This is a genomic window from Bacillus sp. FH (assembly GCF_052216825.1).
Classification (GTDB): domain Bacteria; phylum Bacillota; class Bacilli; order Bacillales; family Bacillaceae_G; genus Bacillus_A; species Bacillus_A paranthracis.
The window spans coordinates 1-53,662 of record NZ_JBQOUU010000008.1; the positions used below are offsets into that span (position 1 = coordinate 1).

The 53,662-nt window shown below is 36.5% G+C and carries 81 protein-coding genes and 1 pseudogene; 71 read left to right on the forward strand and 11 right to left on the reverse strand.

Annotated elements, in window-relative coordinates; all coding sequences use genetic code 11:
• Positions 1–467: 467 nt before the first annotated feature.
• The 3 genes from ACTT1L_RS16540 to ACTT1L_RS16550 all read left to right on the forward strand — a co-directional run bounded on the left by ACTT1L_RS16540 (position 468) and on the right by ACTT1L_RS16550 (position 2,066).
• Complete coding sequence (locus ACTT1L_RS16540) at positions 468–1,601, forward strand: AimR family lysis-lysogeny pheromone receptor (protein WP_262718121.1); 1,134 nt, start codon at positions 468–470, stop codon at positions 1,599–1,601.
• 40 nt (positions 1,602–1,641) lie between these two features.
• Entirely contained in the window at positions 1,642–1,794 is a 153-nt protein-coding gene (locus ACTT1L_RS16545) for a hypothetical protein (RefSeq protein ID WP_170877239.1), read from the forward strand.
• A gap of 152 nt (positions 1,795–1,946) precedes the next feature.
• Positions 1,947–2,066 (forward strand): DNA polymerase III subunit delta', encoded by a 120-nt coding sequence (locus ACTT1L_RS16550; protein ID WP_074540326.1) that lies wholly within the window; start codon positions 1,947–1,949, stop codon positions 2,064–2,066.
• 36 nt (positions 2,067–2,102) lie between these two features.
• Here the strand turns inward: ACTT1L_RS16550 and ACTT1L_RS16555 are convergent, their stop codons facing one another.
• The gene (locus tag ACTT1L_RS16555) at positions 2,103–2,441 is read right to left on the reverse strand and encodes a helix-turn-helix domain-containing protein (RefSeq protein WP_074540327.1); all 339 of its coding nucleotides are present in this window, start codon (positions 2,439–2,441) and stop codon (positions 2,103–2,105) included.
• A gap of 238 nt (positions 2,442–2,679) precedes the next feature.
• Between ACTT1L_RS16555 and ACTT1L_RS16560 the strand changes: the two genes are divergently transcribed.
• The 36 genes from ACTT1L_RS16560 to ACTT1L_RS16735 all read left to right on the forward strand — a co-directional run bounded on the left by ACTT1L_RS16560 (position 2,680) and on the right by ACTT1L_RS16735 (position 19,047).
• Positions 2,680–2,886: a helix-turn-helix domain-containing protein gene (locus ACTT1L_RS16560; RefSeq protein ID WP_074540328.1), complete on the forward strand. Its 207-nt coding sequence runs from the start codon at positions 2,680–2,682 to the stop codon at positions 2,884–2,886.
• A gap of 48 nt (positions 2,887–2,934) precedes the next feature.
• The gene (locus ACTT1L_RS16565) at positions 2,935–3,771 is read left to right on the forward strand and encodes an ORF6N domain-containing protein (RefSeq protein WP_262718122.1); all 837 of its coding nucleotides are present in this window, start codon (positions 2,935–2,937) and stop codon (positions 3,769–3,771) included.
• Between the two features lie 13 nt (positions 3,772–3,784).
• Positions 3,785–4,042, forward strand: a complete 258-nt coding sequence (locus ACTT1L_RS16570; RefSeq protein WP_440049046.1) for a hypothetical protein — start codon at positions 3,785–3,787, stop codon at positions 4,040–4,042.
• Positions 4,043–4,059: 17 nt separating this feature from the next.
• On the forward strand, positions 4,060–4,182 hold the full coding sequence (locus ACTT1L_RS16575; protein ID WP_442822001.1) for a hypothetical protein: 123 nt from the start codon (positions 4,060–4,062) through the stop codon (positions 4,180–4,182).
• Positions 4,172–4,312 (forward strand): hypothetical protein, encoded by a 141-nt coding sequence (locus ACTT1L_RS16580; RefSeq protein WP_442822002.1) that lies wholly within the window; start codon positions 4,172–4,174, stop codon positions 4,310–4,312. Before ACTT1L_RS16575 ends, ACTT1L_RS16580 begins: the two co-directional genes overlap by 11 nt.
• A 15-nt stretch (positions 4,313–4,327) precedes the next feature.
• Positions 4,328–4,522: a hypothetical protein gene (locus ACTT1L_RS16585; protein WP_442822003.1), complete on the forward strand. Its 195-nt coding sequence runs from the start codon at positions 4,328–4,330 to the stop codon at positions 4,520–4,522.
• Between the two features lie 118 nt (positions 4,523–4,640).
• On the forward strand, positions 4,641–5,084 hold the full coding sequence (locus ACTT1L_RS16590) for a YopX family protein (RefSeq protein WP_442822004.1): 444 nt from the start codon (positions 4,641–4,643) through the stop codon (positions 5,082–5,084).
• Between the two features lie 106 nt (positions 5,085–5,190).
• A complete protein-coding gene (locus tag ACTT1L_RS16595) occupies positions 5,191–5,340 on the forward strand; it encodes a hypothetical protein (RefSeq protein WP_165570318.1) in 150 nt (49 codons plus the stop codon).
• Positions 5,341–5,352: 12 nt separating this feature from the next.
• A complete protein-coding gene (locus ACTT1L_RS16600; protein ID WP_442822005.1) occupies positions 5,353–5,835 on the forward strand; it encodes a siphovirus Gp157 family protein in 483 nt (160 codons plus the stop codon).
• Complete coding sequence (locus tag ACTT1L_RS16605) at positions 5,832–6,506, forward strand: ERF family protein (RefSeq protein ID WP_442822006.1); 675 nt, start codon at positions 5,832–5,834, stop codon at positions 6,504–6,506. The genes ACTT1L_RS16600 and ACTT1L_RS16605 overlap by 4 nt, the downstream gene beginning before the upstream one ends.
• 199 nt (positions 6,507–6,705) lie before the next feature.
• Positions 6,706–6,927, forward strand: a complete 222-nt coding sequence (locus tag ACTT1L_RS16610) for a hypothetical protein (RefSeq protein ID WP_163258460.1) — start codon at positions 6,706–6,708, stop codon at positions 6,925–6,927.
• A complete protein-coding gene (locus ACTT1L_RS16615) occupies positions 6,928–7,719 on the forward strand; it encodes a hypothetical protein (protein ID WP_442822007.1) in 792 nt (263 codons plus the stop codon). It begins immediately after the preceding gene.
• Positions 7,712–8,068, forward strand: coding sequence for a hypothetical protein (locus ACTT1L_RS16620; protein WP_442822008.1), 357 nt, complete (start codon positions 7,712–7,714; stop codon positions 8,066–8,068). The genes ACTT1L_RS16615 and ACTT1L_RS16620 overlap by 8 nt, the downstream gene beginning before the upstream one ends.
• A complete protein-coding gene (dnaB, locus tag ACTT1L_RS16625) occupies positions 8,065–9,396 on the forward strand; it encodes a replicative DNA helicase (protein ID WP_442822009.1) in 1,332 nt (443 codons plus the stop codon). The genes ACTT1L_RS16620 and dnaB overlap by 4 nt, the downstream gene beginning before the upstream one ends.
• The gene (locus ACTT1L_RS16630) at positions 9,393–9,665 is read left to right on the forward strand and encodes a hypothetical protein (RefSeq protein ID WP_442822010.1); all 273 of its coding nucleotides are present in this window, start codon (positions 9,393–9,395) and stop codon (positions 9,663–9,665) included. The genes dnaB and ACTT1L_RS16630 overlap by 4 nt, the downstream gene beginning before the upstream one ends.
• Positions 9,666–9,675: 10 nt before the next feature.
• On the forward strand, positions 9,676–10,113 hold the full coding sequence (locus ACTT1L_RS16635; protein WP_442822011.1) for a nucleoside permease: 438 nt from the start codon (positions 9,676–9,678) through the stop codon (positions 10,111–10,113).
• Between the two features lie 13 nt (positions 10,114–10,126).
• Positions 10,127–10,534, forward strand: a complete 408-nt coding sequence (locus ACTT1L_RS16640) for a hypothetical protein (protein WP_442822012.1) — start codon at positions 10,127–10,129, stop codon at positions 10,532–10,534.
• A gap of 8 nt (positions 10,535–10,542) precedes the next feature.
• Positions 10,543–10,677, forward strand: a complete 135-nt coding sequence (locus tag ACTT1L_RS16645) for a Fur-regulated basic protein FbpA (RefSeq protein ID WP_442822013.1) — start codon at positions 10,543–10,545, stop codon at positions 10,675–10,677.
• Positions 10,670–10,861, forward strand: a complete 192-nt coding sequence (locus ACTT1L_RS16650) for a hypothetical protein (protein ID WP_048532690.1) — start codon at positions 10,670–10,672, stop codon at positions 10,859–10,861. Before ACTT1L_RS16645 ends, ACTT1L_RS16650 begins: the two co-directional genes overlap by 8 nt.
• A gap of 69 nt (positions 10,862–10,930) precedes the next feature.
• Complete coding sequence (locus ACTT1L_RS16655; RefSeq protein WP_442822014.1) at positions 10,931–11,194, forward strand: glutaredoxin family protein; 264 nt, start codon at positions 10,931–10,933, stop codon at positions 11,192–11,194.
• Positions 11,195–11,204: 10 nt separating this feature from the next.
• A complete protein-coding gene (locus tag ACTT1L_RS16660) occupies positions 11,205–11,372 on the forward strand; it encodes a hypothetical protein (RefSeq protein WP_442822015.1) in 168 nt (55 codons plus the stop codon).
• A 12-nt stretch (positions 11,373–11,384) separates the two neighbouring features.
• Positions 11,385–11,972: a dUTP diphosphatase gene (locus ACTT1L_RS16665; protein ID WP_442822016.1), complete on the forward strand. Its 588-nt coding sequence runs from the start codon at positions 11,385–11,387 to the stop codon at positions 11,970–11,972.
• An 18-nt stretch (positions 11,973–11,990) separates the two neighbouring features.
• A complete protein-coding gene (gene thyX, locus ACTT1L_RS16670) occupies positions 11,991–12,740 on the forward strand; it encodes an FAD-dependent thymidylate synthase (protein ID WP_442822017.1) in 750 nt (249 codons plus the stop codon).
• A gap of 34 nt (positions 12,741–12,774) precedes the next feature.
• The gene (locus ACTT1L_RS16675; RefSeq protein WP_442822018.1) at positions 12,775–12,912 is read left to right on the forward strand and encodes a hypothetical protein; all 138 of its coding nucleotides are present in this window, start codon (positions 12,775–12,777) and stop codon (positions 12,910–12,912) included.
• Positions 12,913–12,949: 37 nt separating this feature from the next.
• A complete protein-coding gene (locus ACTT1L_RS16680) occupies positions 12,950–13,816 on the forward strand; it encodes a DNA cytosine methyltransferase (protein WP_442822019.1) in 867 nt (288 codons plus the stop codon).
• A gap of 32 nt (positions 13,817–13,848) precedes the next feature.
• Positions 13,849–14,226: a hypothetical protein gene (locus tag ACTT1L_RS16685; RefSeq protein WP_442822020.1), complete on the forward strand. Its 378-nt coding sequence runs from the start codon at positions 13,849–13,851 to the stop codon at positions 14,224–14,226.
• 114 nt (positions 14,227–14,340) lie between these two features.
• Complete coding sequence (locus tag ACTT1L_RS16690; protein WP_422422990.1) at positions 14,341–14,487, forward strand: hypothetical protein; 147 nt, start codon at positions 14,341–14,343, stop codon at positions 14,485–14,487.
• Between the two features lie 11 nt (positions 14,488–14,498).
• Positions 14,499–14,657, forward strand: a complete 159-nt coding sequence (locus tag ACTT1L_RS16695) for a hypothetical protein (protein WP_442822021.1) — start codon at positions 14,499–14,501, stop codon at positions 14,655–14,657.
• A 6-nt stretch (positions 14,658–14,663) separates the two neighbouring features.
• Positions 14,664–14,807 carry a hypothetical protein gene (locus tag ACTT1L_RS16700; protein WP_271044549.1) on the forward strand — a complete coding sequence of 48 codons (144 nt, stop codon included), beginning with the start codon at positions 14,664–14,666 and terminating at the stop codon, positions 14,805–14,807.
• Positions 14,808–14,836: 29 nt separating this feature from the next.
• Positions 14,837–15,010, forward strand: coding sequence for a hypothetical protein (locus ACTT1L_RS16705; protein ID WP_442822022.1), 174 nt, complete (start codon positions 14,837–14,839; stop codon positions 15,008–15,010).
• A gap of 16 nt (positions 15,011–15,026) precedes the next feature.
• The gene (locus tag ACTT1L_RS16710) at positions 15,027–15,413 is read left to right on the forward strand and encodes a DUF1064 domain-containing protein (RefSeq protein WP_442822023.1); all 387 of its coding nucleotides are present in this window, start codon (positions 15,027–15,029) and stop codon (positions 15,411–15,413) included.
• Positions 15,414–15,673: 260 nt separating this feature from the next.
• Positions 15,674–16,129: a hypothetical protein gene (locus ACTT1L_RS16715; RefSeq protein WP_442822024.1), complete on the forward strand. Its 456-nt coding sequence runs from the start codon at positions 15,674–15,676 to the stop codon at positions 16,127–16,129.
• Positions 16,130–16,898: 769 nt separating this feature from the next.
• Positions 16,899–17,060 carry a hypothetical protein gene (locus ACTT1L_RS16720; protein ID WP_442822025.1) on the forward strand — a complete coding sequence of 54 codons (162 nt, stop codon included), beginning with the start codon at positions 16,899–16,901 and terminating at the stop codon, positions 17,058–17,060.
• Positions 17,061–17,165: 105 nt separating this feature from the next.
• Entirely contained in the window at positions 17,166–17,369 is a 204-nt protein-coding gene (locus ACTT1L_RS16725; RefSeq protein ID WP_098393651.1) for a hypothetical protein, read from the forward strand.
• A 286-nt stretch (positions 17,370–17,655) separates the two neighbouring features.
• Positions 17,656–18,240, forward strand: a complete 585-nt coding sequence (locus ACTT1L_RS16730) for a recombinase family protein (protein ID WP_000583550.1) — start codon at positions 17,656–17,658, stop codon at positions 18,238–18,240.
• A gap of 12 nt (positions 18,241–18,252) precedes the next feature.
• Entirely contained in the window at positions 18,253–19,047 is a 795-nt protein-coding gene (locus ACTT1L_RS16735) for a GIY-YIG nuclease family protein (RefSeq protein WP_442822026.1), read from the forward strand.
• 52 nt (positions 19,048–19,099) lie between these two features.
• Here the strand turns inward: ACTT1L_RS16735 and ACTT1L_RS16740 are convergent, their stop codons facing one another.
• Entirely contained in the window at positions 19,100–19,279 is a 180-nt protein-coding gene (locus ACTT1L_RS16740; protein ID WP_088106260.1) for a hypothetical protein, read from the reverse strand.
• A gap of 372 nt (positions 19,280–19,651) precedes the next feature.
• On the opposite strand from ACTT1L_RS16740, the gene terS reads away from it, so the two are divergent.
• The 23 genes from terS to ACTT1L_RS16855 all read left to right on the forward strand — a co-directional run bounded on the left by terS (position 19,652) and on the right by ACTT1L_RS16855 (position 40,029).
• Positions 19,652–20,452: a phage terminase small subunit gene (gene terS, locus ACTT1L_RS16745; protein ID WP_442822027.1), complete on the forward strand. Its 801-nt coding sequence runs from the start codon at positions 19,652–19,654 to the stop codon at positions 20,450–20,452.
• Complete coding sequence (locus ACTT1L_RS16750) at positions 20,424–21,740, forward strand: PBSX family phage terminase large subunit (protein WP_025687902.1); 1,317 nt, start codon at positions 20,424–20,426, stop codon at positions 21,738–21,740. The genes terS and ACTT1L_RS16750 overlap by 29 nt, the downstream gene beginning before the upstream one ends.
• Complete coding sequence (locus ACTT1L_RS16755) at positions 21,740–23,278, forward strand: phage portal protein (RefSeq protein ID WP_442822028.1); 1,539 nt, start codon at positions 21,740–21,742, stop codon at positions 23,276–23,278. Before ACTT1L_RS16750 ends, ACTT1L_RS16755 begins: the two co-directional genes overlap by 1 nt.
• Positions 23,265–24,188, forward strand: coding sequence for a phage minor head protein (locus tag ACTT1L_RS16760; RefSeq protein WP_442822029.1), 924 nt, complete (start codon positions 23,265–23,267; stop codon positions 24,186–24,188). The genes ACTT1L_RS16755 and ACTT1L_RS16760 overlap by 14 nt, the downstream gene beginning before the upstream one ends.
• Positions 24,185–24,397 carry a hypothetical protein gene (locus tag ACTT1L_RS16765; RefSeq protein WP_262718148.1) on the forward strand — a complete coding sequence of 71 codons (213 nt, stop codon included), beginning with the start codon at positions 24,185–24,187 and terminating at the stop codon, positions 24,395–24,397. Before ACTT1L_RS16760 ends, ACTT1L_RS16765 begins: the two co-directional genes overlap by 4 nt.
• A gap of 14 nt (positions 24,398–24,411) precedes the next feature.
• Positions 24,412–25,644, forward strand: a complete 1,233-nt coding sequence (locus ACTT1L_RS16770) for an XkdF-like putative serine protease domain-containing protein (protein ID WP_442822030.1) — start codon at positions 24,412–24,414, stop codon at positions 25,642–25,644.
• A 21-nt stretch (positions 25,645–25,665) separates the two neighbouring features.
• Positions 25,666–26,595: a phage major capsid protein gene (locus ACTT1L_RS16775; RefSeq protein WP_375867720.1), complete on the forward strand. Its 930-nt coding sequence runs from the start codon at positions 25,666–25,668 to the stop codon at positions 26,593–26,595.
• A gap of 6 nt (positions 26,596–26,601) precedes the next feature.
• Positions 26,602–26,769 carry a YqbF domain-containing protein gene (locus ACTT1L_RS16780; protein ID WP_080493267.1) on the forward strand — a complete coding sequence of 56 codons (168 nt, stop codon included), beginning with the start codon at positions 26,602–26,604 and terminating at the stop codon, positions 26,767–26,769.
• A 5-nt stretch (positions 26,770–26,774) separates the two neighbouring features.
• On the forward strand, positions 26,775–27,167 hold the full coding sequence (gene yqbG / locus ACTT1L_RS16785) for a protein YqbG (RefSeq protein WP_262718151.1): 393 nt from the start codon (positions 26,775–26,777) through the stop codon (positions 27,165–27,167).
• Positions 27,167–27,559, forward strand: coding sequence for a DUF3599 family protein (locus tag ACTT1L_RS16790; RefSeq protein ID WP_442822031.1), 393 nt, complete (start codon positions 27,167–27,169; stop codon positions 27,557–27,559). Before yqbG ends, ACTT1L_RS16790 begins: the two co-directional genes overlap by 1 nt.
• Positions 27,544–28,029, forward strand: a complete 486-nt coding sequence (locus ACTT1L_RS16795) for an HK97 gp10 family phage protein (RefSeq protein WP_442822032.1) — start codon at positions 27,544–27,546, stop codon at positions 28,027–28,029. The genes ACTT1L_RS16790 and ACTT1L_RS16795 overlap by 16 nt, the downstream gene beginning before the upstream one ends.
• A 3-nt stretch (positions 28,030–28,032) precedes the next feature.
• The gene (locus ACTT1L_RS16800; protein ID WP_442822033.1) at positions 28,033–28,434 is read left to right on the forward strand and encodes a hypothetical protein; all 402 of its coding nucleotides are present in this window, start codon (positions 28,033–28,035) and stop codon (positions 28,432–28,434) included.
• Positions 28,435–28,449: 15 nt separating this feature from the next.
• Complete coding sequence (locus ACTT1L_RS16805) at positions 28,450–28,938, forward strand: phage major tail protein, TP901-1 family (RefSeq protein WP_140972932.1); 489 nt, start codon at positions 28,450–28,452, stop codon at positions 28,936–28,938.
• A 66-nt stretch (positions 28,939–29,004) separates the two neighbouring features.
• The gene (locus tag ACTT1L_RS16810; RefSeq protein WP_442822034.1) at positions 29,005–29,427 is read left to right on the forward strand and encodes a tail assembly chaperone; all 423 of its coding nucleotides are present in this window, start codon (positions 29,005–29,007) and stop codon (positions 29,425–29,427) included.
• Positions 29,428–29,480: 53 nt separating this feature from the next.
• Positions 29,481–29,741: a hypothetical protein gene (locus ACTT1L_RS16815; protein WP_065383470.1), complete on the forward strand. Its 261-nt coding sequence runs from the start codon at positions 29,481–29,483 to the stop codon at positions 29,739–29,741.
• Between the two features lie 19 nt (positions 29,742–29,760).
• On the forward strand, positions 29,761–33,468 hold the full coding sequence (locus tag ACTT1L_RS16820) for a tail length tape measure protein (protein ID WP_442822035.1): 3,708 nt from the start codon (positions 29,761–29,763) through the stop codon (positions 33,466–33,468).
• A 4-nt stretch (positions 33,469–33,472) separates the two neighbouring features.
• Positions 33,473–34,312, forward strand: coding sequence for a phage tail family protein (locus ACTT1L_RS16825; protein WP_270708771.1), 840 nt, complete (start codon positions 33,473–33,475; stop codon positions 34,310–34,312).
• Between the two features lie 8 nt (positions 34,313–34,320).
• On the forward strand, positions 34,321–35,943 hold the full coding sequence (locus ACTT1L_RS16830; protein WP_442822036.1) for a phage tail protein: 1,623 nt from the start codon (positions 34,321–34,323) through the stop codon (positions 35,941–35,943).
• A gap of 49 nt (positions 35,944–35,992) precedes the next feature.
• Positions 35,993–36,295 (forward strand): hypothetical protein, encoded by a 303-nt coding sequence (locus tag ACTT1L_RS16835; RefSeq protein WP_270395295.1) that lies wholly within the window; start codon positions 35,993–35,995, stop codon positions 36,293–36,295.
• A gap of 53 nt (positions 36,296–36,348) precedes the next feature.
• On the forward strand, positions 36,349–38,487 hold the full coding sequence (locus tag ACTT1L_RS16840) for a hypothetical protein (RefSeq protein WP_442822037.1): 2,139 nt from the start codon (positions 36,349–36,351) through the stop codon (positions 38,485–38,487).
• A gap of 282 nt (positions 38,488–38,769) precedes the next feature.
• The gene (locus ACTT1L_RS16845) at positions 38,770–39,003 is read left to right on the forward strand and encodes a hemolysin XhlA family protein (RefSeq protein WP_442822038.1); all 234 of its coding nucleotides are present in this window, start codon (positions 38,770–38,772) and stop codon (positions 39,001–39,003) included.
• Between the two features lies 1 nt (position 39,004).
• Entirely contained in the window at positions 39,005–39,211 is a 207-nt protein-coding gene (locus ACTT1L_RS16850) for a hypothetical protein (protein WP_442822039.1), read from the forward strand.
• Positions 39,211–40,029, forward strand: a complete 819-nt coding sequence (locus ACTT1L_RS16855) for a GH25 family lysozyme (RefSeq protein ID WP_442822040.1) — start codon at positions 39,211–39,213, stop codon at positions 40,027–40,029. Before ACTT1L_RS16850 ends, ACTT1L_RS16855 begins: the two co-directional genes overlap by 1 nt.
• A gap of 34 nt (positions 40,030–40,063) precedes the next feature.
• On the opposite strand, the gene ACTT1L_RS16860 is transcribed toward ACTT1L_RS16855, so the two are convergent.
• The 3 genes from ACTT1L_RS16860 to ACTT1L_RS16870 all read right to left on the reverse strand — a co-directional run bounded on the left by ACTT1L_RS16860 (position 40,064) and on the right by ACTT1L_RS16870 (position 42,019).
• Positions 40,064–40,405, reverse strand: a complete 342-nt coding sequence (locus ACTT1L_RS16860; protein WP_163262756.1) for a YolD-like family protein — start codon at positions 40,403–40,405, stop codon at positions 40,064–40,066.
• Positions 40,402–41,667 carry a Y-family DNA polymerase gene (locus ACTT1L_RS16865; protein WP_442822041.1) on the reverse strand — a complete coding sequence of 422 codons (1,266 nt, stop codon included), beginning with the start codon at positions 41,665–41,667 and terminating at the stop codon, positions 40,402–40,404. Before ACTT1L_RS16865 ends, ACTT1L_RS16860 begins: the two co-directional genes overlap by 4 nt.
• A 112-nt stretch (positions 41,668–41,779) precedes the next feature.
• A complete protein-coding gene (locus ACTT1L_RS16870; protein ID WP_000895135.1) occupies positions 41,780–42,019 on the reverse strand; it encodes a helix-turn-helix domain-containing protein in 240 nt (79 codons plus the stop codon).
• A gap of 281 nt (positions 42,020–42,300) precedes the next feature.
• On the opposite strand from ACTT1L_RS16870, the gene ACTT1L_RS16875 reads away from it, so the two are divergent.
• From ACTT1L_RS16875 to ACTT1L_RS16910, 8 genes and pseudogenes are all read left to right on the forward strand, one after another.
• Positions 42,301–43,596 carry an FtsK/SpoIIIE domain-containing protein gene (locus tag ACTT1L_RS16875; RefSeq protein WP_442822042.1) on the forward strand — a complete coding sequence of 432 codons (1,296 nt, stop codon included), beginning with the start codon at positions 42,301–42,303 and terminating at the stop codon, positions 43,594–43,596.
• The gene (locus ACTT1L_RS16880) at positions 43,568–44,113 is read left to right on the forward strand and encodes a replication-relaxation family protein (protein ID WP_270393642.1); all 546 of its coding nucleotides are present in this window, start codon (positions 43,568–43,570) and stop codon (positions 44,111–44,113) included. Before ACTT1L_RS16875 ends, ACTT1L_RS16880 begins: the two co-directional genes overlap by 29 nt.
• Before the next feature lie 19 nt (positions 44,114–44,132).
• Complete coding sequence (locus ACTT1L_RS16885; RefSeq protein ID WP_098487947.1) at positions 44,133–44,621, forward strand: hypothetical protein; 489 nt, start codon at positions 44,133–44,135, stop codon at positions 44,619–44,621.
• A 455-nt stretch (positions 44,622–45,076) separates the two neighbouring features.
• The gene (locus tag ACTT1L_RS16890) at positions 45,077–45,364 is read left to right on the forward strand and encodes a hypothetical protein (RefSeq protein ID WP_442822043.1); all 288 of its coding nucleotides are present in this window, start codon (positions 45,077–45,079) and stop codon (positions 45,362–45,364) included.
• Between the two features lie 203 nt (positions 45,365–45,567).
• Positions 45,568–46,158: a DUF3967 domain-containing protein gene (locus tag ACTT1L_RS16895; protein ID WP_270721669.1), complete on the forward strand. Its 591-nt coding sequence runs from the start codon at positions 45,568–45,570 to the stop codon at positions 46,156–46,158.
• 258 nt (positions 46,159–46,416) lie between these two features.
• Positions 46,417–46,782, forward strand: a complete 366-nt coding sequence (locus ACTT1L_RS16900) for a hypothetical protein (protein WP_262726561.1) — start codon at positions 46,417–46,419, stop codon at positions 46,780–46,782.
• 268 nt (positions 46,783–47,050) lie between these two features.
• Positions 47,051–47,131 (forward strand): annotated as a pseudogene (locus tag ACTT1L_RS16905) (DUF3967 domain-containing protein); the annotation flags it as partial.
• A gap of 246 nt (positions 47,132–47,377) precedes the next feature.
• Entirely contained in the window at positions 47,378–47,671 is a 294-nt protein-coding gene (locus ACTT1L_RS16910; protein ID WP_262726562.1) for a hypothetical protein, read from the forward strand.
• A 156-nt stretch (positions 47,672–47,827) separates the two neighbouring features.
• Here ACTT1L_RS16910 and ACTT1L_RS16915 read toward each other — a convergent pair whose 3' ends face one another.
• The 3 genes from ACTT1L_RS16915 to ACTT1L_RS16925 all read right to left on the reverse strand — a co-directional run bounded on the left by ACTT1L_RS16915 (position 47,828) and on the right by ACTT1L_RS16925 (position 49,565).
• On the reverse strand, positions 47,828–48,178 hold the full coding sequence (locus ACTT1L_RS16915; protein WP_442822044.1) for a hypothetical protein: 351 nt from the start codon (positions 48,176–48,178) through the stop codon (positions 47,828–47,830).
• A 189-nt stretch (positions 48,179–48,367) separates the two neighbouring features.
• Entirely contained in the window at positions 48,368–48,742 is a 375-nt protein-coding gene (locus ACTT1L_RS16920) for a hypothetical protein (protein ID WP_262726564.1), read from the reverse strand.
• Between the two features lies 1 nt (position 48,743).
• Positions 48,744–49,565, reverse strand: a complete 822-nt coding sequence (locus ACTT1L_RS16925) for a ParA family protein (RefSeq protein ID WP_071715615.1) — start codon at positions 49,563–49,565, stop codon at positions 48,744–48,746.
• Positions 49,566–51,302: 1,737 nt separating this feature from the next.
• On the opposite strand from ACTT1L_RS16925, the gene ACTT1L_RS16930 reads away from it, so the two are divergent.
• Positions 51,303–51,986 carry a hypothetical protein gene (locus ACTT1L_RS16930; protein WP_442822045.1) on the forward strand — a complete coding sequence of 228 codons (684 nt, stop codon included), beginning with the start codon at positions 51,303–51,305 and terminating at the stop codon, positions 51,984–51,986.
• Between the two features lie 40 nt (positions 51,987–52,026).
• Here ACTT1L_RS16930 and ACTT1L_RS16935 read toward each other — a convergent pair whose 3' ends face one another.
• From ACTT1L_RS16935 to ACTT1L_RS16945, 3 genes are all read right to left on the reverse strand, one after another.
• Complete coding sequence (locus ACTT1L_RS16935; RefSeq protein ID WP_442822046.1) at positions 52,027–52,497, reverse strand: hypothetical protein; 471 nt, start codon at positions 52,495–52,497, stop codon at positions 52,027–52,029.
• Between the two features lie 130 nt (positions 52,498–52,627).
• Entirely contained in the window at positions 52,628–52,972 is a 345-nt protein-coding gene (locus tag ACTT1L_RS16940; protein ID WP_098672043.1) for a DUF4064 domain-containing protein, read from the reverse strand.
• Positions 52,973–52,989: 17 nt separating this feature from the next.
• Positions 52,990–53,514, reverse strand: a complete 525-nt coding sequence (locus tag ACTT1L_RS16945) for a DUF4352 domain-containing protein (protein WP_000277059.1) — start codon at positions 53,512–53,514, stop codon at positions 52,990–52,992.
• Positions 53,515–53,662 lie beyond the last annotated feature (148 nt).

The window sequence follows — 53,662 nt, forward strand, 5'->3', positions numbered from 1 at the left end:
TACCATAATTGGTCGATATTCTAACTTTTTAAATTAATTTAGGTATTTTTACAACCTTTATAAATATGTATAGAACGAATGTTTGTTTAGTGGTAAAATATGCATGTGAGGTCTTCATACGTTTTATTCTCGGTATATATTTTCATTTTTATTTCATGCGGTGGATGTTGATATATAGCGATTTTAAAACTTTCTCAATATTTTTCTGATAACCACACGACTGAATTTTGGAAAAAATGTGATATTATGAAAATAACAAAATAAACGGACGTAAAAAAGACCCATGACTGTGCAAGTAGTGTTGGTCGCACTCTTACACCGTCCTCCCTAAGCCAGCTAGGGAAAACACTTGTCATAAGTCTCATACATAATTATAACACACATCTTAGATATAGTGACGCGTTTTCCTTAAATGTAAAAAACAGGGTACAACGTGTCTTTTGTTCCGGCAAGGAGGAGCAAATTAAATGAAGGTGTTACTAAGAGAATTACAAGATGATTTGTACGCGAAAGGTATTACTAATAAAGAACTTGCGAAAAAATGGGGTGTAAGTTCTAGTGTTGTATCGGATGTTTTCAATAGTAAAAGCCAAATGAGATTTTACTATCTTTCCAGAACGTTAAACAATTTATATGAAGAAAGAGATATCCGTGTACAGAAGTTAGAAAGATACATCACTAATACTAAAGCTAGAAATTTAAGAGAAGCAATGGAGTACCTTTCTTTGCGAGGGGAATTCGGACTCTTGAAAAATGTTGTCGATAAAGAAAAAGAATCAAGCAACTGTGAGAACAGAGAGTGGGCTTATGTATACGACTTGATTTTAAAAAGATACACAAGTAATATCCCACCAATAGAATGGTTTAGAAGTATTGAGAAAATAAATAGAACTGCAAAAACTCTCGAAATGAAAATATTAACGGAGATTTTATTATGCCAAGCTTTATATCAAAACAGAAACTATCGTTCGTTATTTGATCATCTTAAAGAATTAGAAATCGAGATCAATAAAATCAAGAACAAGTTTATTAAAAATAGCTTTACCGTTCGATACAAAGAAGCTTTGAGTGTAATTTCATTACAAAGTGGCCGAGTTGATGACTCAAGAAGAGCATCAAAAGAACTATTAGCTATTTATGAAGAGGATAACTCCTTTGTGATTCCAATGATAACGGCTTTAGGGAAAGTTGGAGAATCATTTATCTTTGATAATTATGAATTAGCTAAGAAATATCTGGAGGAAGGTATTAATTTTCTTTCAACATACTCAGACGAAGGTCTTGGGAAGAAAAGAGGAATGTTCCAATACACTCTTAACTTTTTGAAAATGTTCCACTGGAGAGATCTAGAGGGGTTAGAAGAAACGTTAGGTGATATAGAATTATCGTATTACAGATTTAAGCAAGGTAACCACAAGGAAGCAGAAAGATTATTATTAGCTAATAAGGACAGTGGTGAGGTATCGACACCGTTCGAAAATTTCTATTTAGGACTTGCTCGAAATGATAAGGATTTAATCATGAAATCTCTCGAGTTATTTGAAGAGTCGGGTAATATTTTTTATTCGAAATTACCTAAATTATACTTGGGTATACTTTGAAAAAATGGTATAATTATCTCACAAGTGAGGTGAGTCTTAAATGAAAAAGATTCTAGCTATTATTCCTGCACTAGTGGTTGCTGGAGCGTTATTATTTAACGGTGCTAATACATCAAAAGAAGATCAGAAACAAGCAGCTGTAGCGAAAGAGGAAGTAGTATTATATGCTCAAGAACCTGGGACTGGTTGGTAAGCAACCATCTTAATATATATTTTTGAATGCGATCGTCTATATGACGGTCGCATTCGTGCTTTCTGGGGAAGTTCGGTTTTTATCAAAATAGGATAAATCCGAAACTATGTGAATTATTCACAAACTACTATGGAGAAGTTGGGGGTTTTAGGATGGAGAAGTATACAGAATTAGAAGTGTTAATTATTGCAGCAAAGAGTGGGGATCAAGGGGCAATTTCAGCGTTAAATGCAATCATGGAGCAAATGAATCAATTCCAATCAGAAGGGTAAATAAAAAAATAGACGATTGTCAGCTGAATTTCGCCATCAATCGTCTAAACTGTTTACTGCACCTTTAATCATATTTAGTATCATTTTCTGTTGGTCTTCACTAAGTTTTTCGATTTTATTAATCATGTTGTTTAATTCTACTTTAACTTCTGAAGATTGATTTTCATCTAAATTTCTGTGATCAGATAGACCTAATAGATAATCTGTAGAAACGTTAAATACTTTAGCAATCTTAGTAACCGACTCTCTTGATGGAGTCTTTTTATTACCCTCGAATCGAGAAATTGTTGGTTTTGATAGTTCAGTTAAATCAGCTAATTCTTGCTGAGTGTAGTTATTTTCAATTCGTAATTGTTTCAATCGTTCATTGAACATTTTAATTTTTCCCCCTTAAGAAAAGTTACCCCTTGGGTCACCTTCTTCTATATATTAATATGAAAGTTACCTTTAAGTAAACGAAAAACAGAATATTTATATCAAACTTTTTATATTTTTCGGTGTTTTTTAATTTTAGTTATTCCCTAAAAAACAAATTAAAAACTTTTTTTAAAATATATGTTGCCTTTAGGGTAACATAGGTGTATAATCAAAATTGTAAACGAGGTGATGACAAATGAAACCAAATAAAGTCAACAACGAGTTATTACATAAACTTCGTATTCAACATAAATTGTCACAGAGTGAACTAGGAGAAAGGCTTGGCAGAGCGAAAGCAACGATTTCTAGGTATGAAACAGGAAAGAAGAACCCAAGCTTACCTACACTATGTGCATATGCAGAATATTTTGGAGTAACAGTGGATCACTTGTTGAGTAAATAGATTTTTTTTGAAACTAAGTTACCCTGAGAGTAACAAGGAGGAATAAAAATGAATCAATTACAAATCATTGGACAACAATATATCGCTGGTTATCAATTCACTGGAATAGAAGGTGGGTTCGGCGAGGATAAAAAAGCAATGCTAGTTAAGGATATCGCTGTAATTCATGGACAAGCACTGAAAGAAGTGAATAGACGAATCAATGATAACAGAAAAAGATTTAAAGATGGCGTAGATATTATCGATTTAAAAGTGAGTGGGTTTGAGCCACTGAGTTTTACGGACTTAGGATTCAGCAGACAATCTGTTGCTAATTCAAATAATATCTACCTCCTATCAGAACGAGGATACGCAAAACTTTTAAAAATCCTCGAAGATGATACAGCTTGGGAATTATACGATCAATTTGTTGACGGATACTTCAATATGAGGAAACAACAAATAGACACAACTCAACTAAGCCCAGAGCTTCAAATGTTCCAAACGCTTTTCACAACATTAGCTACTCAAGAATTAAACCAGAAGAAGTTGGAACAGAAGGTAGACAACATTAGTGAAATTGTAGCTTTGAACTCTACGGATTGGCGAAAAGATACAACGTTAATTTTAAACAAAATTGCTCGTAAACAAGGTGGTTTCGAAATGTACAGAAAGATTCGAAACGAAAGTTACGAGATCTTAGAGCAAAGAGCCAGCGCTAAATTGAGTATTCGTGTAAACAACAAGAAAAAAATCATGGCATTAGAGGGCGTTTCAAAATCCAAAATCGATAAGGTATCTAATTTAGACATCATAGGTGAAGATAAGCGGTTACTAGAGATTTACCTAGCTATTGTGAAAGAAATGGCAATTCGTTATCAAGTAAACATTAACGAGGCTATATAAAGGAGGAACAATAATGGCAAACGTAAGCATGAACTCAGTATTGAAAGCAAAACTTTTTAGCGACTTACTAAAACATTTAGATGATGTATCAACGTCATTAATGATTCAACGTGATGACATGTTAGAAAGTGATGAAAACGAGTTAAATATGGAATCTGTTGAAGAGATAAATATTTTGTTAGATAAAAATGAAGAATTTGAGTGTGATATTAAAGCACTGTTAATTACAGAAGTAGACAAAATCCATGAAGAAGTAATGGCAATCTCTTAGAACAGGAGGCGGTTTAAATGATGGAAGAAAGCACATTATCACTAGGAATCGTAGCAGCGGCAATATGTGTATTCGTATACCTGGTACATCGAATTGATGTTGTAGCAAAGAGAGCAGGATGGCTTGAAGATGACAGATAAAGAACAGCGTGATGAATACGAACAAAAGAAACTAGCATGGATCATAAAGGATTTAAGAGCTAGAGGGATACATAACAGCGCAGATAAGGTTGAGGAAATGCATAAGGAGTTTATCACTCTAGCTAAATAGAGAGGGGAATGGAAAATGGGATTGAGACAAGCATATGAAATGGTGATTCGTCATCAATTGGAGTTGTTAGTTGAAGAAAAAGGTTGGGACTTTTCAGAAACTAGTTTAGAAGAAATAGCTGAAGCAATGGCAAATGATCCACAATTCACAGAGCAGTTGCTTGATTTTACTGATGAACACTTAGAAACATTTGGCGACAACTACTGGTAAGCAGATTGGACAAGCCTTCGCTTGTCGGAATATTCAGGAATTTAATAGCGGTCCCCCACCTTATTGAGAGGTTCCTGGATATTCCGATGCGTGAAAGCATCGAGAAAGGGGAATGGAAATGAGAGAAATTAAGTTTGATGCAATTTATAAACCGACAGGAGAACATTTCACTCCTATAAACATTAATTTTGAAAACAAAACAACACACGGTAATTTTGATGGTCAAGTAAATGACTGGTGTCACTTCTCACTTGATGGTAAATACGGAGATGCAATTTTAAGACAATACACAGGTTTAAAAGACAAGAATGGTAAGGAGATTTATGAAGGGGATATAGTAAAAACTCACAATCAAAATAATGTCATTAAGTATGAATATGGTTCTTTTATGATTGTTGGGATTCATGAAGATAAATATGAACGTAATTATTCTAGGCTTTATGAATATTTAATTGACTCCACAATTCCAAATGAAGAAGGAAGTGGATTTGATGGGGTTACTACAACATTAGAAGTAATCGGAAACATCTACGAAAACCAAGAGTTACTCAAAACAAAATAAAACCAGCCGATTACCCCTAATCGACTGGTTCATGAAACGACGCAATATTTTCTACCACTATTATATCACAGTCGTTTCTTCTAAGTAAATAAGGAGGAATGTGGAAATGAAAGATGTTTTAGACAAACAAAAAGAACGCGCAATCGAAACTTTAAAACAAATGTCCGAAAAAGAAGAAGACAGCGTAAGGAAGCTAGATATCGACTATGTAATTACAGTCTTAACAAATAAACCGCATGGCGCTATGCCGTTCTAGGAGGATATGAAAATGAGATTGTATGATCTTTGCAGTAATTACCGTGAGTTACAAATGATGATTGAGGATGGTGTAGATCCATCATCGGTAGCAGATACGCTACAAGCTATTGAAGAAAGCATCCAGGATAAAGTGCAAAACACAGCGTTAGTGATTCGCAACCTTGAAGCTGATGTAGATGCTATTAAAGCAGAAGAAAAGCGCCTAGCGGAGCGCAGAAAAGCAATAGAAAACAATTGTAAGGGATTAAAAGATTACTTATATCAACAAATGGTGGCAACGGATTTAAAACGTATTAAAGGAACAATCGTGACAGTCGGCATTCAAAAGAATCCAGCAAGTTTAGATATCGCAGAAGATGCAGTTGTACCACCGGAATACATGATTCCTCAGCCAGCGAAAGTTGATAAGAAGTCATTACTTGCAGCAGTTAAGGATGGGATGCAGTGGGATGGAATTACGTTGAAGCAATCTGAAGGAGTGAGGATTCGATGAATAAGAGCGAAACTATCACCGAATTAGCTAAAGCATTAGTGAAATTCAACTCAGAGGTTAACAAAATAGCAAAAGATGCAGATAATCCTTTCTTTAAAAACAATTACGCAACGCTAGACACAATTATAGATGAAATTAGACCAATCCTTTCTAAACACGGATTAAGTATTATGCAAATACCAAGCGGTGACGGTCAAAACGTAACGCTAAAAACACTTCTCTTACATGAAAGTGGCGAGTGGCTTGAATCAGATGAATTAACCATGAAGCCAGTAAAGAACGATCCACAAGCAGTAGGAAGTTGCATAACATACGCAAGACGCTATTCACTAGCAGCTTTCCTTAGCTTAAATACAGGTGAAGATGATGATGGTAACGGCGCTACTTATGGAAAAGGTAACAAACCTAATCAAAAAAGTAACAGTGGACAAGCTCCAAATAAGCAGCAAGGAAGCAGTGGTAACGGCAAAGCGTCCGAGAAACAAATGAAAATGATACACGCAAAGATAGCTCATGTAGCAACACTAACACAAACAGATAAACAAACAGTTGAAGATACTTTAAAAGGTAATATCAATACTGAAAATTTGAGTGATTTAAGCTCACAGTTAGCTTCTAAAGCAATACAAGTCCTGTCTGGTTGGGAAACGCAATATAGCCAAGCAGGATAAGGAGGTAATAGCCCATGTTGAATCAACAAACAATATCTAACGTCGTCCTTCCAACATGGGTTTATAAGGACGCAAATAGTGAACAAGAAATTATGAGGAACGCTTCCAGGTATATCAATCGCATACCAAAGCGTTATCCCGGATATAAGGTTTTGGAAGTAAATGACGGTATAGCAAAATGCGAAAGGTGTGAAGATTGATGTTTCAAGTACCTGTAAGACGTGGATCAATGAAAGAAATGTTAAAAGCAGTTCGTGATTTAGAGAGACGAGGTTATGACTACGTAACGCCAATCAAGAAAGTTTATAGAGCAGAAAAGACATTTTATAACGATGGAAAGTTTAAAGGGAAGGACAAAATTCGATTCACAGGCATGGAAGATCGTGCAAGTTATGAATGTTGGATGAAGAAGGTGGATTAAGTGAGTAATTACAACACGATACGTACTATTATTTCTCAAATAAGCGGTCAAGAAAACATAGTTGTTGTGCCAAAACTGTTCATCAAATTAACTGGCGATCTTACAACAGCAGTACTTTTAAACCAAATCGTATTTTATAGTGATAAATCGAAAAGAACGGACGGTTATTTCTACAAATCACATAAGGAATGGCAAGAAGAAATCTGTTTAACAAAACGTCAGGTTAGTTACTCGACAGCGAAGTTAAAAGAAATGGGGCTTGTTGATACTAAGTTAATGAAAGCAAACGGAGCACCGACTCTTCACTACAAATTGGATTATGACAAATTGGTAGATTGGATAGTAACAAATTGTAACAATGGAAAGTCACAAAATGTAACTATGGATAGTAACAATATGTCGCAATCTTTAACAGAGAATACTACAGAGAATACAACAAAGAAAAAGACTTCTTGTCAAAAGTTTTCAACTTCCGACCTGGAGAACGCGAAATTGTTATTCGAATTAATGTTACTAAACAATCCATCAGCAAAAGAACCTAACTTAGAAAAATGGGCTAATGACTTCCGTTTAATGAGGGAAAAAGACAATAGAACGGATGAACAAATCAAATACCTTATTAACTGGACACAGAAAGATGACTTTTGGAGTACTAACATTCTTTCTCCAGCCAAGTTAAGAAAACAGTTCGATGCGTTAGTAGTAAAGATTAAGAAAGAAAAAGCAAAAACTCAGCCTAAAGCTGTTAAAGGTAAAAAAGAATTAAGAGAGGAGGACTTTGACCTTGAATAAGAAGCAAACGTTTGAATTATTAAAGGCAATTAGTGCGCTATATCCGATATTTGAAGTAACACAAATGAAAATTGACTTATGGACTACTATTCTATCAGAACAAGAATACGAGGAAATGCTTAAGAACCTTTCTAACTATGCAAAATACAATCAATTTCCTCCTAAGCCAGCTGACTTATTAAAAGAAGATCATGAAGTGAAATATACGGGACCAACTGTAGCGGAGACAAAAACAATGTTCGATCGGTGGGATGAAAATAGCAAAGACGTAGCGCCGCCGGAGGAACGGGAAAAGCATCTAAAAGAAATAGCAAAGATATTGGGGATTAAACGGAGGGGAAGACAGTGAATCACACTTTAGATTACGAGGGGTTATATAGCATTCAAGCGGAGCAGGGTCTTCTAGGGGGATTAATTTTAGATCCCGACAAGATAAAAGATATTAATTTACAACCTGAGCAGATGTATCGTCCTCAGCACGTCCATATCTTCCGTACAATGCTCGAAATCGATAGCGGAAACGAACCAGTAGACTTTGTAACTTTAACCGCTAGATTGGCTGAGAAAGGGCTTATAGAGGACGTCGGTGGAATTGGTTATCTTGCTCAATTATCAGAGACTACGCCAGGTACTTCTAATATTAAATACTATGAAAAAATCGTGTGGAGTAAATGGCGAGATCGAGAGGTTGTTAGAAATACAGAAGCATTAAAACAGGCGGTTCACAGTGGGAACGATACGGAACTTGCTATACAAACTCAAATGGCAGCACTACTGAATTTAAGTAGGGAAGACAAGAACAGTGACGGGCGAATTAGAGACGGTTTAGTCGAAATGTATGGAGATTTAGAGAGTCCAATAAGAGGATTAGCTGGAATGGACACAGGGTTCACTGAATTAAACCGCATGACGGCAGGATTCAAACCGCAGGAACTAATTATTGTAGCGGCTCGCCCGTCTGTAGGGAAGACAGCATTCTGTTTAAACGTAGGAAATAATGCAGCAGGAGAGTACGGGGAGGGCGATGTCGTCGCTATCTTCTCACTAGAAATGGGCCAAAAGGAACTCCTAAAAAGAATGGTTAGCATTAACGGGAATATCGATGGGAATCGCATGAAAACAGGCGAGCTAAACCCAGAGGATTGGACGAAGTTAACTCAGGCTATGGGAGCTTTGAATAACAAAAACATTCGTATCTTTGATGATGCAGGGATTACAACGAATTTCATTTGGTCAAAAGTTAAAAAGTTATGCGATGAGTTCCCAGGCAGACAAATCATGGTGATCATCGACTACTTACAGCTCATAACAGGGAATCCGGTACATAAGGGAAACAGACAAGCGGAGATTGCAGAAATTAGCCGGACGCTGAAAACGATGGCTCGACAATTAAATGTGTGTGTGGTTGCTCTATCTCAGCTGAGTCGTGGTGTAGAACAGCGCCAAGACAAAAGACCTATGATGTCCGATTTGCGCGAGAGTGGGCAAATAGAGCAGGATGCAGACGTCATAGCGTTCCTTTACCGCGAAGATTATTACGACCGTGAAACAGAAAACAAAAACACAATCGAAATCATTATAGGGAAGCAAAGGAACGGCCCGGTTGGATCAGTAGAATTGGCATTCATTAAGGAGTATGGAAAGTTCGTTAACTTGGAAAGAAGGTTTGAACAATGAGAAGTCAACTAAGCTTTGACGACATATTGGGAACTTTTGATTACAAAGCAAAAAGTACGGCCGAGCAATTCTTAGCGAAGCCTAGCGTCATAACGTCATACGAGGTTCACTTCTTCGACCAAGACGAAAGGCAAAAGATGGACTGCTTTGATACTGATACCGAAAGTGAAGCGTGGAATGAAGCGGTAAAAGAACATGGAAAGGGTATTCAGAAGATTGAGATAAAACATTCAAATCGTAGAAGGGCTGAATTTTTAGCACTAGATTAGGAGGGAGAAAATGGCTTTAAATCGTTGGTTAACTGATGAGGAATATGCAAGGGCAGCAGCTAACGGGATAAACAGACACACACTATATTATCGTCTCTATAAATCAGATAAATGGGAAGTAGAGGAAGCTTTAACAGCTCCACCAGGAACAGTTAGGCATATTGACAAAGGGAAGTATATCGAATGGTTAAAAATCGCCATTGAAAACGGAATAAACAAGAAGGTTTTTTATAACAGATTAAGTTATGGATGGAGTTGTCAGGATGCCGCAACAAAGGCAATCAAAAGAAAGAAAAAAATGGCGCAAGAATGGATAGAAATCGCTAAACAAAATGGAGTTAGTTATCAAACGTTCATGTCTAGAGTTAATACTCATAAATGGGATATAGAAAGAGCAGCAACAACTCCGACAATTAACACAGGAAGACGTTGTTCATTAAAAAGATAGGGGGGGAGTCGATATGGATTGTTACGGACCTTTCATTACTAATGAAGATTACGAGAAAGCAGCTAAGAATGGCATTAGCAAATCAAATGTATATCAGCGGGTTAATGAGTATGGATGGGACTTAGAACGTGCCATAACAGTACCTGTAAGAAAACGTAATGGTGGAATTTATGCGGGGATGATAGTTTTTGCTGAACAAAACGGAATAAGTAAACCAACTTTTTTCAAAAGAGTTAAAGATGGCATGGACCTATACGAGGCGGCAACGAAGCCAGTAGGATACGCGGCACACTTAGAATTAGCAAGAAAGAATGGGATTAAGGACGTTACGTTTTATCAAAGGGTTAAGAGAGGAATGAAACCTTATGAAGCGGCAACTAAACCAGTGGCAACTCGAAAGAGGGCACAGCAGATCAGCTAGGAGGCAACATGGACAGGCAAGACGTTTTAATCAACAAATTAATCGATAATCACATATACAAGCTACCAGATGGGCGCGACTTATTTGAAGGAAGTTGCGAGGAACTGGCAGGGCTACTAAAAGGAGCGAATGAAAATGAATGAAGCAATTAAGACATATACAGACAACCTTTGGAAAGAAGCAAAATTGAATAAAGAACTAGCAGATGAAGCGTATGAAAAGGGTGATTTAGCGCTATCAGCGTTCCATAAAGGGATGGTAACAGTTTATGAGGGAATCGCAGCAGGATTAGACGATATCATAGCGGATCACGGAGGTGAGGAATAATGATGAAAATGGAAAACGGCGTATTTGAAATTACTAAACTATTAGCAGAAGCAAAGGAGACTGAAAAGAATGGCAACTAAGCTCATTATGTATACAGGTGATAATTGCAGCAAATGTAAGCGAGCAAAGGAAATGCTACAAAACTGTCCCGTGGAAGTGGAATTAATTGAAAGAAATGTAGATCAAGATGAGTATCAAAAAACATTTTTGGTTAACGAGTTAGAATCGAATACACTGCCTACATTCGTTTTGAGAGACGGAACTGGAGGATTAAAAATTCTAAGAGGTTTTGATGAAAACATAGGAAAAATCATGGAGCACTTAGGACTGTAGGAGGGATCGAATGAAGAAAGAAACTAAAATACAGCTGGAAGGTGAGCTTGAAACAGTAGAAAACGAGATTTACAGGAAGCAATATCATTTGAACGGATTGAATAACGAGAAGCGGAAGACAGAGGAGTCTTTGGAAGAGCTGAAGAGCCGGAGAGAAGAATTGAAAAGTTACTTATAAGGGGCGAACAGAATGAATTTACGAGTGAAGATTAAACGAGTTAAAGATGTGGAACTGCCACGATATGCGAAGCCAGGTGACTCAGGATTTGATCTAGTAGCAGCAGAGGACACGATTATTGAACCGGGGCAAACGAAAGTAATCCCTACAGGATTGGCATTCGAAATACCACCAGGATTTGAACTTCAGGTGAGGCCAAGAAGCGGAATATCACGTAAAACAAAGCTAAGGGTAGTACAAGGAACGGTGGATAGTGGCTTTAGAGGCGAAGTTGGCGTGATTGTAGACAACATAGCGATACCTGATTATACAGCGTGGTATACGCAACCAGATGGATACGTAGTAGCTCCTGAAATAGAAGGATATCTACTAACGACAGAATCAAACTATGATCAATTGAAATATATCGGACCTGATGACACTACAGTTCCCTTAGAACATGGATATCATCGACCAAACCAAACATACATCATTCGTAAAGGTGAACGCATTGCTCAAGGCGTCATAGCACCAGTGGAAACAGTCAATTTCGTTGAGGTGGACGAGCTATCAGATTCAGAAAGAGGAAATAAGGGGTTCGGGAGTACAGGAACTAAATAAAGAAAGCGAGAGAAGAAAATGAAAGTGAAATTATTAGCGCATACACAGTTATCTGAGGAGTTCAATAGCCATTTGGTTAAAAACACTAATAGCATAGAGGAAGCTTTAAATCTACCATCTAGTGGGCAAACAGTAGCTCTAACGGCCATTCGAACATGCTACTCGCCAAATAGACCAAGTGAGATCGTCGCACTTGAGGGGGAAAAGTACTTCAAAGGGAAAGCAACTGACGGAAAAGGCGGAAAAGAAGTAGATCGGTTGATTAGACACATTGTAGGTTCGGGGCATACGAGTACTTTAGAGCATCTAACATATACATTTTCAGTTGAAGGAGTTAGTCGAGCGTTATTAGCACAACTCACAAGGCATCGCGTAGGGTTCAGTTTCTCAGTACAATCACAGCGGTACGTTAAGTTTAGCTCTGATAGTAAGTCTGAAGGGTTTGATTATGTAGTTCCTGAGAAGGTAAAAGCTAAGGGAGAAGAAGTTATAAGGGCTTACGAGAATATGATGAAAGATGTTCAATACAAATACGATTACCTTATTTCTCAAGGAGTTCCGCAAGAGGATGCACGATCAATTCTACCTAATGCAGCTACAACAAACTTAGTTCTAACAGTTAATTTACGTAGCTTACTAGACTTCTATTCTAAGCGGAGAAAAGGGAAAGGCGCACAACATGAGATTACAGAGTTAGCCGAACGATTACGTGAAGAAGTTGTGAAAGTTGAGCCTTGGTGCGGGGCGTTCTTTAAGGGCGAAAAATAAGGCTAAATATCATTTTAAAAAGGAGAGATAAGTAATGAGATTTGGAATTTATTTAGGTGAAGAGTGTGTGGGAGTATATTACAACATTTTTGATGCTTATGAAGATGCGAAATTCTGCACGGAAGAAACAGGAGCTCCGCATGAAGTGAAGATAATTAAAGAAGATAACTAAACAAAAACGCTATTTTATTAGAAAGTGAGGTGGTGATATGAGTCTTACCTTTATAGACTTATTTGCCGGAATTGGTGGATTTAGATTAGGAATGGAACAGGCAGGGCATAAATGCTTGGGATATGTAGAATGGGACAAGTTTGCTAGAAAATCATACGAAGCAATTCATAACACAAAAGGAGAGTGGACGGCACATGACATTACAACTGTTACAAACGACGATTTACGATTACTTAGAGGAAAAGTCGACGTTATATGTGGTGGATTCCCCTGCCAAGCCTTTAGCGTTGCCGGAAAGCGACTGGGCTTCGAAGAAACTAGAGGAACTTTGTTCTTCGAAATTGCTAGATTCGCCAAAGAAATCCAACCACAATATTTATTCCTTGAAAACGTCAAAGGGTTATTATCACACAACCAAGGGGAAACATTCGCTACAATCCTCTCCACGTTGGATGAACTTGGGTATGATGCGGAATGGGAATGTATTAACTCTAAGCACCACGGAGTCCCACAAAATCGAGAAAGAGTGTTCATTATTGGGCATCTTAGAGGAAGACAGACAAGATCGGTTTTCCCTATCCCAAAAACAACAACAGGCTTTCTCAAAGGCGTACAAGCTGACGCAAGCGGAAAAGGTTTAAATTCTCAGCAAGATCGTTTTTATAGAGCTGATGGGATCATGTGTACACTTCCAAAGGCGAGAGCTAAAACGAAGTGCTGCGTAGTAGATAATAATGGAAACTTTAAAATATTGACTGCTAAAGAACGTATGAGAATACAAGGATTTCCGGATGAATGTACAGATAGAGCATTAGCAGTAGTTGATGAATCGCACTTATGTGAGCAAGCAGGAAACTCAGTGACTGTACCAGTCATTTATGAAATAGCAAAGAGATTAGTATAAAAATTTCATTTTGTAGAAAAGGAAGATGTTAAATGTACTTTATTGATAAAGAAGAAGATTTAATAGGAAAAGAAATAGCTTTTACACACATGGCTCAATTTGCTAAAGCTATTACAATCGTTACAAAAGATAAGGGAATTTTAGTAGTTGAGCAATTCCAAGATGATGGCAGCAGTGAAATCGGTGTGTACGGCAAAGGCAACGCAAGAGCATATGTGTTAAATCATAATTGGTTAAGAAAAACATTGCATGAAAAAGGGATAATCTCTCATGAAGAGATTCAAGAGTATGAGAATCAAAGACTCTTACAACAACAGAAACAACAAGAAGAATATAAAAGGAAAAAAGAAGAGCAGGAAAGAGAAACGTATGAACGACTAAAAGCGAAATTTGAAGTTCCTAATAATTAAAAGAGCAGCTAGCAAAAGCTAACTGCTCATCTCCAAGGGGGAACAAGGAGAAAGGATTATCATGGTATCTACATTATTGACGGAATATTGAGTTTTATTCAGGGAGGAAGAGAAATGGATAGATATAAAAAAGTTTTACATTTAATGTCTTTGATTGAATTCGTTGAAGGCGTAAAGATTGAATTTAATTATTTTGATGAATGGCCAATTGAAAAGATTGATAACAAAATCGAATTTTATGAATATGTTTCTGAAAAATAGGAGGTAGAGGGATGGACTGGATAACAATAAAACAAAAAACACATAAAGATAAGTTAGAAATAATTAAACAGGAAATGAAAGAAACGAAAGATGAAACTGTTATAAAATTTCTTAGATTATTAAAGAAAAGAAATGAAGAAGAAATTGAAAGATATGAAAGCTGGAGGTAGAGGAAGATGCAAGCATCAACAGATTTTTTAATGGCGTTATCTTTAAAGTTAACAGAGATTGCGAAAAGTACGTCAGATTTAGAAACGGAATCAGAATTGTACGAGTTTATTGAGAAGATTGATGAGACTATAGAAAACTTAACAAAATAATCCTTTTAATAGAAAGCGAGGTTAAAAGAATGGAAGGTAATGTAAAGCTATTAGGTGCAGACGGAATGTGTGGAATGGAGTTTACAGGAAGTCAGGTTAATGTTTATGACGATGCAGGACATGTAATGGAGAGTATGACAACAAGGGAACATGTTCAGGAAATTATTGATTTTCTGGAAGAGTGTAAAGAACAAATGGAATAGAAAGTGAGGATATAAGTTGTTCAAACGTAAAAAGAAGACAGGCCGTATTAATAGTAGAAAAACAGTCGCACTAGGAATTGAGTTTGATAGTAAAACAGAAGCGGAGTATTACCTGGTATTGAAGAGTAATCCTGAGGTTGTTGAGATTGAGCTGCAACCTCAGTACATGCTCCTTGAAGGGTTTTATATTACAACACGAGAGGGAAAGCGGAAGAAGCGCAGAGACTGGAAATTCACAGCCGATTTCCTTGTTACTTATAAGGACGGAACTCAGGAAGTAATTGATGTCAAAGGGTACGCTAACGATCGCTTTCCATATTTCAAGAAGATGTTTGAACATAGATACAAGCAAGAGTTAGTTGTAGTAAAAAAGGACAAGCAAAAAGGCTGGATTAGAGAATAAAGGAGCTGGATAAATGGAAAAGACAAAGATATATGTATGGGATCGTATTGAAGGTAACGATAGAGTTATAGATGTGTATTTTTCTAGACCAGCTAAGTTTAGTTATATCGATTGGATTTAATGGATAGCGGAACCATGCAGAGTAGATTGGTGGGGGCTACTTTACTAAGCATGTTTCCCTTATTCAACAAAGAGATAGTAAAATTTCACGTACCTGATGTGAATGTAAAAAGACAAATTCAGAAATAGGGGGATTTACCATGACAAACATTTATCAAAACTTAGGAGAAGAGATTGAACTAATGGAAGTTGAGTTAAAGGACCTTAAATTAGAGCACAAGTACTTAATGAAAAACATGCATATGAACGCTCCTAAGTTCAATGGAGTTACTGATTATAGTAAGGAACGTGTAACAGGTGGGCAAATCCCGTTAGCTTTAGATGAAATTGCTGGTCGTCATGATCGTATCATGGAGAAGTCAGAACGATTAAAACAACGTATTGCAGAGAAGAAGACTTTACTTGGTGAAGCTCAGTTTATTATGAGTAAGAAGAAAGGGCTAGAACAACAAATTATTTATTTACGAGACATTATGGGATTCAATTTAAAACAGGTTGCTAGTGAACTAGGTTATAGCTACGACCACATTAGAAGAGTGAGCAGTAGAATGAAGCGAAGCCACAATCATGCCACAACGAAGACACACTGCTCTTGATAATTAGGTGATACACTATTATTACTGAGAGGTAGCGAAAACTACTTGCTCTTGTTCCAGATGCTCAGAATGACAACGGAAAGTTCTGTAGTGTCTCTTGATTTCTTTGTTAAAACGTGGATCGTTATACCAATGGGATGATGGTTCGTTCGATTGAATGAACTTCATGTCATAAAAGAAGTAACAATTAATTTATTAGGAGTTGCTCACGACAATAACTAATGTAAGTTATGGTTCTTCTTTTAAACGATTAAACGAGCAGAGAGCATCCGCTCCCTGTTTGAGCCAATATAGACAGTCTACTGTCCTCCTTGTATATTGGTTCAAACAAGGCGTCGGAAGAAATGTACACGTCTTGATATAAATTAAAAATCCTTTATAAGAGAGTCCCTAGCTCTCTTTGAACCGATGACAGCTCTTACGCATGGAGCGCCTACTGAACGTCGTCGGTTGAAAGAGGGAATAGTCCCTTACACATGTGGAAAATGCTGATTTTAGATTGGCGACTCTACGGAGGTTAAATGAGAAGATTCTTATTCTTCTCCAGGTCACCGAACACAGGGCGTGTAGCCATACTAGTTGATGCGGTGGCTTGGAGAAGGTTGAGAGTACTCAGCCTTAATCTAAGAGAAACTTTTTGCCATTTGTTTTCTCTCTTTCTCCCATCCCCTTGAAAGCTGTTACTTCGGTGATGGCTTTTTGTTTATTCGAATGAAAGGATTGTGTTGATTATTGTCGAATAGATAGATTGAGAAAGGGGGATACAAGTATGCTACAAACAATTATTTTAAAATCAAATAGTACAAACACTTTGCAAGAAAAAGTTAACGAAGCTTTAAAAAGTTTATTTGATACAAACATTGTTGATATTAAACTTTCAACTTCATCAGATGGTAATTATGTTGCAATGATCATCTATTCTGCATTATAAAGAAAAGCGCATCCATAACGGGTGCTTTTTTCTTTGTTATATAGAAATTACACATTAAACGTGAAGTTGAACAAAATGGACATTTGGTTAGGAGGATGATTATTAATGGCTAAGAACAAACTTACTATTAAAGTAGATGCTGATACTCAAGAAGCGTTAACGCAAATGAAGGAATTAACTGAAGCGGCAAATGAATGTGTTGCTGCATTTGAGAAGCTAGAGAAACAGATAAATAATTTTAAAAGCCCACTTAATACGACATTAACTACACTAGGAAGTAGCGTTATTGGTGGGACGAGTTATAGGTAATGAAACCAATAGCAATTATCGTAGGCGCTGCCGTGATCTGGGTGGCGTCTTGTTTGTTGTTAAGGAAAGATAAGCGCAAACGTGTTGCATGTTACAAAACAAACGAACACAACGAATGAAAATAGAGATAAACGAATGTCCTGAATGGCTCTACCCTATTCGGACATAAAAGAGCGAACGAATTAATCATATTTCTCAGTGTCCTATTTACATGTACGGAAAATAAATGTTATTATGTAGTTAGAATTAATTTCCGAACACGTTAACGGACAAAGGGGAAGATATTATGATAATTGGTTATGCTCGTGTTTCTACACAAGAACAAAATTTAGCTAGGCAATTGAAACAGCTAAGTGATTATGGATGTGATCATGTGTATGAAGAGAAAACAAGCGGAGCGACAACAAACAGAGAAGAACTACAGTTAATGCTTGATAATTTAAAAGAAGGTGACACGATTGTAGTTACCGATTTAACACGTATCAGTCGTAGTACAAAAGATTTATTTGAACTAATTGAAGTTATTAAGGGTAAAGGAGCTTCGATTAAATCAATAAAAGATACTTGGCTTGATACGACAAGTGATAACCCATACAGTACTTTCCTGCTCACTGTAATGGCTGGTGTTAACCAGTTGGAAAGGGATTTGCTTAAGATGCGCCAACGAGAAGGGATAGACCTTGCTAAACAACGTGGTGTATATAAAGGAAGACCTAAAAAATATGGTGATAAAAATCCTAAAATGGAGCATGCTTTAGAGCTACTTGCTAATCGTGAAGAGAATGGCTACACAGTGAAGAAGATATGTGAAGTTACTGGTGTGAGCCGTACTGTTCTTTATGAGAGAGCAAAAGAAAAAGGGATTATGTAGGAGGGGAAATGTATGGGAGAATTAAGGTTCATGAGTATAGATGAGTTTAATAAAAAAATACACAATCTCGACAGTGGCGTTTACTTAATTACAGATCATAACAATCAGGTTGTTTATGTAGGTAAAGCTTTTAAAATAAAAAATAGGGTTAATGCTCATTTTAAGGGGTATTCCAATACCAAGGATCACGCACACTTATTTAATGAAGTAGCTTATATTCTTGAGGATAGTCCATTGAAACGCTCTTTATTAGAGATAACTTATATGATTGAATATAAAACAGTGTTGAATAAAGAAGTGCAAGAAGAGTTTCCAAATCTATATACTAAATATATTAAGCGGACAAATCAAAAGCGAAGATCAGTTTCCATGTCGTTGGAGGTTGACGAGGCATGGGAACAAGCAGAAATAGAAAACGTTGTAAGAGATATAGAAAATGGAAAGCAACCAGAAATAGAGAAACAAAGAGTTGAAACTGAACAACAACGCAGATTCGAAATAGAAGTGAAAGAACTGCAAAAGAAAAGGAACAGAGAAAGAGATAAATTAAAGAAAGATTTGATTAACATAGCTGGTGGGAAATCAATGTTTTATGAAATTCTGTCCTTATTGGAAAGTGGATATAATCCTAATCTTTTAGCTGATGCGCTTAAGATGGAACTTGCAACTATAAATTTATTTAAAGAACATAGGAAGAGTTTTCATATACCACGAGATCATAAGAGGTTGATTAAACATCAAGACATCATGTATTCATTATCTGGTAAAAAGAATACAGGGAATTCAAGATTAAATCATTTACTTTAAAGTAGCGAATCCGCTGCTTTTTTAGTTTATAAAGAAAAAAGCCCATGCGGGGCTAGATACTTTTCTTCATGCCGCATTTACGGCATTCTCTTAAATAGATGAAATTTTTAACGGAACTTTTGAATGCGGTATTTCCGCAATTATCACAGCGACCGCTGATTTTATCAGGATGTTCTGTGTATGTGTATATCTTGCTTAGATCGTACTTTTGTTCAGGTTCTTTATTTTCCATTCGTTTCACCTACATATCAATCTGGATTAATACAGCCTTACCATAATAACATGAAGCGTTCGCATAATGGATGTTTTTTTATTTTGCAAAAAGAACCTGCAAACCTGCAGATTCTCCTGATAATGATTTATGGAGCAAGACCCGAAAATATAATACAATGATTCAAAAATGAATTCAAGTAATTAAAAAGAACCCGCTGGAGTTCGGGTCCTTTTATAAGTGATGATGTATTCTCGGCTTGGGAACTGAGAAAAACACAAAAATATAATACATCGAGTTTTTGAGAATTTCAAGACTAAATTAGGGATTACCGCGAGGAGGAATTGTAACGAGTTTCTTCCTATTAATATAGAAGGTGGTGGGTGATATGAAGTGAAACAAAAACACGAGTTAGCCAAAGAAGATTACATGCAAGGCATGAAGTATAAGGAACTGGCTGAGAAATATGAAGTCAGTATTAATACAATTAAGTCCTGGAGAAAAAGGCACGGCTGGAATCGAAAAGGGGTGCACCCAAACCAAGAAAACAGGTGCACCCAAACCAAGAAAACAGGTGCACCCATTGGTAATAAGAATGCAGCAGGGAATCCAGGTAACAAGAATCCTAAATGGGGTAATAAGAATGCTGTTGGTCATGGTCCGCCAAAAGGAAACCATAACGCTATGACGCATGGTTTCTTTCGAAAACACTTTCCAGAAGATGTGGCTGACTTAGCTGCGGAGATCATGGAGAAGAATCCGATTGATATGTTATGGGAAAACATAACAATTCAGTATACGGCTATTATTAGAGCGCAAAGATTGATGTTTGTTAAATATCAAGAAGATACAACGAAAGAACTACGAAAGAATAAGGTTACTGAAAGTGGATTCGAAGAAGAATGGGAAATTCAATTCGCTTGGGATAAACATGCTACCTTCTTAAATGCACAATCGCGGGCAATGACTACATTATCACAACTAATAGAAAGATTCGACAGGCTAGCGAGTGTTGATGATAAGAGAAGATTAGAGTTAGATAAACTGAAAGCTGACATAGAGAAAACAAAAGCCGATACCGCTCGTATTAAAGGCGAAGATGGTGAAGAATACGAAGATGATGGTTTCAAAGAGGCGCTAGAAGGCAAGGTAGAGGAAGTGTGGGATGACCATGACGACGATTCCGAAGCGTAAAAAGAAACCTGCTCCATTCAAATTTAAGCCATTCTCCAAGAAGCAGCTGAAAGTATTAACCTGGTGGAAGCCTAACAGTCCCGTTAAAGATTATGACGGGATTATTTGCGATGGTTCCATTCGTGCTGGAAAGACAGTATCAATGGCTCTATCCTATGTTATGTGGGCAATGGAATCATTCGAAGGTGAGAACTTCGGTATGTGTGGTAAAACGATTGGTTCGCACCGTCGTAACGTTATAACGCCACTTAAAAAGATGCTGAAGTCCCGTGGTTATAAGGTTAAAGATCATCGCAGTGAGAATATGCTTACCATCACTAAAGATGGCGTGACAAACTTTTTTTATATCTTCGGCGGTAAAGATGAAGCGTCGCAGGATCTTATCCAAGGTATCACTTTAGCGGGATGCTTCTTTGATGAAGTAGTACTTATGGTTCGTTCATTCGTTAACCAAGCGACTGGTCGTTGTTCTGTAGAAGGTTCAAAAGTCTGGTTTAACTGTAACCCTGGTGGTCCATATCATTGGTTTAAAACAGAATGGCTAGATAAAGCGAAAGAAAAGAACTTACTACACATTCGTTTTACGATGGATGATAACTTATCTTTGTCCGAAAAGGTAAAGCAGCGTTATTACAAGATGTATAGCGGGGTTTTCTTTAAACGATATATATTAGGACTTTGGGCAGCTGCTTCGGGTCTTATATTCGATATGTTCGATGAGGATAAACACAAAGTTCCTACAATCGAAAGGGAATACGTTGAATATTTTGTTTCCTGTGACTACGGTACACAGAACGCTATGGTATATGGATTGTGGGGTAAATGTATCGAAAAAGGTAAAGAAGTATGGTACAAGGTGAAAGAGTACCGTTATAGCGGTAGAGAAACAGAAAAGCAGAAAACAGACCAGGAATACTACGAGGACTTTGAGAAGTTTGTAGGAGATTTGCCTATCCGTGGCACTGTAGTTGACCCGTCCGCTGCTTCATTTATAGCTTTATTAGTTAGAAATAAACGAAAAGTATATAAGGCCCGGAATAATGTTAAAGAGGGCATTGGTAATGTCGGTGTTGCGCTAAACACGGGCATTATTTATTTTAACGACTGCTGTAACGAAACATTTAAAGAATTTGCTTCTTATATATGGGATGAGAAATCAGTGGAACGTGGCGAAGATAAGCCGCTAAAAGAGAATGACCATCATATGGACGAAACAAGATACTTTGTTAATACAGTCATTTACGGATTACGCAAAAAGAAGAAAAAGAAAAGAGGTGAAGCAGCTTAATGACGAAGAAAAGACAAGTTAGTGCGAAGGTAATTAAGGCGGCAGGGACAAATACTCAAGTATTGTCTCGCCAGCAAGAGAGCGAGAATGAGAAGTATGCTATTAATGATATTATCGAACCGCCTTATAGAATAGAAGACTTGCAGCAAATCAGAGAAAATAGTACGATTCTTGGTCAATGTATCGATGCATACAAGCGAAATATAGCTGGATTTGGTCATGAAATGAAGTATAAGCAAGAGGACGACAAGGAAACTCCTGAAATGAAGGCAGAGTGGACGTTAGTTGATACAGAAATCATACCTTTATTTAGTTTCGACAAGCCATTCAAAGAGATTCTTGAAACTGCTATCGATGATAAAGAGACGACTGGCAATGGCTATATTGAAGTGATTCGTAATTTAGAGGGAAAACCTGCTGAACTAATAAATATGTTGCCGCAGTACATGCGAGTAACACGTAAAGACGACGAACCTCAAGAAGTAACGTATTTAGTTAACGGAAAAGAAATCAAACGAAAGAAAAGATTCCGTCGCTATGTACAACGGGTAGGAGCAGTAGATACTTACTTCAAGGAGTTTGGTGATCCGCGTTTCTTAAATAAAGAGACTGGGAAGTTTTCCGAAAAGTCTTTAGGAGAGAAAAACGCTACTGAAGTAATGCATCTAAAGATTGGCAATGGTCCTTATGGCATTCCGCGATGGGTATCACATGTTGTTCATATGGTCGGTGCTAGGAAAGCGGAAGAGTTAAATCTTCGTTATTTCAAACAAGGGCGTCATATTCCAATGGCTATCTTATTGAAGAACGGGATTTTATCAGAAGAAAGTGAAGCAGCGATAACTGATTATGTCTCGAATGTTGAAGGTGAGGATAATCAACATAAATATCTTTTGTTACAAGTAGAAAGTGCTGAAGAAGGTGTTGTAGGCGATACACCACCTAATGTAGACATTGAATTAAAATCACTAGCAGACATTCTGCAAAATGATGCTCTGTTCCTTGAGTATGATGAGAAGTCACGTCAAAAAGTACAATCGGCATTCCGATTACCTGACGTGTATGTTGGGTATATTCGTGATTTTAACAGAGCGACTGCTGAATCTGTACGTGAGATTACGGAGGAGCAGGTATTTGAACCGGAGCGAAGTGCTTTAGAATTCATTATTAACAATGTCCTGTTGCTTCCATACGGATTAAAACATGTATATGTGAACCTACGTAAGTCAGAAATTAGTAATACGGAAGATATGGTTAAAACCATTGAGGTACTGGCTGATAAGGGCGGCTTAACTTTCCAAGATGTACGTAATATCGCTGGTAATATGCTAAATAAAGAGTTCTCAGATTATGATATACCAGAAGCGAATGAACCAGTCGCTTTAGTACTTGAAAGACATCGTAAGGTAGGCGGTTGGCAAAAAGGTTTAGGAGAAACGTTGCAGAAGTCAGCTGACAGCAATTCAAATGAGGATTTAGTCAATGTGATGAAAGACCTACGTGACTTATTGGAGTCGATGCAAAATGCAGAAGATTGATAAGTTACTGGATTCGTTGAATGAGTGGATTGAAAAGGCTGATACTGATGATTTCACCTCTTCATTACCTGCCGATTTAGAAGTACTGGACATGTTACCAGGATACGTTGAGGAATTTGAAAAAGAAATTGCTAAACTGCTTCGGAAGCAGAAGAAGTACTTTATTGATGGGATTAAGAACTATACGAAAAAGGACGCTGTAGAGAAGGGTATCAAGATAAAGGATATTATCGATTTTGTCACTGGTAGCCTATTTGGAGCAGATACTTTTGCAAAAAGCTTAAGCAAAGCAGCAAGGAAGTTTCTTGATTACACGATGAAAGATATGACGAAAGCTTTTATGGATGCAATTGACCCGGATATTCAGTTTAATATCTTCTCAAAACGTACTACAAAGTGGATTGATAGTTGGTCTGATGAATTAGGTAAGATCATGAAGATTAACTCTCACAAAGCAGTAGAACGTATTTTAAACGAAGGATTAGAGAAGGGAAAAGGCATAAAAGAAATAGCGAGGGAACTTGCAAAGCTTCCGGAATTCGACCGTAAGAGAGCGAAGACAACAGCACAGACGGAAGTCCTCGCAGCGTGCTCTGCTTCTCAATTTGAGTCATACCGCCAATCCCCTGCGGTAACGGGTAAGAAGTGGCGTCATAGCGGTGCAAAGAATAACCAGCCTCGTGACAATCATGTGGCGTATGACGGTACAACGGTTCCAGTAGAGGAAGAATTTGAATTACCTGGATCTGGAGAGAAATGTATGTTTCCTCGTGACAGCTCTTTATCTGCTAAAGAGAGAGTTAATTGTAAGTGTGTTATGTCTCCTGCGGTAGATAACAATATATTAGGGCTATCTGAAGAAGAGAAGCAGCAGATTAGGGAAGAAACTTTGAAGGAGTTGAATCGATGAGCTATGCAGTTGATTTTAACGGTGAAAAAGTTGAAATAAATGACTTTAAATTAGAAGAAGAACAGAAGTGTTACGAAAAGGAAATGATTAACTCATTAATTGATAAAAACGATGTCGTTTCTACTTCTATTGAAGTAGATGAAAGTAATTCAGATTACGGAAATCATATGAGAGTAACTTATATTTTTCGTAAAAAGAAAGAATCTTGAAAGGAGGTGAATAAATGCCAAGGAAATTAAAAAATGTGGATGTAAGTTTTGTCTCTATTGTAGATAAAGCTGCAAACAAAAAGAAATTCTTCTTAACGAAGAGCGAGCAAGTGCCAACATTCGAAAAAGAAGTTAAAATCATCAAAGGTGAAGATGAAGAACAAAAGCTTGTTTATGGGATTGTATACTCTCCTGGTAGTGCGGAAGATAAAAGTACACATGATGCGCATGGTGACTTCATGACTGCTGAGGATATTGAAAAATCCGCTCATAATTTCATAGCTAAGTATCGAAACATCGACGCTCAACATGATTTTAATGCAGGAGCAGGTGAAGTAGTAGAAAGCTATGTAGCTCCTGTTGATATGGAGATTAACGGTGAAACAATTACTAAAGGAACATGGGTACTTGTGACAAAAGCCACCGATGAGATATGGAAAGATATTAAAGATGGTAAGATGACAGGTTATTCCCTTGCAGGGGTCGCAGAAACAGAAGTGATTGAGGAAGAAGTAACGAAAACTGAAGAGAAACAAATGAAGTCCTTCTTCCAATTGATGAAGGGCTTTTTTAGTGGAGAAAAAGTTACGAAAGGCGAGGTTAGAGATAAATTTAACCAGAACAAACATCGCCGTGATGTTAACGCCTCTTTCTCTGCATTAGAAGATACTTTCTATCAGTCTCTTTGGAATGCCCCGACTGCTGATGCTATCGACTTAGATCGTATTGAATCAGCTGCACTCGAATTTATTGAGATTATCAATGAGCTGAAGGGTACAGAAGCAGTTGTAAAGGTATGGGAAAACAAACCTGTTGTATCCCTAGCTGAAGAAGTAGAAAAAGCAGGTAAGAAAATTAGTAATACAAATATGGCTGATATTGATGCAGCTATTGAATCATTAACAAATCTAAAAACGCGCGTCACACCGTCATCGGAAGGCGCAGGAAGTGAGGGAAACAATATGGAGTTTAATCAAGAACAATTTGAAAAGACATTAACTTCAGCAGTAGAAAAGGCTGTTGGCCCGATCAAGGAAGAATTAGCTTCTGTTAAGAAACACCTTAATCTTGATGAAGAAAAAACAGAAGAGGATATCAAGGTAGAAAAAGCTGTGGAAGCTGCTACTGCTCCATTACGTGAAGAAATTGAAGCGTTAAAGAAATCTCAGGGTATTAGCAATCAGCAAGATACTGATGTTGTTGAGAAAGCAGAAGTAAAAAAATCTGTATGGAATGGCTTACTGTAAGCCTGAAGGAGGAAAACATATATGACACTAAATAACAAAACAATTATTGAAAAAGCGGATGTGACTCTTGCCACATTAGCTAGTGGTGGTTTAATGAACCCTGAGCAAGCTGATACATTCTTACGTATGGTGCAAAGCGCTCCTACGATTTTAAAGGATTCCCGCTTTGTTCAAATGGCTTCAGATACACGTAAAATTGAAAAAATCGGCTTCGGTTCTCGTATTCTTCGTCCAGGTGTAGAAGGGACGCCATTAAAAGATTCTGATCGTTCTGCTCCAACAACTAGCACAGTTACATTAAATGCAAAAGAAGTAATTGCTGAAGTTCATATCACATATGACACATTAGAAAATAATATTGAGGGTAATAATCTTCAAAATACGATTATGCAGATGATTGCAGAGCGCGCGGCGTTAGATATTGAAGAATTAATTATTAATGGTGACAAATCTTCTGCTGATACGTATTTAACATTACTAGATGGATTACGTAAACAAGCGACTTCACATGTAATTGATCATGCAGCTGGTGCATTCTCTAAAGATGTATTTAAGAAAGCTTATAAAGCTGTTCCTGCGAAATACCTTCGCAATCCTAAAGATTGGAAGTTCTATACTTCACATGGATTAGAAGTTGAATGGAAAGACCAAGTTGCAGCACGACAAACAAACCTTGGTGACTTCTCACTCCAAGGCGGTTTAGCTTCAGCGTACGGTGTCCCTGTAGATGGTATTGCTATGTTACAACCATACACTGATGAAACAAATACTGTATCTGACATTCTATTAACTCATCCTAAAAATATTGTAGTTGGTATGAGCCGAAATATCCGAATTGAAGTAGATAAAGATATCCGTTCTCGTAAGTTCATTATTGTTTTAACTGCAAAAGTGGATGCTAAATTTGAAGAGGAAGATGCAGTAGCGAAAGTTATCAAAGTTAAGGAGTGATGACTTTTGAATTACTACGTTAAATTAATAGTTGGTAAAACATATGACGTCCATGAACGTCTTTTTTTATTAGGTCAAGAAGAAAAAGTTCCAAAGAAAACCTATGATTATCTAAATGGTAATGAACAATTTGAAGTTCGAAAAGAAGGTAGCAAATCTAAAGGAGAGGAGTGATAAGTATGCCACTTATTACTGCTCAAGAATTAATAGATTATACTGTACTGCCTGAAGTCAAAAAACGTCCTGTTTCCTTATTGGAGCAGGACATACTTGAGGCAGAAACAGAGATTAATAATATTCCTAACATAGCCGATTTCGAAGATAAAACAAAGTATCCTATAGTGCCTGCTGAAGTTAAATTAGCATGTAAAAAATTAGCGCAGTATTACGCATATACAAATGCTGACACAACAGCTATGAAGGGTATTAAATCTGAAAGTGTTGGTAGTGGTGATTATTCTTATACAAAGGATAATTCTAGTGTTTTGAAACCAGATATCCTGCATTTATTAAAAAAATACATTGCAGATGGTGGTAAAAATAAAGTAACGTTCAAAATGAGGGCGATTTAATGTCTTTAGAAGCACTGATGGTCCATGAATGCGATATTTACCATTTGCAGAAGGAAACGAAGCCCGGGAAGTACGGGCAACCAGGAGAAGAGGTTTATTCATACAAAGATACTCCTGATATAGCAGGGAAAAGCTGCTACTTTGCAGAGAATGTAGCGATTGCTAGACCAACTGCAATTCAATCTGCACCAAATCAATTAAATGAACAGCATACACGAGTATTATTTATGCCTGGTACAGATATAAAACATAACGACAAGGTGATCAAAAAGAATACTAATGTCGTTTACTATATACGCAATCCCTTTCCGGTAGTACATCCACTTACTGGTGAGGTTTCACATATAAAAGCCACTGCGGAGAGGAAGAGTGAACCATGGCTAGCCAAATAACGACTAGAGGATTTCGTGAGTTCAGTGCTAAGTTGAACCGTATGGCAAACGGATTGGATCAGAATGTTGCCTTATGGCTTGAAGCTAGTGGATTTCAATTTCTAGAAGAGGTGCAAAATCAAATCATTTCATTAGCGGTTGTAGATACAAGACGCTTACTTAATTCGTTTGATAAGGGCGGAGATGGGAATGTTTGGCGCTCTTCTGATGGAGGATTAGTGCTAGAAATCGGTACAAATGTAGAATACGCCAAACTTCAAAATGATGGTTGGCAGCAGGTGAGAAGATTTGTCCCAGGTAGATGGGAGGGTCATAATTTCGAATATGATCCACATGCACCTACCGGAATGATGCTAACTGCTAAATTCATAGAAGGTCGTCCCTATTGGGATAATGCTATCGCTATCTATGAGCGTATGTTCCAGACTGCATTTGACCGACAGTTCCGACAATGGGTGCATGGAGGTTAGGATATGTACGCACAAATACATGGCTCTATGAAGGCTTTTGTCTTCGATAACCTGCCACAAGGTACATTTGCTTATCATGAGCAGGTTCCAGAAGAAATAAAGATACCTTCAGTGTACTTCCCACACTTATCAACGAATGATTTGAAAAATACCAAGGATACATTCACCTTACTGTACACAATGACAGTGAGGTTTTTTAATGCAACAACAGAGGAAGCTATGGAGCTATCTGATAGAATTGCGGACTTGATTAGACGTAGCGGTTACACATTAAATCTTCGGAATGAGGATGGAAGTGAATCGACTGATACCGTCTATTTCAGAAGAGTGACTACCGCTCCAGTTGAGGTAGGTTCATCTCAATTAACAATGATTTTTGAATACGAAAAGAACTACACCAATTGAGGAGTGTGAAATTATATGTCGGGAACTAATAATAAAATGTACCGCGGTGATGAGTTTTTAATTGCAGCAGTTATTGCAGACCCATCTGATCCATTAAAAGAGAAAATGGTTCGTCCGTTTGACCAAACAGACTCATCTCATTCGATTGAAGCGGATGAGATTGAAGTGGAATCTAAAGACAGAACGATTTCTGATTACGGAAAAATCTCAGAAACACGTTCATTTGAGGGGATTATGGCTGAAGGAGATCCATTTCCTGATGCAGCAAAAGCTAAGGTTCGTAATAAAGAGTACATTGAGTTGTATGAGATCAATAAACGTACGAAGAAAGCGGAAAAAGGAACGTATATGATCACTTCGTTCGAAAAAACTGCTTCTACAGGGGAATTCGCAACTTATTCCATGGAAGTTAAACTTTCAGGTTCAGTGAGTGAAGAGACTTTAACAGAAATTCCAGGAGGAGCAGGAGAAACTGCACCAGTAACACCTCCGTCCGGTTCTTAAGAGTAGGTTAATACCTGCTCTTTTTAAATTTGAAAATAACATCCAATTAAAAGGAGATTGATATATATGCGTTTTGAAATCGAAGGAAAAGAATATGAATTAAAGTTAACTTATAAATCTATTGCAGAGTTAAACAAGAAATATGAGGGTGGAGCGAACCAAGTTATCGCTGCTTGTTTGCAAGGTGACTTAGAACTATTTGAAGACGCGGTATACTTCGGATTAATGCACACAGAAGAAGGATTCACTAGATCTAAAGTTACAGCTGCTATTGAAAAACTATTTGTAGAGGAAAAAATCTCACAACAATACATTGAAGATGTTCTTAATGAAGTGGTAGCGGACAATTTTTTCTACAAAGCGAAGACGAAACAGTACAAAGCACGAATGAAGAAACAATTACTAGCGAAGAATCCGGAATTCAAGGAGATTGCAGAGGAAATGTACGGAACGGACGACGAACTGCAGACTTCTCTAGAGAAGAAATAGACAAGGTGCAGCAGGATGGATTTAGATATTTAGGTTTGTTGCCAAATGAGGTAATGAACCTAACTCCTCGTGAGTTTCAAAATATGATGACGGGGAGGAATGAACAGTATCTAGATGAACTGCAAACATATAGTATATTTGCTCTCATGATGCGTGCGGTTTATCACAGTAATCCCAAAAAGAGTATGAAACCAAAAGATTTATTTGATAGATCGAAAATGGTTACTGATGAACAAAAGAAAAAATCTATCGAGAATCGTGCAAAACAAGCTGAGGCAGATATGCAATTCTTACAAAATCTCAACTTCGGTTGATTGAAAGGTAGGTGAGATTTTGGCGACACAAGAAGAATTAGTAGTCCAGTTTCGAGCAGAGACCGACCAAATTCGAAGAGAATTAGCTGCTATGCAACGTGAAATGAATGAGTTTGTAAATGCTACGGCTCGGTCCTCACGATATTATCACCGTAGTCTTGAGAATATGGGGGATGCGAACAGCGAATATAGCAGACGCTTACGTCAGATGAAATATGAGCAACGGGAAGCGATGAGACCCCATATTGAAGAATTGAAAAGGACGAAACTCGCTTACTTGGATGCTGCCATGGGAATGGCGACATACACCGGTAGTGCACAAGACTTAATTGCTCAAGTTAACGAAATCGGTAAGGCTGAGAAGACTGCTAACGATGAAATAATGAAATTAGATAGAATGAAGCAGGCAAGCATATTACAGACAATTGGTATGATGAACAATATGTCCACAACGTCTAGCAAACTACAAGCAAACTTACAACGTATGGGTAATCCATTGTATAACGTTTCTAGAGGCGCTTTGATGGCTACTAATGCAATGGAGAGACTAGCGAATAGAAGTTCAGCTGCTCAGTTAGCTTTAGAGTTTCTTGGACCTAATGCAAATATGAAAGAACTTAATGATCAGATTCGCATTATTAACCAATCTGTTATGGGTATGGGACAAGCTTTCTTGGTAGTCGGTATTGGCGCTGTAATGTTTTACAACAAGCTACACCAAGCTAATATGGAGATGAATCCTAAATATGCAAAAGCATATAAGGATATGATGGATTCATTAACTGAAGCTCTACAACCCATGAGGGATGCTTTTGCTGCTCTTATGATACCAATCTACAATTTTGTGAATGCAATAGCCAAGATGGTAATAGCATTTAACGAGGCACATCCAGCTTTAGCAAGGTTTATTCAAGGAACAATGATGCTTGTTCCAGCCTTAACACTCCTATTGCTACCCTTAGGGGCAGGAATGGGATTATTAAAAGGGTATAGAGCTGCTTTTGCTGCTTTATGGATGATAATTAAACCTGCAGTCATGGTTTTAGCGATGGCTAGTCCCGTTGCTTGGGCATTAGCTGCTGCAATAACAGGGCTAGCAGTAGGGTTCGCTTATGCTTATAAAAATATAGAACCTTTCCATAATGCTATAAATAAAGTTTTAAAAGCATTAAAAGGTTTTTGGAAGGTACTTTCAGGTAAAAAGGACGCTGGAGTTGAATTACTAAAAGCAGCCGGACTATCTGATGAAACAATTTCTAAATTAACAGGTGCTGTAGACAAAGTTCATTTTGTACTTAATGGAACAGGAATGTTATTTAAAGCTTTTTGGCAAGAGTTAAAAAGTCGAGGTAGTGCAGATAAGGATCTGTTGCGAGCAGCTGGATTATCTGATGGTGCTATTAATGCATTTACTGGTGCTGGAGCTAAAATCGGTCACAATTTGAATGCTATTAAAATGCTAATCGGGGCATTTGGGAAAGAAGTGAAAAAACAAGGTAGTGCTGATATTGATTTATTAAAAGCAGCTGGTATATCTGATAATGCCATTAATGCTTTTACAAAAGCGGGAGCGAAGGTAAACCACAATCTAAACTCAATTAAATTATTATTAAAAGCGTTCGGACAAGAAGTGAAAGCTGGTGGTACAGCTGATATTGACTTGCTTGTTGCTGCTGGAATCCCTGTTGGGGCAATCGAAAAGGTTGTCTCTTTTGGTCGTTCCCTCAATAGTGCTTTAAATACAGTAAAAGCAGTTATAAAGGGGTTTTCGTTATCCTTTTCTGGTAACAGTGACGGGGCAATGCAACTTATGCAGGCGATGGGACTTAATGATAATTTAATTTCAATGGTAGTATCATTTGGAGAAAAGTTACGGTCAGCTTTCGATTATGTTAGACAGGCGATAATTAACGCTTTCCACGGAGACTTTACGCAAATAACTGATGTCTTTGTAAAGCTGATTCCGAGTATTATTGCAATTTTACTAGGTGGAGTTCCAGGCCTAATAATCGGGATCGCTACAATGTTTGCTCGCATGTCGGATGCGGCAGGTATTGGTGGAGAGGTATTGATACAAAAGTTTGGCGAAGTAATGAATAAATTTGTTACTTGGTATGTAAATTTTGTTACTACTAAACTACCAGTATTTTTAAAACAAGGAATGCAAATTATTGTCAGCTTCATCCAAGGGATTCTGCAAGCTTTACCTCAGCTTGTTGAGACGTATGCTCAAATTATGACAACGCTTATTACAACTTTGACGACTCAGCTACCTCAAATTATTCAGACAGGATTATCAATAATACAAACATTAGTGTTGGCGATAGTTCAGGCACTGCCTTATATGATGCAAGCATCGACTCAAATTATTAGCACTTTGATCCAAGGTATAACTCAATTGCTACCTATGCTAATAGATACAGGAATCCAAATAATTACTACTTTAGTACAGGCGATTCTCCCTTTGATACCTCAAGTTCTAGATGCCGGGGTTCAAATTTTATTAGCGATAGTTAATGGCATTATTCAAGTTTTACCGCAACTAATAGACTCTGCTATGCAAATCATAACAACATTATTAAATACAATTGTGCAGAATTTATCTTTAATTATTGATGCTGGGATTCAGATTTTAATGGCGTTAATTAATGGAATTCTACAGATCTTACCTCAATTAATTGATACAGCGTTGCAGGTTATCAATCAATTCATAACGATAATTTTGCAAAATTTGCCTCAGATTCTCGAAGCGGGAATGCAGATACTAATGAAATTGGTTGAGGGTATCATTCAAATGTTACCTCAAATTGTAGATGCAGTTATACAAATTATTACTAAATTTGCTGAGGTTGTAGTCCAAAATCTTCCTAGAATCATAGATGCCGGGGTTCAGATTCTAACCAAACTTATTGAGGGGATTCTTAAAATGACACCTCAATTAGCTGGTGCCGCTCTCCAAGTTATGGCTAAGTTAATTGCAACTATTATTCAACACTTACCTCAGTTATTGTCTGCTGGTGTGCAATTGATAGAAGCATTGATAAAAGGAATACTTAGTTTAATTGGAGCAGTATTTAATGCCGGAGTAGAAATAGGCGCTAAAATAATTGATTCTTTGCGTAAAGTCAATTTATTCGATATAGGCGTAAATATTGTCAAAGGATTAATAAGTGGTATTGGATCCATGGTAGGTTCCGCTGTAGCTGCAGCAAGAGAATTAGGGAGTAGCGTAGCTGGTGCGGTAAAAGGAATTTTAAATATTCATTCTCCATCCCGTGTTATGAGGGATTTAGGTATTTACACTGGTCAAGGGTTAGTTAAAGGTATTGGATCCATGGAGAACCCAGTATATAGAGCAGCGAAAGAAATGGCTGTAATAGTTAAGGATGCATTCGATTCATTATCAGAAGGGATAGCACTCGGAGATGTGTCAATGGGGACTGTTTCAGGACCTGTAATTCCAATGGTTTCTGCTGGTTATAAAACACCTTCTAGCATATCAAATGTGTCGTCTACTTCTGGATTTAGCGGGGCAACTTTAAGTAAATCTACAAATGAATCTAGACCGTCAAATAACGTTCAAAATGCCACTCCTGCTGTTATTGAAAATGTAATTGTTATTGATAGTACTGAAGTAGTAAGAGCAATCGGAGACAAGATAGACGTAGACCAGGGGAAACGAATTGTAAATCAATCATTTGTTATGGGACAAAAGGGAGGATGGTGATTAAATGTCTGAAGTAATTACATTAGGAACGACAGTACAAACATTAAGTGGGAAAAAGTATGTATTAGAAGAACTAGGCATCATGACAAGAGATTTTAATCCGCAGTCACCATCGCCTGTTCATAACTTTGAGACTGTTGAAAATAGAAATGGAACTATTGATAGAGGAACAGTTTATGGCCAACGAACTATAAACTGTTCTTTTTATTTTAAAGCAGTTGATATGTGGGATTATGCATTACTACGAGATGAGGTATTTCGTATATTTGATAGTAGAGAAGCTTTCTATATCATAGATCAACGAAATCCAGGTAAGCGATGGCTTGTAAAATATAGTTCACCTTACAGTATCGAGCAGAATTGGAAATACGGGTTCTTTGAAATTGATTTTGTGACTGTGAAACTACCATTTGCAGAATCAATTGGAAAAACCACTGATCCAAATACATTTGATTCTAATCTTTGGCAAATTGGACAGGGATTAATTGCAGAGGATACAAAGTACACGCATAATACAACATCATTCCGTATCTATAATGCGGGTGATGTCACGATTGATCCGAAGGAAATGCCATTAAAAATTATTTATACAGGATGGTCTGATCAGTTAACGATTAAGAATTTAACAACAGGTGACACATGGAGTTATGGGAAATCAACAGCGGTTGAGAGTTCACAAATTGTATTAGATGGAGTTAAGTCTTACCGTCCTGGCGTAGGTAGTATCTTTAAAGACACGAATTGGAAGTTAATCACACTAAAACCGGGTTGGAATGATTTTGTGTTATCTGGCGCTTCAGGTAACTTCAAAATTGAATTTGATTTCCGGTTTTATTATTTGTAGGTGAAGCCATGTTATTAGTCACAGGAATAAATGGACAAACAGAGATGCTTTGCGATTTCAAGGAAGTAAGAAGAAAACGAAGAGTCAATGGAGAACACTCTCTTAATTTCTATCAGCTAAATACCCCAGAAGCAGCTCATGCGTATAAATTGCTAGATAAACGTTCCATAGTTACAATTCCCGAAACAGGTGATGAATATATTGTACTTGGTATATCTAAAGTAGGACACTATGGAAAAAGAATTAACGCAATGCATGTATTTCTAGACGGTTTTATCAGTCAACATAAATATGAATTACTGAATGGAACCATTAATTTTAAACAATTCTGCGACTTCTTATTTGTTGGTAGCGGATGGACATACATTATAAACGGTGCATTTGCTCCACAACGTTTTGATAACTTCGGGAGAGATTCTAAGCTTTCATTGCTGCAAAAAGGATTAGAGAGGTATAAAGCTGAGTTTTCCATTGATAACAAAAATAAAGTTATTACATTTAAAAATGAGATAGGTAAAACTACAGAATCACAGTTTAGATATGGACATAATTTACAAACCTTTAATGAAGAAACGGACATGTCAAACTTTTGTACAGTTATTCGAGGGTTTGGAAAAAGGGATGACGAAACAGAGTTTTCTGTTGAATATAAATCACCATTAGTAAGTGTATATGGTGAAATTCATCAAAAGTCGATTGATGATGATCGTTATAAGTATGAGAGTTCTTTATTAGAAGCTTGTAAAAATAATTTAAATGATAAACCCCTAACGAAATTTAATGTATCCGTTTCAGATTTATACGAAAATGGTTTGCAAATGCATCCGTACGATTATGGCGACTATGTTTATATGCTTTATGAAGAGGCAGATGTAGCTGTTCAGATACGAATCGTTGAGGTTATAGACGACCCAGTAAATAATAGTATTTCACCAACATTTGAATTATCGACTTTTAAAACGTTACGAACTGCAAGCGCAATTCAAGCGCAATTTCAACAGACTCAAAGAGACATTCAACAATTGATGGATGATGAAGGCAATTTAAGCTTAGCTTTAAAACGCTTGTACATGAATACAGAAACATTCGCTGATAACACTGGCGTTTGGTATATAGATCCAGAAGATAAAAATAGATACGTCCATATTGGCGCGGGAGGCCTCGATGTTCATCGTGGTCTTGTTCGCGTTGAGCGGGAAGATGGATATGCAACTATCATAGGCGGCATTCTTCAGCATGGCTTTGATATCAACGGTCACGAACCACCGTTTACTGCAGTGAATGTAGAGGGTTGGTGGTGGGTGACAGATAAGTCAGATGAGCATTACGACTGTCAATATTACACGTTTGAACATAAGTCGCGATACTTAAATGTATTAATCGGTCAATTAGCTACTGAGGGTGCGTCTTGTGAAGTTGCTATTATGGCTGGGGATGGGAATACCTTTTTAGCTAAATACGCATCAAATAATACCGATTCAAAGTCTCCAATTGCAGTTTATGGAAAACTTTATGAAATAGATTTAGGAGTTCCAACAGGAGAAGAAATGAGTGTATACATTCGTTTGCGTTCCACTGTTGAAGGAAAGAAAGCCTATTGTCGAAAAATCCGCATGTGGTTAGATCGATAGATTGAAAGTATTAAAAAACGAATTTTATATAAATTAGGAGGAGTTATTTATGAAACCAGTTCAAATTTACTTAGGAAAACCTCAAAAAGAAAAACTTGTTGTATGTGATGTACAGCAAGGACAACAAATCACGGTAAAACAATTGATGTTCAATAATTCCTTAGACACTGAACAAAAGGTTGTATTAACACTGAACACAATCGATATTATGACTACTAAAGTAAAAAGTGGTGACGACGTGCGTGATACATTTATTGTATTAAACCCAGGCGATAAATTACTCATTCAACAAGAAACAGAAAATGCCGTTAACGTTATGATCAATGGTGTTTCTGAGCAATTAATGTACTAGTAAAACTATGAGAGGGCGTAATAACGCCCTCGCTTTTAGGAGGTTTGTATATCATGACACTAGCATTGAATCGATGGGGAAACACCGCTCAAGATAGAGATTTTAGAAATAGGACAAATGAAAATTGGGAAAAAATCGAAGGGTCATATACTACTATAGAAGAAAACAACAAAGTCTCCATTGAAATGGTAAACAAAGTTAAAAACACAGCCGTTAGAGGGGTTATTGGGAAAAACCTATTCGATAAGTCTACAGTGACACAAGGGAAGTATGTAGTGAATAATACTGGTAATCTTGCAGATTCTCCAAACGGAACGCATAACGCCTCTGATTTTATAGAATTAACACCGAATACACCGTATAGAATTAGCGGTACATCAGAACAAGGTGCATTTTACGACGTTAATAAAAATTACATCATAGGGTTTACGAATGCTTCCAGTGTCACTATGTCACCACCAAACGCTTACTTTATCAGAATTACTGTATTAGAATCTCAATTAAACTCAGTACAAGCAGAGAAAGGCACTAAAGTAACGGAATATGAACCATTCTCAGTAAATCTAGATGCAAATACTATTAAAACTCCCATTCCAGAGGAAAAGCTTGCATTAAACAAAAATATAGTACGAGGAATACCAAGTAAAAACTTATTTGATAAATCGATTGTAATTAGAGGGAAATATGTAGTGAACAATAACGGTACTCTTGCGGATTCACCGAATGGGACACATAATGCTTCGGACTTTATCCCTATAATTCCTAACACGAATTACAAGATAAGTGGAACTACAGAACAAGGCGCGTTCTATGATTCAAGTAAAAACTTCATTTCGGGATTCACGAATGCATCAAGCGTATTTCTTTCTCCGTCTAATGCGCACTTTATTAGAATGACAGTACTAACCTCTCAGTTAGATTCAGCTCAATTAGAGAAAGGTACACAAGTGACGGAATATGAACCATTTGGAGCAAAAATACAACCGGAGAACCTCGGGTTTGATGTTGGCATTGTAGAACGTATTGTAAAGACTGTAAAACCTGATGGCACAGGAGATTATTTATCTCCTAAATTAGCAAATGATGCAATTATAGATGCAAGTGCTAAAAAAATATATGATGTTGTCGTTCATCCTGGAACTTATACAGAAGTTGGTTGGACACTAAAATCTTATATTAATTTACGAGGTGTAGATGCGAAAACTTGTTGGTTAAAAGGGGAACTTCCTGATAATGCAACGGATGCTCAAATAGATAATACATCAACCCTTTGGATTGATGAAACAAACGATTTAGAAAACATCACTGTAACGGCTAAAAACATGAGATATGCCGTTCATGATGAAAGTAGTAACGCAAAGAAGAATTGGAATAGAAGTTTGAAGAAAAGCAAGTTCTTGCATTATGGAAACGAAGGAGCAAGAACGTGGAGAACAAACCATCCTGAGAGTGGCATGTTACCAGAGAAAGTATGGGTATCTGAATGTGCTTATGGCATGGGACATAGTTCTGGTTCTACATTAATAGCTGAGGATTGTGAGTTCAGAGGTCCTTTCGCACCTTTCAGTGTCCATAATAATGTTAATTTCGAAAATCCGTGTTTAGTTATTCTGAAAAGATGCGAAATCATAAAAACAGATGGGCAATTCAAGTATGCATTACGTGTACAATCACTAGGAAGTAAAACAAGTGATAAAGTCATTCTAGAAGGTTGTAGAATCAATGGCGAAATTTATCATGACGATAAACCGTGGTTAGGCGATCCGGCAGCGGCAAGTCATAAGAATTTTACGATTGAAGGATTTGCGAATAGTGAAGTTCCATATTCCTCTTCATTTACAACTGAAGAACATGATAGACCTAACTTTTCAGATGAATATAATTCGTTTAAAGCAAAAACGAGTATTTTAAAAGGGCAAGCCGTTTGTTTTGATGGAGACTTTAAAACGATTAGGCCGATGACCGATGTGGATGACAACTCGTTGTTTGCAGGTATTGCAATAGAAAATATCAATGTTGGTAACTTTGGGAAAGTAAAAGTAAAAGGCTTTGTTTCTAAGCTTGATTTATATAACTTTAGCGGAAATATTACATTTGGAGTGAAATATGGTGCAGGAACAAGCGGTTCCCTTGTTATTAATGAAAAAGCAGTCGCTATAGGTGTAGATCCAGAAAACATAAAAATTATATAATTGTGGACACACGGAATTCACATGAAGGTCGTTAAGAATTTACAAGTTTCATATACTCTATACAAAACGTATCTAAGCGAGGTAGATATTATGAATACAGTTAATGAGAATACATTCGGGAAAGCTTTAGTGTTAGGTGGCATAGCATCAGCGGTTCTTTGGATGATTATAATAGATGCAGTATTTGTAACGATACAATAAATCGAATAAAATACGGCTTTTACAACAAACCGAAGCGTGCTTATAGCAGGCTTTTTTATTTTTAAAAAAGGAGCTGAACCAATGCAAGACATTCAAGATTTAAAGCAAGAGATCCTACAAATTAAGTCAGATCAAAAGGATATGCAGCGAGATATTCGCAATCTAGAAACACGTACCACTGTCAACGAAAAGGACATTGTAAATATAAATAAACAGCTTGAAAAGATTAGTGCTAATACAACATGGATTCTCCGTATCATCATTGGGGCAATTGTAGCTGGCTTATTAGGATTACTCATGAAAGGTGGCATGTAATATGTCAAAAGAGAATATCAAAAAACGATTCCGCAACTGGAAGACGTTAATAGCTATTGCATCTTTAATAGGATTTTTATTTGTAAAAGCAGGGGTTCCGGAAGCAAAAAGCTTTCTTGATGAGTTTATGCCCTATCTATTTGCGGTCGGTATTTCTCTAGGGATTTGGTCCGATCATGAAGTAAATAGTGAAGGAGACGATAAATAATGGGACACATTATAGATATTTCAAAATGGAATGGTAATATTAATTGGCCTGTAGCAAGACAACACATTGATTTCATCATCGCTCGTGTACAAGATGGTTCAAATTATGTAGATCCATTGTATAAAGGATATGTACAAGCTATGAAGCAACAAGGCATCCCTTTTGGTAATTATGCATTCTGTCGTTTTGTTTCTGCAAACGATGCACGTATAGAAGCTCGTGACTTCTGGACCCGTGGAGACAAGAGCGCGACAGTCTGGGTTGCTGATGTGGAAGTAAAGACAATGGATGATATGAGAGCCGGCACGCAAGCATTTATCGATGAATTACGCCGATTAGGAGCTAAGAAAGTTGGTTTATATGTTGGTCATCATATGTACGCTCCTTTTGGCATGGCGAATATAAAAGCTGATTTCGTGTGGATTCCTCGTTATGGTGGCAACAAACCAGCATATCCATGCGATATTTGGCAATATACTGAAACGGGAAATGTACCTGGTATCGGTAAGTGTGATTTGAACGAATTAATTGGTAGCAAACCATTATCTTGGTTTACAGAAAAAGAACGACCAGAACAAACCGTTTCCAATGGTGGATATCAATATGTTAAATCTGGTGGGTTTGGCGTCTCGTTGGTTCCAGAAGTCATAAACGCTATGAACGAGCGTGGAATCAAAGGAAAGGTTATCTCGGATTCTTCAACTGGAATAGCATACTTACAAACGGAAGTATTGCCTAATCAGGAATTAGACAAGATTACTTGGTGGATGGATACTAGACCTGAAGGTAAATGGTGGTACGAGTATATTAAGAAGTAAACAACGAAAGCCGTCCTGTTGGGCGGCCTTATTTTCATTTTGCATCAATAATATCAATAAATTTCAACGTCATATTATTATAAAATGCATCCGTACAAATTATAGATTTATTTAACGGATCAATATCAATGACGGTCATATAGCTAGTAAGTAAAAAACCATCTTCATAGTATGTAATCAATATTTCTTCTTCAGAAAGTAGCGAACATAATAGCATATTCTCAATACGTTCTTGTTCATCCTGTGTTAATGTAGGGCGTTCTACCTTCGTTTTTTCTTTAACTATTTCACGGATACCAGCGAATTGCTCCGGCATCGCTGCGAATGGAGTCCATTTAACCATTCCTCTTCCCTTTGGCATATTAGCGTTGTTCATGCTTTATGTCCCCCTAACAATGTGTTTCTGTATCTTGCTGTTGCACTATTTGTATACGAAATCCCTCGCAATATGCTGTTCTTACCAAATTTAGTGCGTATTTCGTCCATTACTTTAGTTAGTTTCATTTCTTTTTCTCGTTGTATTACATTATCGAATAGTGAGATTTGTTCTTCGCCTTCATTGATTAAGTTAGTTAAAGAAACATTGATGGTTCTAATGGGTTCCCCAGTATAAAACTCATGTAAAAAATATGTACAAACCTTATATATATCCATTGTTAAATTGGTTGGTCGGTTCATAGTGTGAGTTTTTCTGAAACCACCAGCGTAATTTTTGCTGTAACCAATGGAGAAATGGATGGTTTGAGCTAGTTTGTTTTGCCTTCGCATTCGATAACAAACTTCCTCAATATGTTCCAGTAGAATAATCGGGAATTCTTCTATGGTGTAATCACGCATGAGTATTTGGCTTTTACCAATAGAAGTTGTTGCTGGAACGTATTTTTCTGATATGCGGCTAAAATCTATGCCGTTACTATGTAAGTGCAATTCTTCGCCAAGGACCCCGAAGCTTTGTTTTAAATATTTGAGTGGGTATTGCGCTAAGTCTCCGATTGAATGAATGCCTTTTCGGTTTAACTTTGCTTCTGTCTTACCCGAAATTCCCCAAAACTTACTAAGCGGTCGTATTGGCCATAATTTTATGGGTACATCTTCGTACTTCCAGTACGCTATGCAATCTTTCGTCTTCTTTGCTTCCACATCTAAGGCAACCTTACTCATTAAAGGGTTTGGACCAATTCCTATCGTGCATTCGATTCGAGTCTTTGCGTATATTTCGCGTTTGAATTTCAATGCAAATTCATATGGATCGTTTGCAAACAAATGAATACTATCCGTAATGTCCATAAAGAACTCATCGATTGAATATTGGTGAAAATCCTCAATTGGCACGTATTGTAGAGCTAATTTTGTGATGTAATTGGAGCATTTAATGTAAGTACTCATAATTGGGTTTACCATAAGGATATCTTTACGACGTGGTATTTCATACAATCTCGCCATTTTCTTAACACCTAATGCTTTTAATGGTGGAGTTGCAGCCAAAACAATTGAACCACTCCTATTCACATCACCAACTACAGCTAATTTAGTATGAAGTGGGTCTAACCCCATTTTGATGCACGATACGCTAGCATAGAACGAACGAAGATCTACACATAAAACAATTCGATTTGGCAATATTGAATAGTCATACACCGTTATTCCCCCTAAATAACAGAACGTTAGTTCTTATTATATACGAATGTATGTTCTTTTATGAAGAGGTTTTTTCAAAAAAATAAAATAGCCCCACCCATTTAAGTGAAGGCTACATCCAAAACTCATCTTCATTTATGTTTTTCCCCAACTTTTTTAATCCCCTTGTGATTTGGGATATAGTCGAAAATTTAGGTGTGTATTCTTTATCATTACATACTTTTGAAATCGTACCTCTACTTAACTTAGCTGCCTTTTCTAATTCCCCTTGTGAGATCCCTTGTTTGTCTAACCATTTACCAAATTTACTACGTTTTTTACCTAATCCAAACACCCCTATCACCTCAAGCATAGCTTGCCCTTTTCGTCATTTTTTTAAACGCGAGAAAAAAACTGACATAAAGGCCAAACAGTACGAAATACCTTTTACCATACCAAACAAATTACGATTCTCAGTTCCGAATTGATAGCCTTTTAAAAATTCGTTTTATCTATTCCAAATAGAATTCGCTCACAGAATGATGCTTCAGACATTACAAGATTAGTATTTTCAATGATTCATAGCCGTTTTCATCTCTTCTAATCTTCAGGGACTATTCTTGCAGAATACATAAAGAAGGGTGGTGTCAGTTTGTGATATTTGAGTTAGTAAGTTCAGCGGCAGTTGGTGGTGTAGTCTTTCTATCAAAAATGCATCAAAAAGGAGCAACAAATGATGCCTCTAAGATTCAAAGAATATGTGCTAATTGTGATTTGAAAGTGAAGGAAGGAAAAGAGACCAGGACTATACAGCTGCTTCGAAAAACTAAAAATGATTGGGGAGTTGAATATGCATATAGGATTCCGCTTGGTCTTAGCTTCTCCGATTTTGAACAAAAGATACAACATTTAGAGGATGGATTAAATCACAAGAGCAAAGTTTTTGATTTCAAACTACAAGACTTCAAATCTCTCCGCCTAAGAAAAGATATCTTAAAACAAATACAAAACATCATAAACAAGAAAAAGCTCGTTAGAAAGGAAATTGAGCTGTCTTACGATGGGTTACTTAAAATACGAGTTTACGAGAAAGGGATTCCTGATTTTGTGAAGTTTGAAGAAGATATGATGAGGCAATGTAGAGGATGGGAAGTGCCTATTGGTTACACAAGGGACGGATTAGTAAAACACGACTTTGACCAGTTATCACATATGATTTCTGCTGGTATGACGGATATGGGGAAATCGAATGTATTAAAGCTTATTATTACTTCGCTGGTACGCAACCAATCAGAAAATATAAAGCTATTCCTAATCGATTTGAAGGGTGGTCTCTCTTTCAACAGATACCGATTCCTAAATCAAGTCGAATCAATTGCGAAGAATCCAGAGGAAGCCCTTGAGACTCTAAGGGAATTGCAAGATAAATTGAATGCTAGAAACGAATACTTACTAGAAAAAGGATACGAAGATATAAAAGAAGCCGGGGAGCCAATTAGGTACTTTGTAATCGTAGATGAAGCAGCCGACATGACGCCATATCAGGAGTGCAAGGACATTATTGTAGATATAGGTCGTCGTGGCAGGGCAGCGGGATTCCGTTTGGTATATGCGACACAGTACCCAACAAATGAAGCATTGCCATCTCAACTAAGACAAAATATAGGTGCTCGTGTTTGCTTTAGATTGCAGACAGAAGCGGGAAGTCGAGCTGTACTTGATGAAGGCGGTGCAGAGAGTCTCCCTAATATAAAAGGAAGGGCTATATATCAAACGAACGAGAAGAAGGTCTTACAGACGGTTTATATCGATAATAAGCAAATAGATAACATCATAAAGCCACATATCAACATAAGAGCGAGGAAGGAGCATGAAGATGCAAAAACTAGCCATGAAGGAAGCGCGAACAGAAAGTATACTCTTGAGCTTGAAGAAACTCGGCTTTCTTAGTCGAAAGCAAATCCAGGTACTTCATGATCTTGGCGGTGATAGGAATGCTTCTCGTGTCATGAAGGGCATTGAAGAATATGTATCTAGCTTTAGGGATGGAGAGAAAATTTTCTATTTGAACAAGGAAGGGCGCGAGCGTATCGGGAGTAAGAAAATACTCAAACGTTCGAATCAATTTCGCCACTACATTATGAGGAATGACATCTATATCGCTTACGAATGCCCGAAAACGTGGAAGCAGGAAGTGAAAATGAATGTAAAAGGTATCGTTTCCATAATTGCAGATGCACTATTCACTGATAATGGCCGTTATCACATTGTAGAAGTGGATCATGAGCAGAAAATGAGTGCGAACCGTATCAAGATGCAGAAATATCGCAAATTGATGGAATGCAATGTATTTGAAAAACCACCTAAATTTATTTGGTACACCACGACGGAATACCGCAGGAAGAACCTGCAAAAGCTTTGCGAAGGATTAGATTGCAACATATTTACGGTTACTGATTTCCATTAAAAATAGGGAGATGGTCCATATGGCAGCAGAGACAATGAGCATCAAGGATTTTATGGATGGTAACTATGGAGCAAAGAAAAAATGGAGCTTGTTCAAAAAGAAAGCAAAAAAATACGCACCCGTGGCGGCGCGAATAAGTATTGTGATCGGTAGTGCTATTATATTCAGCAACATTATAGATATTCCTCACGTATTTGCGGATGGAAATAATCCAGACGTGAATGAAGTCTTTAAAGATGTGCAGTCAAACGATGGAAAGATAAAAAATTATATAGATGGCCAACTGTACAATCGTATTGTAAATGCATTTGAACCGGTTATTTTCTTAATTAAAGCGGTATCCTATCCAATTGCATCCGTTGTAGCGTTATGCGGCGGGCTATTCATTATGGTTGGTAGCCAGGAACGGGGTTTCTCGTTAATAAGTCGTGCGGGTATTGGTTATATAGTAGTCCAAATGATTCCGTTATTTATGAGACTGCTTGTTGAGATTGCTAAAGCGATATAAAAAAACGAAAGTATATGTATTATTTTTCTAGTAATTGAGAACATAAGAGATTATATAACGTGTTAAATGAAGTTGGCTGGCATAATGGTCAACTTTTTTTAATTGCAGGATGTTGCAAAAGTAGTTTTAGAGTCTTGTTCAAGAATACGCTGCACATAAGTGCGCAAATAGGGGGATAAAGCTATAAATATAATATAAAATAAATGCTATTTTGCATGTATTTTAGCCTAAGTGACCTAAGATTTTCCCCTTATATTTTGGTAATAATGTTTTATAGAAAAAATATTTGTATTCAGATTACTTTTTTTGACCAAAATGATAAAAAACGAGAGAAAAAGTTCCACAAAATGATATTTTTCTATAAAAAATGTGGATTAATTTAAGGAGGTGGTTAATTTGATTGTATGAACAAGCGCATTAAGTAGATAAAAATCAGTTAATATAGGAGGAAACACATGCACAAATATTTAAAGCAATTTTTATCATTTATTTGGAACATCTTTGTAAAATCAATCCCATTACATACGGCTGTACTATGGTTCTTTCCAGACGTATTTAAAGCGTATACGACATTTATTAACGGAGCAATTAAAATTTATCCAAGTTACACTGTGCTGGCTTTTATTATTACATTCTATTTATTTACACATTTGCAAATGAAACGGGAACAAAAAGATAACCGGAGCGCTGATCAAGAAAATTCGGATTCGCAGTCCGAAAAGAAACAGCGCTCCATTAAGTGACTAGCATCACTTTATCTAAAAGTATTCACAGAACCACATTATCATAAACGCACAATATTAAAAAGAATATATTGAACTGGTATATCTTATAAATGTGTCAAAGCCGTTACTATCGCAAAGTACGGCTTTGTTTCACTAGTGAGGTTATAGCAGGAATTTCCTAACCATCATGGAATACTGTCAATAGGAGGTGTTGTGACGTTATGACGGACGAAATTGTTTATTCTGCTAGTGAAGTGTATAAGCGACTAGGAATAAGTGATAGCACCCTTAGAAAGTATATGGAAGTATTGTCGCGAGAAGGATTCGCAGTGAAGAAGAATAATCGTGGCAGACGCCAGTACACAGACAGTGACATTATGGTGATTGAGAAGTTAATTGAACTGAGTAAACATGACGGTATGACGCTAGAGAAAGCAGCGAAGATGATTGCGCAGCAAATAGAAAAGGTTAATCCGGATCTAATTAAAGAAGAATCTGAGGAAATGGACTTAGTGCCATTCCACATTAAACAGCAATTACAGGAGCAGTACAGCGTTATGGCGCAAGAAATGAATCAGAGTATGTTAGCGATGGAGAAGCGATTGAGTGAGCAGGCGAAGCAGAGCAACGAGGAAATCAAAGCGAGCGTAGAAGCGCATAATGAGCGAGTGGAAAAACGATTGGAAGCGCGGGATGAGACGCTTATGAAGACATTGCGTGAGATGCAGGAAACGAAGCGATTGATGCAGGAATTTCGGGATGAGGTTGCTGCAGCGAAAGAGAAGAAAAAGCCGTGGTGGCGGTTCTGGTGAGAGTAGGAAGATGCACGGCAAAATAGAGTTATAGAAAAAAGTGGATCCCTAGTTAGAGTAGGGATCCACTTTTTTTGATACTAATAATTAGGCAATAGTGTATTAGAAGGAATCATAGAAACGTTTTTTACTAATTTAATGTATGTTTTTGTGGTTTTAAACTTTACTACGTTATATATTAATACTAAAATGTATTAGATAGCAAACAAAATATGGTAAAAATGAATTAAATATTAAAAAGTGAATGGAGAAAACAGGTTGAATAAGAAAATTTGGAAGGCAATAGGGATTATTTTTGTAATTGGTTTCGTATTTAAAACGATATCAGGATTATTTGGAGGCGAATTCCAGGAGATTGAAAGTGATGCGAAGAAGCAGGCTAAACAATCATTAGAACAGGAAATTAAAAAAGAGGCAATAGTTAGTTATAAAATTGAGGGAGTTCAGGTTATATCTGATAGTAAGCAGGATTTACCTGATAGTGATGTGAGGACTGTCGAATTGAGAGTTTTAACTAATTCCAAAACAAGTGATGGTAATGAAGTACCTTATCCTTTTAACTTTACATATTATCAAAAAAAGGGGAGTGATGATTGGAAACCTGTAAATAGGTATAAAGAATAATTTGTTTTTCTATATCTTTTCAGCTTAAACAGATAATCGAATTGCAGTTTTTTGCTTAGTATGGTTTTTTCAAAAATACTGGCGGTACCTCATGCCCATCGACTTAAGGATTTTATAGCGTTCTCAAAACGAAAAAACGAGAAGCCCTACAAAAAGTAGGGCTTATTTTCTGTCAGAAACTATGTCAGTTAGAATGTTATGCTCATGTGCATTCACTTTATTAGCAATGTAGTAATCTAATATTTCATCAATAAGCTCATAATTTTTAACAAAGATAATGATGCAGGAATTTCGGGATGAGGTTGCTGCTGCGAAAGAGAAGAAAAAGCCGTGGTGGAGGTTTTGGTGAGGAGAAGCAGAGGAACGTATAAAAATAGAATTGTAGAAAAAGAACGAGTGGATTCCTTGCGGAATCCATTTTTTCTTACTATTGATGGTGAGACGTTAAGTAAATCTGATATGAATCTTAGCATCTTAAATAATCTTAAAAACCTTTACTTTTAAGAGTTTAATAGTAAGACTATTCTTACTATTAAACTCTTATTTATGTTAATATTATACAAAACGATACCAAAAAAAGGGAGGGGGATTATATATGATTATTATTCAAACAATAATAAAAATTATATTTAAGATTGTTGGTCTTTTATTAATAATTTTGGGACAAGGTTTAATATTACTTGCAACAATTTCGGGTTTTTTAGTGAATATTATTACTGGATTTTTATTTCTTTTGGCAATTATATTTACTTTTTCAGATGCAAGTTTAGTACAAAAAGTGTTTGTTTGGGGTATTGCTATAATTGTTGGGGCAATTGCAACTAATATTTATACAATACCTGAAAGATTAGTAAATACAGGAACATATTTAATGGATTATGAATTTTGATTATCCATTTCAAAATTTAGGGATACCCCAATATAATATTTGCGATGAACTATATATTTATTTTAAGTGTTACTCACTTTCTGCATGTTGCGGTCAGTACCCGATAATGAAAAAAGAAGTACCACCTAAATAGAAACAGGGATACTTCTTTTTTCTTTATTTATTCTCTAACGTCTCGTAGAGGCGTTTATACATATCTTTATATGCTTCAGAATGACGATTAGCTAGATGGGTGTCTACAAAACTTTCAACAAGCATATCAATGATATTGTTAATTGACGTTTTCTCCATGCCCTCTTGTTCTTTAATGAATGGTTTAAGGGTATTGAGTTTTAGCAAAACAGCAGGTGAAATTTTAGCTGTTTTAGATGGAACTAAACGTTGATCTGGTTTCTCTGGTGTCTGTATTTCCTTTTTCGTTTTAGTTTGATTGTTTTGAATAGTTAAATCAGAACTCTCGGTAATAGGTGTTACAGTTACTACAAAAGATTTACTTTTATTATCCAAAGGTACCACTCCTATTTAGTTTTCTATCGTAAACTATTAAAACTATTTTGCGTTTGTATTGGTAACGACTATGTTATTATCTGCTGTTTTCTCTGTGTATTCAAGTAAGTTGGAGAAAGTTAATATATCATGAAGAAAAGTGGAAATATAGAAATATCCCTATTTCTAAATAGGGATATTTCTATATTTTTAAATTTCAGTTAACAGCTTGAATTTCCTTTTCTGTTCAGGTGTTAGCTCATTTTCTACATAGCGATCTATAAGTAAATCGATGATTTCATAAGCGAATTTTGTGTTTGTAAGTTTCATTAATACTTCTAATTCTTCTTTTGATTGATTAGAAATTTTAATGCTGCCTTGCTGATTTTTAAATTTCTTTTTTGATTCAGTTTTTTCGTTTCTTTTTTCTTTTCGAGTTACTTGTTTTTCTTCAGTCTTAGGTTGAGAAGGAGTAACTGGAACCTCGTTATTTTCCACTATAGCTTGTCCTTGCTCTGGTACATAAGGCTCAGTAGGTTCAAAGTTACTTTTCTTTCTACCTAGTAAACCAGGAGTTCTTGCCATTTTACACACCAACCTTCATTTTTTCGAACATATCAATACGAGATAATAATTCATCACTAATCGTTTCGTATAGTTCAATTACATTCATATCATGTCTATCTTTTTCAGTAATACCATTAACATCAAATCGTTTAATACGTTCCATTTGAGGGACGATATTTTTGAACAGGTTTTCTTCACCGAAAATTTCACGCGCATTTTCCATGATATATTCATCAACCTTACCGTTGTTTTTTAATAGAACGGGAAGAATGCCAACTACTTCAATATCAAGATCATATTGCTCTTTTAATTTGATAAGCTCATTTACATAATTTTCAGCACCAGTTAGAGAACGTTCTTGCGTTTGCAAAGCAATTAGAACGTAATCAGAAGCTACAACGGCGTTCTTTGTAACTTCTAGCGACATTGGAGGAACATCAATAAATATGTAGTCGTATTTATGTTTGATTTTTTCAAGTAATCCTTTAAAGTAATGATCTTCTTCAGCTTCTGAAGCACAATTTTTATAAAGAAATTTTGCGAAGTCCTGGAAATCAACGTAAGAAGGAATTAAATATAAGTTATCTGTAATTTCTACTTCTAAGCCATCTAAGTTCCCCTCTTGTATACCTTTCATTAATGTCTTTTCAACAGTAACGATTTCATCAGGATTAAGGATTGACTTTGTTAGCATTAACGATTTTGTTGCGTTACTTTGTGGATCAAGATCAACGAGTAATGTACGCTTGCCCTTTTTAGCGAATTCATAAGAGTTCAATACAGCATTTGTGGTTTTACCGACTCCACCTTTGTAATTACCTACCGTAATTGTAATAGCCATTTTTAACACTCCAGTTATAGTTTTTGAAATTTCCCTATATCCCTTTATAGAAATAGGGAAAAATAGAAATAGGGAAATAGGGATATTTCTAACTATAGAAATAGGGATATTTCTATATCTTTAAAGAAATTATAACAATGATAATTGGGTTATGCAATAGAATCATAGAGTTAGTAATTAATAACAAAAACGTTGATATTAAAAGATTCTTTAGACAATTAAAACGGAGATTAGTAAGAAAGAAATATATAATTTTGCAAGGAAGATAGAAGGTGCAAAAATAATAAAAATAGGGAAATATAGATATAGGGAAAAGGGGAAATATCCCTATATCTATAAATAGAAATAGGGAAATAGGGAAATAGGGATATTATTAAAAAAGTGCGCAAATTCGCTGTTTACAAAGGTTAACGCTTGTTGTAACGTAATAAACAACAAGCAACATTCTACAAAACAAAACACAATTTGATATTTTACATAAACGAAGATTGAGCAAAACAATTGAATATGAACACAAAACAAAAAGTCACTCCCATATGCTAACGGCTACCAACCGTTGCGGGAATGACTTAGTTCTAGCTAGTGTACCACCACTTGACTAGAATGACCTGTACGAACCTACAGGACTTCGACTTATAAGACGCTCACCACGTCAGATAAGTTATTTGCCTTGTTTCACCAAACAAGGCTTATTAGATACACCTATTGTACCGTTATGCAATACATTTTTCAACTAGTAAAGACTAGTATTATTTGATGTATAAAATAACTGTGTTTAAAGGGCGTTATCTATACCTAGAAGTCTTGTAATTTTACAGGGCATTTAGGTATGGATAATGCCCTTTTTGTTTTATATAACGTGGATACCGTGCCCACGAAGGAAAGCTGTGAAGCATACCTAAAATAAACGGGGTCTAGTGTGGCCAATGCAAAAAACACACTCGGATATCGGCTTTCGTTGCATTAAGCCGTCTGACGTAAGCGAGGTAAAGGACGCAAGCCTTGCATAAAACAAGCCTAAGTGATAGATCGACTATCATAACTGCGATGATAACCAAGACGCAGGCGGTAAAAAGTGTTAAAAGACAATGGAGGCTCAAACAAGACGCAATTGTACGACTGTAGTTAATCATTTACTAGTAAGCGGCGATTGTGACACTGTATCACGGCAAACCTTTGGAGTGCGCAAGTACGCAAAGGCAAGCGGGTTTTGTAGCGAATCACTCGAAAGAGAACGGTGTAGGGCGTGGAGACGCACCGTAGGGAGCAATCCTATAAGCTACATTCGGATAGTAGTAATCTAGCTATCCGGCGTCAATGCAAACAATCTCAATCGGCTACAATGGGTACTAAGCCAGTATTGATAGGGCGTTTTAACCTCAGAAAAATTTCAAGGGGTTACTATGCCCAAAACGTCATCGCACGTGTCCAGGAGTAGCTTGCCAGTATGAAAACCTTTCAAACCTTCAGTCAAGCTTAATTACGAAAAAAAGCAGAAAAACTTGAGATTGTTTAACTCCTGTGGGAATGACTTACTAAGATAGAGGAATAAATAAAGGATTTACTACTTACTTGGCTAGAGGATAAGGGGACGGATGGTAGAATAGGCCTTATTGCAGAATTTGGTTTTACACAACAGATATAGTACGTGAAATTTAATAAGCTGAATACTTATTTATAGAGATAGTGTTTTATTCTACAATTGATTAAAAGGATAAAATTTAAGGGGAATATTTTATGGTTAATAATCTTATAAAGGTAAATTGGACAGATGATTTTATTAAAACAGATGAATTTTCAGAAGCTTTAGGTATGGTTTGGCGAAATGGTTATGAAAAAAGTGTGTATGGGGATCGATATTTTTATTTTACTCATAAGTCACAGGTGATAGTGAAGAGGTTTGCTGATTTCTTTGAAAAAGAAACAAGGTCAAGATATCGTGAAGATAAAGGGTATGTAGAATGGTACACGTCTATAAATAGTAGTCACCCGTTTATCAGAAAAGTAAAAGAACTAGGATGGACTCCAATAAAAGAAAAATCTAGAGCATTTCCTAAAGGTGAGTTTAACAAAGAAATATTTGTTAAAACGTATATCTTAATGAGACATGATGTAGGGATTATGAGAGAAAAAAGACCTAAAAATAAGATATACATTAGACCGCGTTTACGTATTCATGGATCTACAGATATTTTGGACCATTTAAATGAGTTTATGTTCGAGGAACTTGGGATTAAAAAGAAGAAATTACAGACTGACGGAAAAATACCGAAAGCAAAAACGTTATATTTTCAATCTTATAAAGATATAGAGAGTATTTTAAAATATATAGGAGCTTCAGAGACATTAGAAACGTTATATTCGTTTGATCTAGGTTTTCATGATGCTGATGAATTTGAAGAGACCCACCTACGGAAATAGGTGGGTTTTTTATTGCATAAAGAAAAGAGTAGCTAATTATTTAATAAAATTCTCCGGTAGTTAAATCCATTAAATCTTTCAAAGAAATGGATGCTTTAAATTGTTCACCATATTCACCGTTTCGAGTTTGTTCGTCATATTTAAATGAAATATTGTGGTATTTACCAGCTTTAGTTTTTGGTACTAATCCATTATCAACCAAAAATTTAGCTAAATTCTTTAAATCCTTTTCTTCATCAGTAGAATACCAAATAATCGCTAATGTTCCGTCTTTTGCATATGGATTAAAAGGCTTAAGTACGCCTGTACGCTTAAGCCTTTCTGGATCGGTGTGTTTAATAAATGGAGTGACACCTTGTTTAATTGCTTTAAGTATTAATTCTTGCATTTCATCTGAAATGTCATCTTTTACAAATGTCATAAATTTACCTACATTATCTGTTTCTTTATATGTGTTAGTGCCATACCAACACCATCCACCTCTTCTAATGTTTACTAATTCATCTTTCATTTTTTCTTTCCTCCGTACCATTAAATTTATTTATTGTTATTTTATCATATTATTTTGTAAGTAATAAAAAAGACACCCTAAGGTGCCTTCCTCCGACTTGAACCACTTTAATTTTAATAATATAAATTGTTTATGCAGATACAGCAGCTTTATCTTTACGGAAGATACCCATTAATCCACCGATTAATAATAAAACTCCTGGTAATAAGTAAATTGCAGAGATACAAACAAATCCACCGATAGCAGCAACAGTCATCATAATACCGCCAACTTTTGCTTTACTTCTCACCATAACAGAACCGACAATTCCTAACACAGATAGACCTACAGCACCCCATCCTAGGCCAATAACAGTGTTTGCACCATCAGCTTCCAAAGCAGATCCAAGTCCACCGATAAATAATGCAATAAATGCACATAGAATTCCAAAAATACCACCAATAAGTCCTAATACAAATTCAGCTGTTCGTTTCATTTTATTAATTTCTCCTTTTATTTACCAGGTGTGAATTCAAATTTCACAGATTTTTCATCAAACGTAAAGTTTGGTTTATATGTACCAGTGTATTTATCAGATTCAGCTACATCAAAATACATTTTCCCTGTAATTTGATTACCTGGCACAACATTTTCATTCATAAATGCATTATCAGCACCGAAATATCCCTTGAATTGGTTCCCGTTAGCATCAGCAATCTTTAACTCTTCTGATCCGATATATGCATCTTTCTTGCCGTTATTTTTAGCAGAGAAAGTGATTTCTAAAACTTTCCCTTTTTCAGGTTTTGTATACTCATTAGGTTCTACAAATTGAGCAGAGTTAAAAGTGATTTGTAATCCATTAACTTCTACTGTTTCGCCAGTTTTATAAACTTTACTAGCAGCTTTATCATCTTTCTTTTGCTCTTGTTTAGGAGCATCATTTTTACTTACCTCTTTAACTTCTGTTTCTCCACATGCAGCTAAGCTAAAAGCAAGTGCTCCAGTTAAAGCAATCGTACCTAATTTCTTATACATTTTCTTTCCTCCAATTATGTAAAATGTAAGATTTCCGAGCCTATCATAGCAAACAATCAATTGGAATATTGTCATATCTTGTCGAATAAAAATAAAAAAAGAGAGCCGCAGCCCTCATTGGATAAATTGGTAAAATAATGTAAAATTT

Coding starts and splice junctions, on each gene's coding strand:
- ACTT1L_RS16925 (WP_071715615.1), bottom strand. CDS start 49,565: ATGGCTATTACAATTACGGTAGGTAATTACAAAGGTGGAGTCGGTAAA.
- ACTT1L_RS16575 (WP_442822001.1), top strand. CDS start 4,060: ATGATGGAAGAAAGCACATTATCACTAGGAATCGTAGCAGCGGCAATA.
- ACTT1L_RS16795 (WP_442822032.1), top strand. CDS start 27,544: ATGGCTAGCCAAATAACGACTAGAGGATTTCGTGAGTTCAGTGCTAAG.
- ACTT1L_RS16800 (WP_442822033.1), top strand. CDS start 28,033: ATGTACGCACAAATACATGGCTCTATGAAGGCTTTTGTCTTCGATAAC.
- ACTT1L_RS16910 (WP_262726562.1), top strand. CDS start 47,378: ATGATTATTATTCAAACAATAATAAAAATTATATTTAAGATTGTTGGT.
- ACTT1L_RS16840 (WP_442822037.1), top strand. CDS start 36,349: ATGACACTAGCATTGAATCGATGGGGAAACACCGCTCAAGATAGAGAT.
- ACTT1L_RS16825 (WP_270708771.1), top strand. CDS start 33,473: ATGTCTGAAGTAATTACATTAGGAACGACAGTACAAACATTAAGTGGG.
- ACTT1L_RS16935 (WP_442822046.1), bottom strand. CDS start 52,497: ATGAAAGATGAATTAGTAAACATTAGAAGAGGTGGATGGTGTTGGTAT.
- ACTT1L_RS16555 (WP_074540327.1), bottom strand. CDS start 2,441: ATGTTCAATGAACGATTGAAACAATTACGAATTGAAAATAACTACACT.
- ACTT1L_RS16665 (WP_442822016.1), top strand. CDS start 11,385: ATGAATTTACGAGTGAAGATTAAACGAGTTAAAGATGTGGAACTGCCA.
- ACTT1L_RS16605 (WP_442822006.1), top strand. CDS start 5,832: ATGAATAAGAGCGAAACTATCACCGAATTAGCTAAAGCATTAGTGAAA.
- ACTT1L_RS16930 (WP_442822045.1), top strand. CDS start 51,303: ATGGTTAATAATCTTATAAAGGTAAATTGGACAGATGATTTTATTAAA.
- ACTT1L_RS16550 (WP_074540326.1), top strand. CDS start 1,947: ATGGAGAAGTATACAGAATTAGAAGTGTTAATTATTGCAGCAAAGAGT.
- ACTT1L_RS16725 (WP_098393651.1), top strand. CDS start 17,166: ATGGCTAAGAACAAACTTACTATTAAAGTAGATGCTGATACTCAAGAA.
- ACTT1L_RS16585 (WP_442822003.1), top strand. CDS start 4,328: ATGGGATTGAGACAAGCATATGAAATGGTGATTCGTCATCAATTGGAG.
- ACTT1L_RS16945 (WP_000277059.1), bottom strand. CDS start 53,514: ATGTATAAGAAATTAGGTACGATTGCTTTAACTGGAGCACTTGCTTTT.
- ACTT1L_RS16895 (WP_270721669.1), top strand. CDS start 45,568: ATGACGGACGAAATTGTTTATTCTGCTAGTGAAGTGTATAAGCGACTA.
- ACTT1L_RS16660 (WP_442822015.1), top strand. CDS start 11,205: ATGAAGAAAGAAACTAAAATACAGCTGGAAGGTGAGCTTGAAACAGTA.
- ACTT1L_RS16590 (WP_442822004.1), top strand. CDS start 4,641: ATGAGAGAAATTAAGTTTGATGCAATTTATAAACCGACAGGAGAACAT.
- ACTT1L_RS16560 (WP_074540328.1), top strand. CDS start 2,680: ATGAAACCAAATAAAGTCAACAACGAGTTATTACATAAACTTCGTATT.
- ACTT1L_RS16685 (WP_442822020.1), top strand. CDS start 13,849: ATGTACTTTATTGATAAAGAAGAAGATTTAATAGGAAAAGAAATAGCT.
- ACTT1L_RS16730 (WP_000583550.1), top strand. CDS start 17,656: ATGATAATTGGTTATGCTCGTGTTTCTACACAAGAACAAAATTTAGCT.
- ACTT1L_RS16545 (WP_170877239.1), top strand. CDS start 1,642: ATGAAAAAGATTCTAGCTATTATTCCTGCACTAGTGGTTGCTGGAGCG.
- ACTT1L_RS16810 (WP_442822034.1), top strand. CDS start 29,005: ATGCGTTTTGAAATCGAAGGAAAAGAATATGAATTAAAGTTAACTTAT.
- ACTT1L_RS16705 (WP_442822022.1), top strand. CDS start 14,837: ATGGAAGGTAATGTAAAGCTATTAGGTGCAGACGGAATGTGTGGAATG.
- ACTT1L_RS16770 (WP_442822030.1), top strand. CDS start 24,412: ATGCCAAGGAAATTAAAAAATGTGGATGTAAGTTTTGTCTCTATTGTA.
- ACTT1L_RS16805 (WP_140972932.1), top strand. CDS start 28,450: ATGTCGGGAACTAATAATAAAATGTACCGCGGTGATGAGTTTTTAATT.
- ACTT1L_RS16610 (WP_163258460.1), top strand. CDS start 6,706: ATGTTTCAAGTACCTGTAAGACGTGGATCAATGAAAGAAATGTTAAAA.
- ACTT1L_RS16835 (WP_270395295.1), top strand. CDS start 35,993: ATGAAACCAGTTCAAATTTACTTAGGAAAACCTCAAAAAGAAAAACTT.
- ACTT1L_RS16645 (WP_442822013.1), top strand. CDS start 10,543: ATGGACAGGCAAGACGTTTTAATCAACAAATTAATCGATAATCACATA.
- ACTT1L_RS16755 (WP_442822028.1), top strand. CDS start 21,740: ATGACGAAGAAAAGACAAGTTAGTGCGAAGGTAATTAAGGCGGCAGGG.
- ACTT1L_RS16885 (WP_098487947.1), top strand. CDS start 44,133: ATGGCAGCAGAGACAATGAGCATCAAGGATTTTATGGATGGTAACTAT.
- ACTT1L_RS16700 (WP_271044549.1), top strand. CDS start 14,664: ATGCAAGCATCAACAGATTTTTTAATGGCGTTATCTTTAAAGTTAACA.
- ACTT1L_RS16850 (WP_442822039.1), top strand. CDS start 39,005: ATGTCAAAAGAGAATATCAAAAAACGATTCCGCAACTGGAAGACGTTA.
- ACTT1L_RS16635 (WP_442822011.1), top strand. CDS start 9,676: ATGGCTTTAAATCGTTGGTTAACTGATGAGGAATATGCAAGGGCAGCA.
- ACTT1L_RS16845 (WP_442822038.1), top strand. CDS start 38,770: ATGCAAGACATTCAAGATTTAAAGCAAGAGATCCTACAAATTAAGTCA.
- ACTT1L_RS16920 (WP_262726564.1), bottom strand. CDS start 48,742: ATGGCAAGAACTCCTGGTTTACTAGGTAGAAAGAAAAGTAACTTTGAA.
- ACTT1L_RS16580 (WP_442822002.1), top strand. CDS start 4,172: ATGACAGATAAAGAACAGCGTGATGAATACGAACAAAAGAAACTAGCA.
- ACTT1L_RS16675 (WP_442822018.1), top strand. CDS start 12,775: ATGAGATTTGGAATTTATTTAGGTGAAGAGTGTGTGGGAGTATATTAC.
- ACTT1L_RS16760 (WP_442822029.1), top strand. CDS start 23,265: ATGCAGAAGATTGATAAGTTACTGGATTCGTTGAATGAGTGGATTGAA.
- ACTT1L_RS16630 (WP_442822010.1), top strand. CDS start 9,393: ATGAGAAGTCAACTAAGCTTTGACGACATATTGGGAACTTTTGATTAC.
- ACTT1L_RS16720 (WP_442822025.1), top strand. CDS start 16,899: ATGCTACAAACAATTATTTTAAAATCAAATAGTACAAACACTTTGCAA.
- ACTT1L_RS16870 (WP_000895135.1), bottom strand. CDS start 42,019: ATGCTTGAGGTGATAGGGGTGTTTGGATTAGGTAAAAAACGTAGTAAA.
- ACTT1L_RS16540 (WP_262718121.1), top strand. CDS start 468: ATGAAGGTGTTACTAAGAGAATTACAAGATGATTTGTACGCGAAAGGT.
- ACTT1L_RS16860 (WP_163262756.1), bottom strand. CDS start 40,405: ATGAACAACGCTAATATGCCAAAGGGAAGAGGAATGGTTAAATGGACT.
- ACTT1L_RS16565 (WP_262718122.1), top strand. CDS start 2,935: ATGAATCAATTACAAATCATTGGACAACAATATATCGCTGGTTATCAA.
- ACTT1L_RS16600 (WP_442822005.1), top strand. CDS start 5,353: ATGAGATTGTATGATCTTTGCAGTAATTACCGTGAGTTACAAATGATG.
- yqbG (WP_262718151.1), top strand. CDS start 26,775: ATGCCACTTATTACTGCTCAAGAATTAATAGATTATACTGTACTGCCT.
- ACTT1L_RS16650 (WP_048532690.1), top strand. CDS start 10,670: ATGAATGAAGCAATTAAGACATATACAGACAACCTTTGGAAAGAAGCA.
- ACTT1L_RS16855 (WP_442822040.1), top strand. CDS start 39,211: ATGGGACACATTATAGATATTTCAAAATGGAATGGTAATATTAATTGG.
- ACTT1L_RS16655 (WP_442822014.1), top strand. CDS start 10,931: ATGGCAACTAAGCTCATTATGTATACAGGTGATAATTGCAGCAAATGT.
- ACTT1L_RS16740 (WP_088106260.1), bottom strand. CDS start 19,279: ATGGAAAATAAAGAACCTGAACAAAAGTACGATCTAAGCAAGATATAC.
- ACTT1L_RS16570 (WP_440049046.1), top strand. CDS start 3,785: ATGGCAAACGTAAGCATGAACTCAGTATTGAAAGCAAAACTTTTTAGC.
- ACTT1L_RS16595 (WP_165570318.1), top strand. CDS start 5,191: ATGAAAGATGTTTTAGACAAACAAAAAGAACGCGCAATCGAAACTTTA.
- ACTT1L_RS16735 (WP_442822026.1), top strand. CDS start 18,253: ATGGGAGAATTAAGGTTCATGAGTATAGATGAGTTTAATAAAAAAATA.
- ACTT1L_RS16680 (WP_442822019.1), top strand. CDS start 12,950: ATGAGTCTTACCTTTATAGACTTATTTGCCGGAATTGGTGGATTTAGA.
- ACTT1L_RS16775 (WP_375867720.1), top strand. CDS start 25,666: ATGACACTAAATAACAAAACAATTATTGAAAAAGCGGATGTGACTCTT.
- ACTT1L_RS16890 (WP_442822043.1), top strand. CDS start 45,077: ATGCACAAATATTTAAAGCAATTTTTATCATTTATTTGGAACATCTTT.
- ACTT1L_RS16640 (WP_442822012.1), top strand. CDS start 10,127: ATGGATTGTTACGGACCTTTCATTACTAATGAAGATTACGAGAAAGCA.
- thyX (WP_442822017.1), top strand. CDS start 11,991: ATGAAAGTGAAATTATTAGCGCATACACAGTTATCTGAGGAGTTCAAT.
- ACTT1L_RS16940 (WP_098672043.1), bottom strand. CDS start 52,972: ATGAAACGAACAGCTGAATTTGTATTAGGACTTATTGGTGGTATTTTT.
- ACTT1L_RS16765 (WP_262718148.1), top strand. CDS start 24,185: ATGAGCTATGCAGTTGATTTTAACGGTGAAAAAGTTGAAATAAATGAC.
- ACTT1L_RS16690 (WP_422422990.1), top strand. CDS start 14,341: ATGGATAGATATAAAAAAGTTTTACATTTAATGTCTTTGATTGAATTC.
- ACTT1L_RS16790 (WP_442822031.1), top strand. CDS start 27,167: ATGTCTTTAGAAGCACTGATGGTCCATGAATGCGATATTTACCATTTG.
- ACTT1L_RS16815 (WP_065383470.1), top strand. CDS start 29,481: ATGAACCTAACTCCTCGTGAGTTTCAAAATATGATGACGGGGAGGAAT.
- ACTT1L_RS16750 (WP_025687902.1), top strand. CDS start 20,424: ATGACCATGACGACGATTCCGAAGCGTAAAAAGAAACCTGCTCCATTC.
- ACTT1L_RS16830 (WP_442822036.1), top strand. CDS start 34,321: ATGTTATTAGTCACAGGAATAAATGGACAAACAGAGATGCTTTGCGAT.
- ACTT1L_RS16695 (WP_442822021.1), top strand. CDS start 14,499: ATGGACTGGATAACAATAAAACAAAAAACACATAAAGATAAGTTAGAA.
- ACTT1L_RS16715 (WP_442822024.1), top strand. CDS start 15,674: ATGACAAACATTTATCAAAACTTAGGAGAAGAGATTGAACTAATGGAA.